This is a genomic window from Tamlana flava, assembly GCF_041287255.1.
Classification (GTDB): Bacteria; Bacteroidota; Bacteroidia; order Flavobacteriales; family Flavobacteriaceae; genus Tamlana; species Tamlana flava.
This window is the reverse complement of the sequence record NZ_JBGGTX010000004.1, coordinates 461,372-519,042: the sequence shown is the minus strand read 5'-3', so window position 1 is coordinate 519,042 and position 57,671 is coordinate 461,372. Positions and strand designations below refer to the sequence as shown.

46 protein-coding genes (1 of these 46 cut by a window edge) are annotated in these 57,671 nt (G+C 36.9%); 24 read left to right on the top strand and 22 right to left on the bottom strand.

The window, feature by feature from the left end:
- Positions 1 to 651, bottom strand: partial view of a DUF8428 domain-containing protein gene (locus ACB104_RS14040; RefSeq protein ID WP_370479708.1) — the 5' portion only. The gene continues 228 nt to the left of window position 1, outside the view; 651 of the gene's 879 nt are visible here — the first part of the coding sequence; it begins with the start codon at positions 649 to 651; the stop codon falls past the left edge of the window.
- Positions 652 to 770: 119 nt separating this feature from the next.
- Between ACB104_RS14040 and ACB104_RS14035 the strand changes: the two genes are divergently transcribed.
- A complete protein-coding gene (locus ACB104_RS14035) occupies positions 771 to 1,790 on the top strand; it encodes a formimidoylglutamase (RefSeq protein ID WP_370479706.1) in 1,020 nt (339 codons plus the stop codon).
- 19 nt (positions 1,791 to 1,809) lie between these two features.
- Here ACB104_RS14035 and ACB104_RS14030 read toward each other — a convergent pair whose 3' ends face one another.
- From ACB104_RS14030 to ACB104_RS14000, 7 genes are all read right to left on the bottom strand, one after another.
- Positions 1,810 to 3,504: a hypothetical protein gene (locus tag ACB104_RS14030; protein WP_370479704.1), complete on the bottom strand. Its 1,695-nt coding sequence runs from the start codon at positions 3,502 to 3,504 to the stop codon at positions 1,810 to 1,812.
- The gene (locus tag ACB104_RS14025) at positions 3,501 to 4,022 is read right to left on the bottom strand and encodes a hypothetical protein (RefSeq protein WP_370479703.1); all 522 of its coding nucleotides are present in this window, start codon (positions 4,020 to 4,022) and stop codon (positions 3,501 to 3,503) included. The genes ACB104_RS14030 and ACB104_RS14025 overlap by 4 nt, the downstream gene beginning before the upstream one ends.
- A 46-nt stretch (positions 4,023 to 4,068) precedes the next feature.
- Positions 4,069 to 5,304, bottom strand: coding sequence for a DUF6638 family protein (locus tag ACB104_RS14020; protein WP_370479701.1), 1,236 nt, complete (start codon positions 5,302 to 5,304; stop codon positions 4,069 to 4,071).
- Positions 5,304 to 5,888, bottom strand: a complete 585-nt coding sequence (gene nudK / locus ACB104_RS14015; RefSeq protein ID WP_370479700.1) for a GDP-mannose pyrophosphatase NudK — start codon at positions 5,886 to 5,888, stop codon at positions 5,304 to 5,306. Before nudK ends, ACB104_RS14020 begins: the two co-directional genes overlap by 1 nt.
- On the bottom strand, positions 5,881 to 7,842 hold the full coding sequence (locus ACB104_RS14010; protein WP_370479698.1) for an AAA family ATPase: 1,962 nt from the start codon (positions 7,840 to 7,842) through the stop codon (positions 5,881 to 5,883). Before ACB104_RS14010 ends, nudK begins: the two co-directional genes overlap by 8 nt.
- A gap of 89 nt (positions 7,843 to 7,931) precedes the next feature.
- A complete protein-coding gene (locus tag ACB104_RS14005; RefSeq protein WP_370479696.1) occupies positions 7,932 to 8,996 on the bottom strand; it encodes a hypothetical protein in 1,065 nt (354 codons plus the stop codon).
- Between the two features lie 81 nt (positions 8,997 to 9,077).
- Positions 9,078 to 10,421, bottom strand: a complete 1,344-nt coding sequence (locus ACB104_RS14000; protein WP_370479694.1) for a coiled-coil domain-containing protein — start codon at positions 10,419 to 10,421, stop codon at positions 9,078 to 9,080.
- A 229-nt stretch (positions 10,422 to 10,650) separates the two neighbouring features.
- On the opposite strand from ACB104_RS14000, the gene ACB104_RS13995 reads away from it, so the two are divergent.
- Positions 10,651 to 10,902 (top strand): hypothetical protein, encoded by a 252-nt coding sequence (locus ACB104_RS13995; RefSeq protein WP_370479693.1) that lies wholly within the window; start codon positions 10,651 to 10,653, stop codon positions 10,900 to 10,902.
- Between the two features lie 249 nt (positions 10,903 to 11,151).
- Here the strand turns inward: ACB104_RS13995 and ettA are convergent, their stop codons facing one another.
- From ettA to ACB104_RS13980, 3 genes are all read right to left on the bottom strand, one after another.
- Positions 11,152 to 12,843, bottom strand: coding sequence for an energy-dependent translational throttle protein EttA (ettA, locus tag ACB104_RS13990; RefSeq protein WP_370479691.1), 1,692 nt, complete (start codon positions 12,841 to 12,843; stop codon positions 11,152 to 11,154).
- An 88-nt stretch (positions 12,844 to 12,931) separates the two neighbouring features.
- Positions 12,932 to 13,114 (bottom strand): CAL67264 family membrane protein, encoded by a 183-nt coding sequence (locus ACB104_RS13985; protein WP_370479689.1) that lies wholly within the window; start codon positions 13,112 to 13,114, stop codon positions 12,932 to 12,934.
- A gap of 124 nt (positions 13,115 to 13,238) precedes the next feature.
- Positions 13,239 to 13,859, bottom strand: coding sequence for an L-threonylcarbamoyladenylate synthase (locus tag ACB104_RS13980; protein ID WP_370479687.1), 621 nt, complete (start codon positions 13,857 to 13,859; stop codon positions 13,239 to 13,241).
- Positions 13,860 to 13,876: 17 nt separating this feature from the next.
- On the opposite strand from ACB104_RS13980, the gene ACB104_RS13975 reads away from it, so the two are divergent.
- The 5 genes from ACB104_RS13975 (at position 13,877) to ACB104_RS13955 (ending at position 17,993) form a co-directional block, all read left to right on the top strand.
- Positions 13,877 to 14,773 carry an alpha/beta hydrolase fold domain-containing protein gene (locus ACB104_RS13975; RefSeq protein WP_370479820.1) on the top strand — a complete coding sequence of 299 codons (897 nt, stop codon included), beginning with the start codon at positions 13,877 to 13,879 and terminating at the stop codon, positions 14,771 to 14,773.
- Positions 14,774 to 14,816: 43 nt separating this feature from the next.
- Positions 14,817 to 15,782, top strand: coding sequence for a pepsin/retropepsin-like aspartic protease family protein (locus tag ACB104_RS13970; protein ID WP_370479686.1), 966 nt, complete (start codon positions 14,817 to 14,819; stop codon positions 15,780 to 15,782).
- Positions 15,779 to 16,747, top strand: a complete 969-nt coding sequence (locus ACB104_RS13965) for a glycogen-binding domain-containing protein (protein ID WP_370479684.1) — start codon at positions 15,779 to 15,781, stop codon at positions 16,745 to 16,747. Before ACB104_RS13970 ends, ACB104_RS13965 begins: the two co-directional genes overlap by 4 nt.
- A gap of 96 nt (positions 16,748 to 16,843) precedes the next feature.
- Positions 16,844 to 17,179 carry an antibiotic biosynthesis monooxygenase gene (locus tag ACB104_RS13960; protein WP_370479682.1) on the top strand — a complete coding sequence of 112 codons (336 nt, stop codon included), beginning with the start codon at positions 16,844 to 16,846 and terminating at the stop codon, positions 17,177 to 17,179.
- 13 nt (positions 17,180 to 17,192) lie between these two features.
- Positions 17,193 to 17,993, top strand: a complete 801-nt coding sequence (locus ACB104_RS13955; RefSeq protein ID WP_370479681.1) for a hypothetical protein — start codon at positions 17,193 to 17,195, stop codon at positions 17,991 to 17,993.
- Between the two features lie 74 nt (positions 17,994 to 18,067).
- Here the strand turns inward: ACB104_RS13955 and ACB104_RS13950 are convergent, their stop codons facing one another.
- On the bottom strand, positions 18,068 to 20,398 hold the full coding sequence (locus tag ACB104_RS13950) for an ATP-dependent helicase (RefSeq protein ID WP_370479680.1): 2,331 nt from the start codon (positions 20,396 to 20,398) through the stop codon (positions 18,068 to 18,070).
- A gap of 144 nt (positions 20,399 to 20,542) precedes the next feature.
- Between ACB104_RS13950 and ACB104_RS13945 the strand changes: the two genes are divergently transcribed.
- From ACB104_RS13945 to ACB104_RS13935, 3 genes are read left to right on the top strand one after another with little or no spacing between them, the layout of a single operon-like run.
- Positions 20,543 to 21,814, top strand: a complete 1,272-nt coding sequence (locus ACB104_RS13945) for an amidohydrolase (RefSeq protein WP_370479678.1) — start codon at positions 20,543 to 20,545, stop codon at positions 21,812 to 21,814.
- A gap of 1 nt (position 21,815) precedes the next feature.
- Positions 21,816 to 23,381, top strand: a complete 1,566-nt coding sequence (locus ACB104_RS13940) for an FMN-binding glutamate synthase family protein (protein ID WP_370479676.1) — start codon at positions 21,816 to 21,818, stop codon at positions 23,379 to 23,381.
- Between the two features lie 19 nt (positions 23,382 to 23,400).
- On the top strand, positions 23,401 to 23,922 hold the full coding sequence (locus ACB104_RS13935) for a DUF7935 family protein (protein ID WP_370479675.1): 522 nt from the start codon (positions 23,401 to 23,403) through the stop codon (positions 23,920 to 23,922).
- 2 nt (positions 23,923 to 23,924) lie between these two features.
- Here the strand turns inward: ACB104_RS13935 and ACB104_RS13930 are convergent, their stop codons facing one another.
- The 4 genes from ACB104_RS13930 to ACB104_RS13915 are packed head-to-tail and all read right to left on the bottom strand — an operon-like array spanning position 23,925 to position 29,508.
- Positions 23,925 to 24,836 (bottom strand): patatin-like phospholipase family protein, encoded by a 912-nt coding sequence (locus tag ACB104_RS13930; RefSeq protein ID WP_370479673.1) that lies wholly within the window; start codon positions 24,834 to 24,836, stop codon positions 23,925 to 23,927.
- Between the two features lies 1 nt (position 24,837).
- Positions 24,838 to 25,740, bottom strand: coding sequence for a patatin-like phospholipase family protein (locus ACB104_RS13925; RefSeq protein ID WP_370479671.1), 903 nt, complete (start codon positions 25,738 to 25,740; stop codon positions 24,838 to 24,840).
- A 33-nt stretch (positions 25,741 to 25,773) separates the two neighbouring features.
- Positions 25,774 to 27,774 (bottom strand): M1 family metallopeptidase, encoded by a 2,001-nt coding sequence (locus ACB104_RS13920; RefSeq protein WP_370479670.1) that lies wholly within the window; start codon positions 27,772 to 27,774, stop codon positions 25,774 to 25,776.
- Between the two features lie 45 nt (positions 27,775 to 27,819).
- A complete protein-coding gene (locus tag ACB104_RS13915) occupies positions 27,820 to 29,508 on the bottom strand; it encodes a histidinol-phosphatase HisJ family protein (protein WP_370479668.1) in 1,689 nt (562 codons plus the stop codon).
- A 193-nt stretch (positions 29,509 to 29,701) separates the two neighbouring features.
- Between ACB104_RS13915 and recG the strand changes: the two genes are divergently transcribed.
- Complete coding sequence (recG, locus tag ACB104_RS13910; protein WP_370479666.1) at positions 29,702 to 31,804, top strand: ATP-dependent DNA helicase RecG; 2,103 nt, start codon at positions 29,702 to 29,704, stop codon at positions 31,802 to 31,804.
- A 60-nt stretch (positions 31,805 to 31,864) separates the two neighbouring features.
- On the opposite strand, the gene ACB104_RS13905 is transcribed toward recG, so the two are convergent.
- On the bottom strand, positions 31,865 to 32,956 hold the full coding sequence (locus ACB104_RS13905) for a DUF2911 domain-containing protein (protein ID WP_370479665.1): 1,092 nt from the start codon (positions 32,954 to 32,956) through the stop codon (positions 31,865 to 31,867).
- Between the two features lie 180 nt (positions 32,957 to 33,136).
- Here ACB104_RS13905 and ACB104_RS13900 point away from each other — a divergent pair, with 180 nt between their 5' ends.
- The 3 genes from ACB104_RS13900 to ACB104_RS13890 all read left to right on the top strand — a co-directional run bounded on the left by ACB104_RS13900 (position 33,137) and on the right by ACB104_RS13890 (position 38,066).
- Positions 33,137 to 35,305 (top strand): endonuclease MutS2, encoded by a 2,169-nt coding sequence (locus ACB104_RS13900; RefSeq protein ID WP_370479663.1) that lies wholly within the window; start codon positions 33,137 to 33,139, stop codon positions 35,303 to 35,305.
- Between the two features lie 325 nt (positions 35,306 to 35,630).
- On the top strand, positions 35,631 to 36,047 hold the full coding sequence (locus ACB104_RS13895; RefSeq protein ID WP_370479661.1) for a thiol-disulfide oxidoreductase DCC family protein: 417 nt from the start codon (positions 35,631 to 35,633) through the stop codon (positions 36,045 to 36,047).
- A gap of 120 nt (positions 36,048 to 36,167) precedes the next feature.
- Complete coding sequence (locus tag ACB104_RS13890; RefSeq protein ID WP_370479660.1) at positions 36,168 to 38,066, top strand: mucoidy inhibitor MuiA family protein; 1,899 nt, start codon at positions 36,168 to 36,170, stop codon at positions 38,064 to 38,066.
- A gap of 41 nt (positions 38,067 to 38,107) precedes the next feature.
- Here ACB104_RS13890 and ACB104_RS13885 read toward each other — a convergent pair whose 3' ends face one another.
- From ACB104_RS13885 to glmM, 3 genes are all read right to left on the bottom strand, one after another.
- Positions 38,108 to 38,914, bottom strand: a complete 807-nt coding sequence (locus tag ACB104_RS13885) for a sulfurtransferase (protein WP_370479659.1) — start codon at positions 38,912 to 38,914, stop codon at positions 38,108 to 38,110.
- A 108-nt stretch (positions 38,915 to 39,022) separates the two neighbouring features.
- Positions 39,023 to 40,348, bottom strand: a complete 1,326-nt coding sequence (locus tag ACB104_RS13880) for a dicarboxylate/amino acid:cation symporter (RefSeq protein WP_370479658.1) — start codon at positions 40,346 to 40,348, stop codon at positions 39,023 to 39,025.
- Positions 40,349 to 40,517: 169 nt separating this feature from the next.
- Positions 40,518 to 41,906, bottom strand: coding sequence for a phosphoglucosamine mutase (gene glmM / locus ACB104_RS13875; protein ID WP_370479657.1), 1,389 nt, complete (start codon positions 41,904 to 41,906; stop codon positions 40,518 to 40,520).
- Between the two features lie 210 nt (positions 41,907 to 42,116).
- Between glmM and ACB104_RS13870 the strand changes: the two genes are divergently transcribed.
- From ACB104_RS13870 to ACB104_RS13860, 3 genes are all read left to right on the top strand, one after another.
- Complete coding sequence (locus ACB104_RS13870) at positions 42,117 to 42,713, top strand: acyl carrier protein phosphodiesterase (protein WP_370479656.1); 597 nt, start codon at positions 42,117 to 42,119, stop codon at positions 42,711 to 42,713.
- Complete coding sequence (gene ggt / locus ACB104_RS13865; protein ID WP_370479818.1) at positions 42,713 to 44,407, top strand: gamma-glutamyltransferase; 1,695 nt, start codon at positions 42,713 to 42,715, stop codon at positions 44,405 to 44,407. The genes ACB104_RS13870 and ggt overlap by 1 nt, the downstream gene beginning before the upstream one ends.
- 72 nt (positions 44,408 to 44,479) lie before the next feature.
- Positions 44,480 to 45,202, top strand: coding sequence for a hypothetical protein (locus ACB104_RS13860; protein ID WP_370479655.1), 723 nt, complete (start codon positions 44,480 to 44,482; stop codon positions 45,200 to 45,202).
- 1 nt (position 45,203) lies between these two features.
- Here the strand turns inward: ACB104_RS13860 and ACB104_RS13855 are convergent, their stop codons facing one another.
- Positions 45,204 to 45,728 (bottom strand): DUF8685 domain-containing protein, encoded by a 525-nt coding sequence (locus ACB104_RS13855; RefSeq protein ID WP_370479654.1) that lies wholly within the window; start codon positions 45,726 to 45,728, stop codon positions 45,204 to 45,206.
- A 132-nt stretch (positions 45,729 to 45,860) separates the two neighbouring features.
- Here ACB104_RS13855 and uvrA point away from each other — a divergent pair, with 132 nt between their 5' ends.
- The 6 genes from uvrA to ACB104_RS13825 all read left to right on the top strand — a co-directional run bounded on the left by uvrA (position 45,861) and on the right by ACB104_RS13825 (position 56,355).
- Entirely contained in the window at positions 45,861 to 48,692 is a 2,832-nt protein-coding gene (gene uvrA / locus ACB104_RS13850) for an excinuclease ABC subunit UvrA (RefSeq protein ID WP_370479653.1), read from the top strand.
- A 31-nt stretch (positions 48,693 to 48,723) separates the two neighbouring features.
- Entirely contained in the window at positions 48,724 to 49,413 is a 690-nt protein-coding gene (locus ACB104_RS13845) for an LOG family protein (RefSeq protein WP_370479652.1), read from the top strand.
- Positions 49,414 to 49,518: 105 nt separating this feature from the next.
- Positions 49,519 to 52,377: a gluzincin family metallopeptidase gene (locus tag ACB104_RS13840; RefSeq protein WP_370479651.1), complete on the top strand. Its 2,859-nt coding sequence runs from the start codon at positions 49,519 to 49,521 to the stop codon at positions 52,375 to 52,377.
- A gap of 163 nt (positions 52,378 to 52,540) precedes the next feature.
- Positions 52,541 to 54,952 carry an alpha-ketoacid dehydrogenase subunit alpha/beta gene (locus tag ACB104_RS13835; RefSeq protein ID WP_370479650.1) on the top strand — a complete coding sequence of 804 codons (2,412 nt, stop codon included), beginning with the start codon at positions 52,541 to 52,543 and terminating at the stop codon, positions 54,950 to 54,952.
- Positions 54,953 to 55,087: 135 nt separating this feature from the next.
- Positions 55,088 to 55,819, top strand: a complete 732-nt coding sequence (locus tag ACB104_RS13830) for a hypothetical protein (protein ID WP_370479649.1) — start codon at positions 55,088 to 55,090, stop codon at positions 55,817 to 55,819.
- Positions 55,820 to 55,884: 65 nt separating this feature from the next.
- A complete protein-coding gene (locus ACB104_RS13825; RefSeq protein WP_370479647.1) occupies positions 55,885 to 56,355 on the top strand; it encodes a hypothetical protein in 471 nt (156 codons plus the stop codon).
- 91 nt (positions 56,356 to 56,446) lie between these two features.
- Here ACB104_RS13825 and ACB104_RS13820 read toward each other — a convergent pair whose 3' ends face one another.
- Positions 56,447 to 56,956: a hypothetical protein gene (locus tag ACB104_RS13820; protein ID WP_370479646.1), complete on the bottom strand. Its 510-nt coding sequence runs from the start codon at positions 56,954 to 56,956 to the stop codon at positions 56,447 to 56,449.
- A 256-nt stretch (positions 56,957 to 57,212) separates the two neighbouring features.
- Between ACB104_RS13820 and ACB104_RS13815 the strand changes: the two genes are divergently transcribed.
- The gene (locus tag ACB104_RS13815; RefSeq protein ID WP_370479644.1) at positions 57,213 to 57,584 is read left to right on the top strand and encodes a hypothetical protein; all 372 of its coding nucleotides are present in this window, start codon (positions 57,213 to 57,215) and stop codon (positions 57,582 to 57,584) included.
- The last annotated feature ends 87 nt before the right edge of the window (positions 57,585 to 57,671 follow it).

Here is a 57,671-nt window from a genome sequence, read left to right as displayed (position 1 = left end):
ATAAAGCTCTTCGTCACCAGCTGGAACCAACGGATTTTTAGCAACAGTAAAGCAAACTCTAATTTTATCTGTTCTACCTGCTCTTTCAGTTGGTATTAATTTACCTGAAGTTCTTTCAATTACACCAAAACCTTTAAGGCCAACAGCACCTAAAATTGAAGCGTTTTCAACAACTTCAGCCAAAGCATTGTTTTGTACCAATAATGAATCTGTAAAAATTGTGCGCTCTTCCAAACGTACACGCGTGCTGTCCAAAGAAGTTGCCAAATAAGAGTTTTCGACTCTCAAAGAATCATTTTGAGCCAATAGCACGTCCATTTCTTCTTGAAGTGACATGTATTTTTTCTTGTATCTCCACAAACTTTTTACGTTTGTTTCAGAAATTTTCAAAGAATCTATAAGACCTTGTATTCTAGCTCTGGCCTCAACCAAGTTTGCGTTAGCTATTTCATTTTCACCTATAGCTTCATCATATTGTTTTGCCATAGCGTTCAAATCATTCATAACCAGCTGCTTTTCTTCAGTTAGCTCTTTTTGGGTCTCATTACTTTTCTTGTACAAATTCATGGTATAAAAACCAGTACCTAAAAATAAAACTAGTGCAATACCCAATGCAACTTTAAGCCCAGTGTTACTTTTGTTATTTTCCATAATTGTTGTTTTAATGTGTGTTAAGGTTAAATTTCTTGATTTTTGTTTAATCTATATTTTTATAATGCTACAAACAAATAATGATGTATTTTTAATAATCATAACTCATTTGCTTTCTAATGGATAAACTAGTTTTATTTAACAATAATACGCGTAACAAATTATTAAACAAACGCTCAGGTGAATCCAAATTTGGTCAAAACGTTCAAATATTAACCAGCATTTCACATATATACGAACAACTTAATAATTTGGATGTTACACATGTAATTTTAGGTTTGCCAGAAGATGTTGGCGTATTTGCAAACCATGGAAATATTGGCACCTCAAAAGCTTGGGAGGCCACCATTAAAGTCTTGTTAAACATCCAAAACAATGAATTTACCCATCCGGATAAAGTACTAATATTGGGGCACTTAGACTTTTCAGAAGAGCTATCTGAAATGTCAAAATTAAAACCAACCAGAAAAAAAGATATTTTGAAGGCTAGAAAATTGGTCGAAAATATTGATAGCCATGTTTCACATATTATTCACCAAATTTTAGCAGCTCGCAAAAAACCAATCATAATTGGTGGCGGGCATAACAACGCCTATGGCAATATTAAAGGTAGTAGTTTAGCGCTTAATACTCCTATAAATGCTGTGAACTTTGATGCGCATTCCGATTTTAGATCTGAAGAAGGACGCCATAGTGGCAATGGATTCAGTTACGCTTTCGCGGAAGGATTTTTGGAGAATTATTTTGCTTTCGGATTACATGAAAATTATACTTCCGAAAAGATTTTTAAAATGCTTGACAAATCAAAGAACATAAGCTACAATACTTTTGAAACTCTAGAAATCAGGAACGAATTGAAATTCAAGAACGAATTGAAAGTAGCTTTGGAGCATGTTTCCAATAATTATTTTGGAATAGAAATAGACTGCGATGCTATTGAAAACATACCTAGCAGTGCCATGACGCCAAGTGGCTTTTCTTCTAACCAAGCAAGGACATTTGTCCATCATTTCGGGCAACATAAAAATGCCCTTTATTTACATATTTGTGAAGCGGCACCAACAAAAAAAACAGCTACTAAAGTTGGAAAGCTTATTACTTATCTAATTACTGATTTTATTAGAGCGCAAAGTGAATAAAATTGAACACGATCATGTTTTAATTACCAACAGCCTTCAAAGAATCAATCTGCTTTTGCAATTTTTCAATAGCTAAGGCTTTTTCGTCAATAACAGACACAACATTTATTGTGTCTTTTACGGTATCGGCTAAATCAATATTTTTCGTTTCTTCAACAAAATAATAACCGATACCCTCACTGGCACGCCATGCTTCGTTTAATTGATCGTAAACCGTCTTATCCCATTGGCTTGGGTGTTTTACATCAATCCAAACTACATCGCGGTATTCGCTATCTATCAAAACCAAATCTGGCGTAGCTGACCCATCAAATTGTTTCGCATTCCTATCACTAATTGAGGACACAGTACCCATAAAAAACATGCGTTTTTTGCCTGCAATATTTTTAATATACGGTCTAAACTCCACTGGTGTATTGGCAGACCAATCATACTCTTTTCGCGATTCCTTCACTTTTAAAGGCATTGCCGAAACACCGGCATATCCTTGTTTTTTAGCTGCATGGTTGTAGTAATACAGTTTGTCAGTACCATCTGCCGGAATAAACACACTAAAACTTAAACTGGTTCGCTCCTCGCCTACAGGCTCTAAACCAAACCAATGGTAAAGTCCACTATAAGCATCTACATCAGTATCCGAAAAATCAAAATCCGTTACATACGGCTGTTGGTTTTGGTCCTTTGGCATTTGTGGAATTTTCACTGCAGTTTCCATGTTCCAAGGTAACGGGTCGTTAAATCCGCCTAAAAACTTCAACGATTCTGCCTGCAACCGAGACACTTTTTCAGCAAGCGTATTTTGGCGTGTTAAATACGGATGGTTTTTCATCTCCTGAGGACTTATATAAGTGCCCTTTCCTATTAAAATACGCTCTATATAATCTTTAAAATCGTGCTCACCATTGTCTATTACCATAACGCCACCAAAGGTTGGGTATGGAAACAAAAAGCCTTTCCATTTTATTAGACTCACTACTTCGACCCATTGACCTGAATCATTCTTCATATAATAGGTGTCGCTTGGTTCAAGCATAAACAACTGAAAAAAGTTGAAACGTTGCACCACAGCATTATAAGTGTTCCTACTAAATTTTAAAGATTCACCTATTGAAAAGGTTACCGGAATTCTGTTTTCACTTGAAAACCTTGGAAACGGTGTCGTGCTCGATACAGCAAAGACTTCTTCGGTATTATCGGTCATTCCTTGCCATACATATTTTTCGGTGGGTTGAATAGCCATGGTCCATTTGTTTTCATTGCCAATTCTAACCAAATGAGGCAATGAAACGTCTTTTGTTTCGCCAACACTTTCATTCGCCATTGAGAAAATATTTCGAAGTGGTTGAATGCGCTCGTTTTGGGTTAAGGGCAATTCGTTGATTTCAATTTTATTTAAATGGTTGAAAACATTGTATGTTTTCATGTAATCATACATTTTAAAATGCCAACCGACTACATATAAAATTCCAAAAAAAATGACTAAAAGAGCCAAAATACCCAGTCTAACACCTGTACTCGCAGAACGTCTAAACTTTCGCAAACCAAAGAACAAAACAATTCCACTTAACAGGATTATGAAAATATACTTGCGCAGAAAAAGCAATGCCGGTTGGTAATCGTCACGCAATACAAACAACGCAATGATTAAAATTATGAAAACAATAATGGTTATAGTTTTTTGTTTCTTGCCTCTGTTCCAGTAGTTTTTTATCATAACAATCCTTTATCTTTTAAACGCTCTCGAGCACTTTTTTCTTCAGCTTTTGGCTTATCAGGTTTTGCTTCCTCTATTTTTTCAACTTCCTTTTCTTTTGCCTTTAAATCTTCTATGAAATCCTTTCCTTTTTCAATAGTATCATGAACCACATCTTCCAGTGAATGACTTTTTTCTTCAATAACCTCGCTAGATTTAAATATGACATTTGCTAAATAGGTACCCAATAAAGTTCCCACAATCATGGAGGCAAAAATTGAAATAGTTGCTAAATCAATGGGAATTAAAAAGCGCGTAACTACGATACCAATTAAAAATAAGAACCCAATAAAAACCAAACGCACTATGAATTTTTGTTGGTAAAGAAAACCTGTTTTATCGGTTGGTTTCATTTGCAATTCTTTGGAATACATCAATTTATTGAAAAACCGGTAAAGTTTGTTTCCGTGGGATTCTCTCCAATACAATAGAGCGCCAAAAAGTATGGATGCTATAAAAATTATGAGTTCTAGTGTCATGGTTTTTGAGTTTGAAGTTATCTCTTATAAAATTAGTCTATAATTTTTAAATATTGTTACCAATAGTTTCAATGGCCCAGTCTTTAAGTGATTCATCCCAAGTCTGAAAACTTTTGTAAAACCCTGTTTTATCGTACCAATACCAAAACAACACGTCTTTAGGTGAAATATTAACCAATAATTTCCATATTAAATCCTGATGTTGCGCACTTAGAGAAGAATGTGGCTGATGCAACGCTTTAAATAAATCTTCATCAACAATATCGGCAATTTTGAATTCGTTACTTACTTCCAGCTTTTCCAAATATCGCTCTACACTCATGACTTTTTTACGGGATTCCATATCAAGTTTGTTCAAGTAACTTTTATATAGTATGGGATCTGTTAAAATATCTTTTATAGGATGTTGTGTCTTTTTTAAGCAGGCTGCCAATTCAAACTTTTTGATGCGCTCGTAACGTTCAGTTTTTACCACTTTTTCCAAATCGCATTCAATAATAATATGGTCGCTTAATTTGTTCATAAGCTCAGACTGCTCTATATGGTAAATCAAGACCTCGTAATTAGTATCTTTTATGGCTTCTTTATACCATTTTTCATTTTCAAAAACTACTATAGGCGTAATAAAATCGCGCAATACATAAACACCTCCAAATGACTCTGTATAAAACGAATCTGTAGTGTATTGCAATTCATGTAATTCTAAATCGCGGTATCGTAAATCACCATATTGTTTGGCGGATTCCAACAATTGTTCGTGGATGGCTTCATCAATAAAGTTATTACCCTGACTAAAAGTATCAACCAATTCCAATTGCTGTTTTTGAATTTTATCCAAGTCGTTTATCAAATGAAAGTGAACACTGATTTTATCGTATTTTAAAACATCCAAAGGCTCATAAAAGGCATCAATACCTTGGTCGAAATCCAAACAAATGGCGCAATCTCTGGTGATATCCTTTATTTTTTCACCATGCTCATTAAATACAAGTTTCATGATATCTCTATCAAAAGTATGCGTTGGCATGTAAATGGGTTTCCCTTTTTGCAAAGGCGTGATTAGTATGCCACACGGATTTGCCTCGCCATTATTTAGATAGTGATTGTCTTTTTTTTCTTCAGCCACCTCTGGACTCCAACCTATACCATCAATATGAAAATTCTTTAGCTTTGTTTTACTAAAACCAAGTTTTACCAAGCATTTGTTGTACCGCTCAACAAGTTTTCCGCTAACGGGAATGAGTTCACTTCTATATAAATTGGCTGTTTTTAATTTATCCATTATTCCAACAACTTATGAATTTGCGCATACTGTAATAACACAATAGTCCTAGTGTCTTCAATTTGTCCGGTATTTAGCATTTCAATCGCTTTTTGAAAAGGTAGTTCTAAAACCTCAATATCTTCATGTTCACTATCCAATCCACCACCTTCATTAACTTTCATATCTTCAGAGTATTCTCCAACAAAAAAGTGCATTTTTTCGGTCATCACCCCTGGGGAAGAATAGGCTTCATAAACCTTTTTAACTTCTTTTAGACGGTAACCTACTTCTTCTTCGGTTTCACGAATAATGCAGGCTTCAGGGTTGTCCTTATCGAGCATACCTGCAGTAATTTCTATCAATACGCCATCTTTATTACCATTCATAAAGGTTGGCATCCTGAATTGTTTTGTTAAAACAACCGTTTTCTTTTCCTTATTATAGAGCAAAATACCAGCGCCATCGCCCCTATCATAAACCTCGCGCATTTGGTTTACCCATTTTCCATTGGGCATCAAATAATCAAAAGTGACACGGTTTAGAATATAGTAATTGTCTGAAAGTAACCTTTCCTCAATGTTTTTTATTTGTTTACTACTCATTTTCGAATGCTTTTCTCGCTTCAGTCTCTATATTTAATTGATCCACCCTAGCATCTACTTTTCGTTTAAAATCGGTATCGGCAATTGTGGCCACATTGTCTAAATAACGCACCACTTCTTGACGACGAATTTCTGAAAAATCCAATCCTTTCATATTGGCCCGCATCAATTCCTGAAGCATGTTGAATTTGGTTTCGTAATCTTTTTTGAAATAGATTTCAGGATTTTCAAACCAATCTTCTTCCAAATCAAAATCGGTCAAACGCAATGAAATCGCAGATTGAATATTACGAACATCTCGTGAAGAGAAAAACGGAAATGTCTTTTGCATGTCTTTGTACAAATTAGCATAAAACAAATGTTGATTGGCTTTAAATTGCCTTTCTACCCTATCGTAAATCTCATTAACACGTTCTTCAGTTGGCTTTTCAACGGTATTCAAAATTTCCCCTATGTTTTTTGCCAAACCTTGGTCTTGCAGATAACTGTAGTTTTCTGGACCTTGCATGTTTACAAAATCGGGCATGGTATCTTCCAGTTTCCGCCACCATAAATGGTCTTGATCTAAAAAATCGTGTTCTGTTCTGGCTCCATCAATTTTGAACCGACCTTGCACACGCGAAATAACTGCTTTATCCAGCATTTCAGGTAAATTAGTGAACAGGCCGATGGAGCTGTTACCATAGTTAACTGCATAAGCGCCTTCGGTATAACGTAAAAACACTCCAATAACTTCCTTTACACCCGCTGAAACGCCTTGCGCTGTACGCTCTTGCAAGTTGTTTTCAGCATCATCAATAGGTGCAAAAATAAGTTTGGTTGGGTCTTGCATGGGTTTCATCCACTCTACCATTTTTTCGGCAGAACCACCTTGAAAAGTTGAAATCAATGTATCTGGCATCGGGTGAAACAAAAATGGAATATCCAAAGTATCGCAATGTTCCTTTAATCGAGTCGCTATGGCTGCAATGAGCATACTTTTTCCTGTTCCCGGAATACCATAACCCATAAAAACGGGCATAAAACCTCCCAGTTCTTGAAACGGATTTTTCTTCGCCATAAAATCGTAGCTCAATAAACGCTCAGTCAATCGGCGGGCAAAATGTTTCGCATCGCGATTACCAACAATTTGCTCGAATTGCACTTTATTGAACTCAATACTTTTGGCTGTGCCTTCAAAAACATTGTTCCAACCAGAAATGGCAAACTCAGAGTTTTCGAGTTTATACGTTCTGTCTTCAATCGTTTCGGTATATTCCAAAGAACTTTTTCGCAGTTGGATTTCATCAATCAACGCTTCAAAATATACCACGGTAAAATTGATAACATCCTTGTCAGATTTAATTATTTCAGGATGTCCCAAGTATTTGTCGTAATAAAACAAGGCACATGAAATTCCTTTAATGGGCGACATTAAGGATACCTCAGGAATGCCAGCAAACTTTTGCTTCATAACGCTTAAATCATCTGACGCATGCGGTTTTAAATCACTTAAAATTTTATAGGCAATTGAAAATAGCATAAACGCCGTGGCGGTATGCATTTTACTTTCAAACTCCCTTTTTCCATTGGTATCTAAAGCTGATTTATTTTCGTTTAAACTCGATAATCCAGAGGCATCGTAGTAACTATCTTTAATCCAAATACCCAATGTAATGCCTTCCTGTACGGCAAAAAGGGTTTGGTTTAAATAAATGGGAATGGCAACAGAATCTGGCAACAAACGCTTTTTTAGGGCCAAAATGGTTTTTGAAACTGATGTAATATCAGCTGTATTTGTGCCGTTATTGGCACGCGATAAATACAATAAAATCGACTCTTCCTTGGCATCTTTATCCCTATTTTTTGCACGGGCACCTTGCTCCCATTGTACGCTTTTTAAATATGATGTTGCCTCGTCTCGAAGCATGTCGAGCTCGGTTAGTTTTATTGAGAATGTTGAGTTGTGTTCCATGTTTTTATTTTTTACGTCATTGCAAGTTTAACGTAGCAATCTATTAAATTTGAAAAGATAACCACGTTGCTATGCTCCTCGTTATGACGTTACTTCTTTAATTCTATTTTTAATTCAGCAATTTCAATTGGTGGTTTTGCTAAACTATTCATAATCTCAGGTGTTTTGTTATATAACAATTGAATGACTCTATGTGGTGCCAAAACATAGTTCTGCTTAAAAACAACCTCCCAATGCTGTAATACTTGTTTACTGAAAAAGCCTCCTTCCTTAAATTCACTTTTTGACAATACTTCTTCGGTTTTTAGTGATAAGGCGTAAGCCTCTAAAGGCACTTCTTTCTTTGCTATGCTTTTTAAAATGGTGTGGGTGACCATATTTTCATCTTTTGCAAAAACATTATGCAACGGGCCTAAATCAACACGTTTTATAAGCTTTGGAAATACTTTTGGTAATTTTCTATCAATGGCATGGGCCATCATATCTAGAGCCATATCCCTATCCGCAACTGTTTTTAAAACATCATAAATTTCTTCTTTATGGTCTTCAATTCGGTTACCATCATAATTGAAATACATGAAGCAGATAAATGGCCGATTGTGTGACACATCATAAAAACTCCAACTGGTCATTAAATCACTTTTTGAATCCTTTGGAGCTTCCAAAATTTTCCCTTGTACAAACCGATTGAATATATACTGTTTATTTACCGAGGTATAGTAAACTATAGAAGCCGCCTGAAAGAGTTTACTTTTCTTAATAGGTTCTTTCTTTCGTAAAAGAGTATCCAGGAATTCCTCTTTTAGGGTAGCAATGGGCGTTAATTTGCTTACGTATTCGTCGCGCAATTCCAAATCATTGAACAAATACCGAAATTCCAAATAGTTTGGAAAACCAGATTCGGTTAAATCTACCTTCATGTTATCCTCTTCATCATACATATATTTAATACGCATGGCTTCAACGGAGTACAGCAATAAATCACAGTATTGTTTAAAAAGCAACACCTCTTGCTCGTTACAAATCTTTTGCCTTTGTACTGCGACAATCAATTCCTTAAAAGCAAAATCTACCATTTGATGGTAAAACACATATTGCTCTTTAGAATCAAGAATTGCAGAGTCTAAGGGTGTTACTATATGATTTATGGACATGTTTTTTTAAACTAATAGTTCAATTAGAAATTGATTTAGAAAAGAAGCGCTTCTTGTCCAGAAGCGCTTTCAATACAAATTTTAAGATAGTAAATCGTCTTCTGAAGCTTTAGGTTTTGGTTTTCCGACAGGCTCACCATCTTCACCTGCAGGTTTATTGGCATCAGCTTTATAATAATCCTCAAAAATCTCTTTCATGTCAATGCCATAGCGTTCAGCAAAATTCTTTTGGATTTCACCATCTTTGGCACGGATTTCCTGTAAAGCCTCAGCATAACTACTGTAAACACCTTGCATCACTTTTTCATGAACAGGGATGTTATCCATCATATCTTGACGGGCTTTGGCACTGGCTGTATGCATGGATGCTAAAGTTTCTCCAATATGCTCATCGGTTTTTACTCCTAAATGCTCTAAAATAGCAGCGAATTCTTGGTCGGTTCTGGCTTTCAATGCCACCACGTAACCATCATAATATTTTAAACGCTCTTCGGTATCACTCTTTAATTTAGCACGATGCGTTTGCAAATTGCTACGAAGCGATGTCAATACTTTTATGGTTAAGTTGTGCTTATGTACAAAGCTGTCTTTACTCGCAGCAAGGGTTGTGTAGGCATTTTTAAGGCCTTCCAGTTCTTCAACTTTTTGCTCAAGCTCTGTGACTTTACCAACTGCTTGGGCATATGCTGCAGATTGTTTATCCAATATATCCTCAAGTTCTTGTCTAGCTTGTTTTAACAAAGCATATTGCTCTTCAAGTTTAGCTTCGACTTCTTTTTTCTTTTCTAAAGCTTTGGTATGATTTTTTGTGGCTTCAACAATGGCGTCTTGTAACTTATCTTCTACCTCATTAATTTCAACCTCACGATTTTTTAAGCGTCCAACTGCAGCTTGAGACTTGTATGAAAGCTCACTTAACAAAGTTTGAACATCAGCGCTCTCTATACGTTCTTGAAACATAGCTTTTGCTTTATTATCGGCAGCAGCTCTTGTTTTTTCAGCGGCTTTAAGTTCTTCTTGTGCTTTTTTAATTTTGCTTTTACGCCCCCAAAGGTTGTTCCACCAAGTATCTGGTTTGGCCTCGGCATCTTCCAACTCAATTCTGGCGCGCTCTAAAGCTTTTTGGGCATCGTCGATTACTTTTTGCTCGGTAGCATTTAGCGAGGAGAATTTTTCGAAAATAATACCAACTTCGTCTTGATAATCGGTTAAATCTTTAATGGCATCCAAAAGCGTTGTACGGTCCTTTTCGGCCATATGCACTACATCATCTAAAGTGGCATTTAGTATTTTTTGTCGAACTTCTGGGTCGTCTTCTTGCGACAATTTAGATTTCATAGTGTCAATGGCTTTTCCCCAATTAACATCTACTTTTTCACTTTTTTCGTTTGAAGAGGTTTCTAATAAATCAAAATCGTCTGACATGTTATGGTTTGTGTTTAGAGTTGAACAATTTTACGGACAAGCAATTTCGTTAAAAAATATTTAAATCAAAATTTTAGCCGCTCTAAATATTGGTATCTTTTCACGTTTAATTGTTACATCGGTATTTGAGTTTTTTGATAACACTGTGAATAACATTTCGCACAACAAAAATGTATAGCTAAGAAATTATACTATATTTGATAAGTAAATTAATCAGCTTTAAACTTCAATGTTTGCCAACCAAATCTTTTCTGTATTTTCATTAAGCTTGGCTTTAATAGACCAATCCAAAATTGTAACAGTGCTTGTTGTTGTTGTGATATTTTTTGCGGTTTTGCTGCTATTGGGCATTAGAAAATCATATAAGCTTAAAAAGGAAAATGATAAATTGGATGCCCTAAACAAAAAATTTGAGGAAGAAGAAAAAAAGGAAAAGCCCTATCGAGATTTTACTGAAGGCCACATGTATGGCGATAATTAAAAAACTTAACCTCCATGACCGCATTACTGCTTATTATTGCTCCTATTTTTATACTGCTATTTTTTATTGCTCGTACTATTAAAGAAAGAAAAAAGCTGTTAAGGGAGTTCAATTCCAACATAGAAAGAATTAACCAATTGGAGTGCTCTGAAATTGAGATCGGCTCAGGGCATATTTACAACAAGAAATAATACCTTCAAATAAATCATAAAAAAAGCCTGCAATGCAGGCTTTTTATTTTTTTTTTAACTAACGCACCAATTTTTTATACTTAATGCGTTTTGGCATCAAATCGCCGCCCAAACGTTTTTTCTTGTTGTCCTCATAATCAGAAAAACTGCCCTCAAAGAAATACACTTGGCTATTGCCTTCAAAAGCTAAAATATGGGTACAAATTCTATCTAAAAACCACCTATCGTGCGATATCACTACAGCACAACCCGCAAAGTTTTCCAAACCTTCCTCTAATGCACGTAACGTGTTTACATCAAGGTCGTTAGTAGGCTCATCTAAGAGCAGCACGTTACCTTCTTCTTTTAGCGTCATGGCCAAATGGAGTCGGTTACGCTCACCGCCCGAAAGCAGTTTCACTTTTTTGTTCTGTTCGCTTCCGCTGAAATTAAAACGACTCAAATAAGCTCTAGAATTAACCTGTTTACCTCCCATCAAGATTAACTCTTGCCCATCGCTAAAGTTTTGCCAAATGGTTTTTTCTGGGTCTATATTAGAATGGCTTTGGTCTACATAGGCAATCTTGGCTGTCTCACCTACAACAAATTCGCCTTTATCGGGAGTTTCCTCACCCATAATCATCCTGAAAATTGTAGTTTTACCGGCACCATTAGGTCCAATAACACCAACTATTCCGGCTTGCGGTAAGTTGAAGCTTAAATCTTCATACAGCAACTTATCGCCGTAACCTTTACTGACGCCTTTGGATTCAATTACATTGGTACCCAATCGTGGCCCGTTCGGAATATATATTTCTAGTTTTTCATCAAGCTGCTTTTGGTCTTGGCTTAATAATTTGTCGTAGTTTTTCAAACGCGCCTTTTGCTTTGTTTGACGCCCTTTGGCACCTTGGCGTACCCATTCCAACTCACGTTCTAATGTTTTCTGTCGTTTTGAAGCTGCCTTTCCTTCTTGTGCCATGCGTTTGGATTTTTGGTCCAACCAAGAAGAATAATTACCTTTCCATGGAATGCCTTCACCTCTATCCAATTCTAGAATCCAGCCTGCAACATTGTCCAAGAAATACCTATCGTGGGTAACGGCGATTACCGTTCCTTTATATTGTGCCAAATGATGTTCCAACCAGTGCACCGATTCGGCATCTAAATGGTTGGTAGGCTCGTCGAGCAACAACACATCTGGCTCTTTCAACAATAATCTACACAAGGCCACACGACGACGCTCTCCTCCAGAAAGCACACCAATTTTTTTATCGCCTTCAGGAGTGCGCAAAGCATCCATGGCAATTTCCAATTTGGTATCTAATTCCCAGGCATTGGCAGCATCAATTTGGTCTTGAAGCTCTGCCTGACGGTTCATCAACTTTTCCATTTTATCTGGATTGGAATACACTTCTTCCAAACCAAACATATCGTTAATTTTGTTGTATTCATCAAGAATGGCTACTGTTTCAGCAGCACCTTCTCGAACAACTTCTATCACGGTTTTTTCATCGTCCAACTTCGGTTCTTGCTCTAAATACCCCACACTGTAACCTGGTTGAAAAATCACATCGCCTTGATAATTTTTATCAACGCCGGCAATAATTTTTAATAGCGTGGATTTACCCGAACCATTGAGCCCCAGAATACCAATTTTGGCTCCATAGAAAAAGCTTAGATATATATTTTTTAGAACAGGTGTATTGGCACTTTGAAATGTCTTGGTAACACCAGACATTGAGAAAATTATTTTCTTATCGTCACTCATTTATCAGATAATTAGCAAATTAGATTTTTAGATTAACAGAGATTTTAAGGTAATAGAAGCGTAAGTTATTATGCTTAAATTCAAATGGCTAAACTCTTCCCTTTAGGGCATTAAACACCCATGCAATGGCGAAAAAACCTATACCAACTGTAGCAAAACCCCATCCGGCAACATCGTCATATCTATACGCCCCCATTAGAATCAAAACAACACCCATGATTATCATTAAGACTGTTGCCCAAGCCAATATTGTGTTTTTATTCATTGCCATATTCTCTTTTATTTTTGGTTAGTGTAAAAGCAAATATCGTGTTTTTGCTAATAAATTTAAGAGTATCCTAATATATTTTTGAAAGCCAATAGAGTTAAAAATTAGAACACCAGCCTTCAGAGAATTAGAAAATCTCCAAGCCACCTTTACCCTCTCTAACAATAATGGGCTCATTTTCAGATAAATCAATAATTGTTGAAGGCTCGTTGCCCCCATAACCACCATCTATGACCAAATCGACCAAATTATCCCATTTTTCCAGAATCAACTCTGGGTCTGTAGTATATTCCAAAACTTCATCCTCATCATAAATCGAAGTAGATATTATAGGGTTTTCCAACTGCTTTACAATTTCTAAAGCAATATTGTTCGCTGGAATACGAATCCCCACAGTCTTTTTTTTCTTAAATGGATTAGGTAATGAATTAGACCCAGGAAGAATAAACGTATAAGGACCAGGAAGCGCACGTTTCAATATTTTAAAAACAGAATTGTCAATCTGCTTCACATAATCACTTAAATTGCTTAAGTCATGACATACGAATGAAAAATTGGATTTTTCTAGTTTAACGCCCTTAATTCTGGCTACGCGCTCCAAGGCTTTAATATTGGTAATGTCGCAACCCAAACCGTAAACCGTGTCGGTTGGGTATATAACCAATCCACCACGTTTCAATACACGAACTACTTTTTCAATTTCCTTAGGGTTAGGGTTTTCTTCATAAATCCTGACAAATTCGGCCATAATATTTATATTGCGCTATCAATTACAAAATAACCATATTTTTTATGAAATTACTGAGATTCGTAATTATAAATAGCTTAACTACACTAATTTTTATTAGCTGTTCTACTGAAAAAGTAGATATAACTAATCTTGATGATTCTGATAATGAGGTTCTAGAAGCGTATGAAGAATTGAATATTTCTTATGGAGCAGATATTAACCAAAAATTCGATTTATACTTGCCTGCCAACAGAACAGCGAGTACCAAAACCATTATTTTGGTTCATGGAGGCGGATGGACATCAGGTGATAAAAGTTCTATGAATGTCTTTAAAGACCTTTTAATACAAGAAATTCCCGATGTTGCCATTGCAAATGTAAACTACAGATTAGCAGATGCTACTAATCAGGCTTATCCGATGCAAATTGATGATATTTCTAGTGTTATACAATTTTTAAAAGACAACAAAGCAAAATATTCTATTTCAGACAAAATCGGATTTATTGGAACCAGTGCTGGAGGTCATTTATCTTTACTCTGGAGTTATGCTTTTGATGTAGCTAATAATGTTAATATGGTTTGCAGCATTGTTGGGCCAACCAATTTTACGGACCCTGCATATACTAATAATACTAATACAGCCCTGCAATTACTTATCAGTTTATATGGTTTAAATCTTACAACCGAATACTTAGAAGAAATAAGCCCCTACCATCAAGTAACTGAAGACTCTCCTTCTACTATTTTATTTTATGGCGGACAAGACCCTTTAGTACCAACTAGTCAAGGAACAGACCTCAGGGATAAACTAGTTAGCTTGAATGTAAACCACGAGTTTACTTTATATCCAAATGAAGGTCACGGATGGGAAGGAATCAACCTTAGTGATACTTGGACAAAACTTAAAGTTTTTATAATTAATAATTTATAAAGAAAAAAATGTAACAATTTGTCTTCAAGCTAGTCTTTAATTTATGCTAAGACATCTAACCCTTATATTCTTTCTTTTACTTTGTTTTAAATCTGCATTTGTATTTGGTGACACCAATCCACCCATTCATTTTTCAAATGCCGAAATCTTAAACCCATACACTACCCGTATTCCGTTCAAGTTGGTAGATCACCTGATTGTTGTAAAAGCTGAAATTTTTGACAAAGAAGGTAATTTTATTATCGATACAGGGTCGGAAACCATGATACTCAACAAAGTCCATTTTTCCAATGTATATGAACATCAAAAAAAGAATGCTTCAGCATCTGGAATTATGCATTCGGTAGAGGACTCCTATGAAAAACATATTAAGGAATTTGTTTTGCAGAATTTTAAATTGGAAAATAAAAACTCAGATATCATTGACCTTTCGCATATTGAAAAAAGTAAAAAAATGAAGCTTTTGGGAATTATTGGCTACAATATCCTTAAAGATTACGAAATTTTTATTGATATGCACCTAAACCAAATGACGCTTAGCAAAGTTGATAAAGCAGGCGAGAAATTGAATAAACATGTATATTTGGAACGGATAGTTGACAGTGTGGATTTTAAATTGATTAACCATTCCATTGTGGTTAATGGGCAAATCAACAACCAAAACGTTAGATTGGGTATTGATTCCGCAGCAGAATTTAACCAAATAAACAAAAGTGTACCCAAAGCAGTACTCAAGTATTTTATACCAAAAAAGCGTATGCGACTTTCCGGAATAAACAACGGAAAAGTTGAAGTTTTGGCAGGAAAATTGCACCGTGTAAAACTGAGCAAAAAAATATATTTTGGGCCGATGCTAACCGTTTTGACCAACTTAAACAGAATGAACGAAGCTTTCGGCACCAATTTAGACGGCATTTTAGGCTATGAATTTTTTGCCCAAAAACGAACCATTATAAATTATCAAAAAGAAAAATTGTTCTTTATAGATTATCCGTTAAACCATCAGTGAAAAAGTTCATTTTACATACGGCCACTATAATCTTAACCTTCATCGGTTTTTATGCTTTAGGGCAAACCAACGAGCTAAAAGGCTATAAAATTGAAGGCGATACCGTTGTGTTTACTTTTGATGTTCGAGAATATTCAAAATTCACCCAAGAATATACGGGACAAGTGGTTGATTTTAATGATTTGGATATTGAAAACGTTGTGGTTTCGGGCGAATTCAACCTGTGGTCTAGAGACAATTGGGAAATGAAAAAAACAGGCAACCACACCTATCAATTACGCAAAAACATAAATGATTTTACCGATGAATTTTCTTGGGAATTCAAATACGTCATTAATAATGCCTATTGGGCAGAACCTTCAAGAAAAGATCCAAATATTGCCAAGGCCACAAAAAATGGCATGCGTATGCATGGTGTTTACAACCTAAAAATGTACACAGCCTACCCTAGCGAAAATGGTAATGCTAGTTTTAAACTTAAGGGCTTTAAAAATGCCAAAAGGGTAATCTTGGCCGGTTCATTTAACAAATGGGACGAACACCTTTTTAAAATGAACAAAACAGAATATGGCTGGGAGCTGACATTGCAAATGAAACCAGACATTTACCAATACCGCTATATTGTTGATGGGCAATGGATGGAAGACCCCAACAACCCCTATAAAACGAGAAACGAGTTCGACGAATTCAACTCTGTAATAAACATAAAAGAATATACCACCTTTAAGTTAAGAGGTTATACAAATGCCCAAAAAGTAGTACTTGCAGGCTCATTTAACAATTGGGATGAACACGAACTGGTGATGCGCAAAATGGATTATGGCTGGAAATATGTCATACCTCTTTCCGGTGGCAAACACCATTACAAATTTATTGTAGATGGCAAATGGATTGTAGACCCCAACAACTCGGTAAAGGAATATGATGGCGATGGGCACATCAATTCGGTTTGTATGGTAAAATAGATTACTCTGCCCACTTTTCTCTGCTTGGATTAGATTTTATTCTTAATTTAGAAGAATCCTTATGGCTTATAATAGCCAAATAAAAGAAGTTTCTAAATGAATGAAAAAGTAAAAATCATCAGAACATGGAAGGGCTGGACTTCACACGAAAATGGACCCATCTATGAAGATATGCTTGTTAACGAGGTGTTTCCGGCTTTAAAAAAGAAAGGAGTAGACGGCTTAGAAAAAGTTAGCATTTCAATACAGCATAAAAAAGATGAAGTAGAGTTTTTTCTGATTCTTCAATTTGATTGCCTTGAATCTGTTAAAACTTTTGCCGGAGAAGATTATAAGACAGCCTACATTCCAGATAATGCAAAGCGTGTATTATCAAGGTATGATAAGACTGCACAGCATTTTCAACTGAAAAAAGAACTAATTCTGAAATAAATAATCGTTTATAATGAATGTAAAAACCAAGGTTGTCTTTTGGTCTCTAATTTTCATTTTTGGGGTTAAAACAATTGCAATAGCCAGCGATATCTTTCCCGAGCGATTGGTCGATACAACTTTATCAAAAATTGAAGTTTTCACCTTTATATCTCAAGGGAGAGAAATGAAAGGTAAAATATATTTGCCCCACAGTTACAATACCAAAAAGAGCCTACCAGCTATTTTTTTAATCGATTTTACAGAACAGCATTTTAAATTAGCTACCGATGAGTTTGAGAAGGCTATATATGGAATAAATCAAATAAAGGGTTTTAATGCTTTGGTTGTCTCATTAGATGCTATACCGGATATTGATGCCGAACCAGATAATTTTGAAGATCATTATGCTATTTTTAAAGATATGACCAGATATGTGGATAGTTTGTACACTAAAAATTCCTCTCGAACATTCATTGGTAAAGGAAGTGAGTCGGGTGTAGTACTCATGACCCTTTTTCTTGAAGATACTGCACAGCAAGTATTTGATAATTTTGTTGTTACAGACCCATCGCCTAATTATGCTTCGTCCATTATAGATTTAATTGAGAAAAATAATTTTCCAAAAAATAAGTCGAATAAAAAACTGCATTTTTCTTTTTCAACGAGCAATGATCGGACAAAATGTACAACACTAATCAAATTGATTACTGAAGCGAAATATCCATGGCTTCAATTTGAGGCTAAAGAATATAAAGAGAGCGACTTTGAAAACACTTACCCTTTATCTTATGCAGAAGGATTAAAATTTGTATTCAAGAACGATAAATTTTAGTGACCAGAATGAGAGATTGAAATTTATGCAAATTTTTCGATTTTTAATCCATAAAGGCTACTTCCAAAAATCTATCACCCAACAACCTCCAACTTCGCAAAACGCAACAACAGTTTTTTAACCCCACCATGCTGAAATTTAATTTCGGCTTTCGTGTCGGCACCAGTGCCTTCTATTTTTAAGACTTCACCAGTGCCAAACCTAATATGCTTTACGGTATTGCCCACGGCCAATTTACTGTCAAACAAATTGGTGTTTCCATTGGTTTGAGCCAACGGTTTCAATTTTTTTGGCGTAGAAACCTGAAATTTTTCAGGTTCACTTTTTGCCTTGCCTTTGTTAAAAACATGTTGTTTGGCGGGTTTGTATCTAATCTTGTTTGGCTCTACATCCCCAAAAATATCGGCACTAAGCATGGGGTTAAAACGACGTTCTTCAATGGGTGTTACAATGTCCAAAAATTCATCATCAATTTCTTCAATAAAACGGCTAGGTTCAGAGTCCACCAATTTTCCCCATCGGTATCGCGACAAAGCATAAGTTAAATAAGCCTGTTTTTCAGCACGAGTCAAAGCCACATAAAATAGTCTGCGCTCCTCCTCCAACTCACTGCGCGTGTTCATACTCATCGCACTAGGGAACAAATCTTCCTCTAGCCCAACAATATACACATAAGGAAATTCCAGTCCTTTTGCCAAATGTATGGTCATTAAGGCTACTCGGTCAATACCGTCTTTATCATTGTCCAAATCGGTTGCCAACGCCACATCTTCTAAAAATTCAGTTAAAGAACCCGTAGCGTCTGCCACTTCTTTTTGTCCTTCAACAAAATCCTTCATACCGTTTAAAAGTTCCTCAATGTTTTCCATTCGAGTTACACCTTCTGGCGTACCATCTTTATTGAATTCCCGAATCAAACCACTGGATCGGGTAACGTGTTCTGCCAATTCAAAAACATCGGCGGATTGGTTTAAAACCTGATAGCTTTCAATAAGCGTGACAAAATCCTGAAGTTTGGTTTTTGTACCAGAATTAACATTAACTTCGGTTTTGTCAATGTTTTTCATCACCTCGAAAATGGTTTTTTTATATCCATTTGCAGCGACAATGAGTTTATCAATAGTGGTCTGCCCAATGCCTCGTGGCGGAAAATTAATGACACGTTTTAATGCTTCCTCATCGGCAGGATTGATAACCAATCGCAAATATGACAACACATCTTTTATTTCTTTTCGCTGATAGAATGATAAACCGCCGTAAATCCTATACGGAATATCGCGCTTTCGCAAGGCGTCCTCAATAGAGCGCGACTGCGCATTGGTACGGTATAAAATAGCAAAATCACTATTCTTTAGCTGATGGTTCATTTTATTGTCGAAAATAGTACTGGCCACATAACGACCTTCATCAGCATCGGTCAACGAACGGTTGACTTTTATTTTTTGGCCTTCATCATTGGCCGTCCAAACCACTTTTTCAAGTTTGGTTTGATTTTTATCGATGATGGAATTTGCCGCATTGACAATGTTTTTGGTAGAACGATAATTTTGTTCCAATCGGAATACCTTCACATCATCATAATCCTTCTGAAAATTTAAAATATTATTGATGTTTGCCCCACGAAACGCATAGATACTTTGGGCATCATCACCCACAACGCATATATTTTGAAACCTATCGGAAAGTGCCCTAACAATGAGATACTGCGAATGGTTTGTATCTTGGTACTCATCAACCAAAATGTACCTAAACCGATTTTGGTATTTCATTAAAACATCAGGAAAACGGGTAAGCAATTCGTTGGTTTTCAATAATAAATCATCAAAATCCATGGCTCCAGCCTTAAAGCAACGCTCTACGTATTCCTTGTAAATATCACCCATTCGGGGTCGGCGTGCCATGGCATCGGCTTCAATTAGTTCCGGATTTTGAAAATAAGCACGAACAGTAATTAAACTGTTTTTATAGGATGAAATTCTCGAACGAATTTGCTTGTATTTGTAAACATCCTTGTCAAGATTCATTTCTTTAATGATTGAGGCAATCAATCTATCAGAATCTTGGGTGTCATAAATGGTAAAATTACTTGGATAGCCCAACTTGTCGGCTTCACTACGCAAAATTCTAGCGAACACGGAGTGAAATGTACCCATCCACAAATTTTTGGCTTCGCTAGCTCCAACAATGGTTGCAATACGCTCTTTCATTTCACGAGCCGCCTTGTTGGTAAAGGTTAACGCCAAAATGTTAAAAGGGTCTATGCCTTTGCTCATCATATAAGCAATTCTATAAGTAAGCACGCGCGTTTTTCCCGAACCAGCACCTGCAATTACAATCATTGGGCCATCAATTTGGGTAGTAGGCTCCAATTGTGCATCATTTAACTGGCTTAAATATTTTTCCAAGGTCTTTGCAATTTTAAAAGCATAAAAATAACCATTGTTGCACGTTTAGCTTGGCAGATTTATTAATAATTATAAACAATTAACTGACCGCTTTGGCTTTGTTAATTTTTGAATATCTTTAAACATCCAATTTCAAATACAAGCATGAGATTTCTACTAATATTTTCAATTTTCTTAATTACATTCAATTTTCACTCGCAAAACAGCTTAGAAAATCAATTTAAAGACATTGAGCCTAAAATCATTGAATGGCGACGCCATTTCCATCAAAACCCCGAACTGTCCAACAGAGAGTTTAAAACTGCTGAAAAAATTGCAAAACATTTAGAATCTTTAGGGCTTGAAGTGCAAACGGGAGTAGCCTACACAGGCGTAGTTGGAATCTTAAAAGGAAATAAACCAGGAAAAGTGATTGCACTTCGAGCGGATATTGATGCCCTGCCTGTTACAGAAAGAAACGATTTGCCTTTTAAAAGTGAAGTTAAAACCACATTTTTAAATATGGAAACCGGCGTGATGCATGCCTGTGGACATGACGCACATACGGCTATTTTGATGGGTGTTGCAGAAATCCTCTCAAAAAACAAGGATAAGATTAATGGCACAGTTAAATTTATCTTTCAACCTGCCGAGGAAAGTCCGCCACCTGGAGAAGAAGGAGGCTCTCGATTAATGATTAAAGAAGGTGTTTTAGAAAACCCCAAAGTGGATGCCATTTTTGGGCTACACATACGTTCGGGTGTTCCTGTTGGTGAAATCCACTTTAAGCCAGGCGGTGCCATGGCCGCAGTGGAACGCTTTGTTATTAATGTTAAGGGCAAACAAACCCATGGCTCAGAACCTTGGAATGGTGTTGACCCCATTTTGATTTCCGCGAAAATAATAGATGGCTTACAAACCATCATAAGTCGTGAAAGCGAATTAACCAATGAGGCGGCAGTAATTAGTGTTGGTAAAATCACGGGGGGTGTTCGGTTCAATATTATTCCTGAATCGGCAGAAATGATTGGCACCATCAGAACCCTCGACCCTAATATGAAATCACATATTTTAAAGCGCATGGCCGAAATGACAGAAACCATAGCCAAAGCTTACGGTGGAAGTGCTACCTTTTCATCTACAAACGAAACAGCTATTACTTATAATGACCATAAATTGGTATCAAAAATGTTGCCGTCACTTAAAAAAGTAGCTGGCGATGGTCACGTGAAACAAATAAAGGCAGAAACTATTGGGGAAGACTTCTCTTATTTTCAAGAACTGGTACCTGGATTTTATTTTTATTTAGGTGGAATGACCAAAGGAAACACAGAATCATTCCCACACCACACACCAGATTTTAAAATTGATGAAAGTGGGATGCTTTTGGGCGTAAAAGCCTTCACCCAAATAACTTTTGACTATTTAAACCATTAAAATGGATACAATTTTAGATTTCCTTTCAAATATTCCTTGGTGGGGCTGGGTTTTGATTGCCTTGGCTCTAGTTGCCATTCGCGATATATTTTTCCAAAGAGCACATACCATAAGTCACAACTACCCTATTGTTGGTCATTTACGCTATTGGTTGGAAAGCATTGGCCCCGAAATGCGCCAATATTTTGTGGCCAATAACAGAGAGGAACTACCTTTTAATCGTATTGAACGCAGTTGGATTTATGCTTCAGCAAAAAAGGAAAACAATTATGAGGGCTTTGGCACAGACAGGGACATTTATGCCCATCAGCATATCTTTATCAACAATGCCATGATGCCTTTCAAAATTCCAGAAAACCATCCAAACCACCTCGATAAATCCTTTTTACCCTGCGCGAAAATAATGGGTGAATTTAATAAAAGAAAGAAACCATATCGCCCAGCATCTGTGATTAACGTATCGGCCATGAGCTTTGGTTCGCTTTCAGCAAAAGCCATTGAATCTTTAAATAAAGGTGTAAAAATGGCGAGTGCATACCACAATACAGGCGAAGGAGGCTTATCCCCATACCATTGCAACGGTGGTGATGTAATATTCCATTTCGGAACAGGTTATTTTGGTGTTCGCGATAAAAATGGAAACTTTTCTATGGAAAAATTGGTGAAGTTAGTTGAAGACAATCCTTTTGTTCGTGCCATAGAAGTTAAGTTATCCCAAGGAGCAAAACCAGGTAAAGGCGGCGTACTTCCAGGGGCCAAAATAACAAAAGAAATTGCCGAAATCAGACATGTAGAGCTTAGCAAAGATGTATTATCACCTCCAAACCATTCAGCCTTTTCCAATGTAGCAGAAATGGTTGATTTTATTGAAGAAATAGCCAAAGCCACAGGTCTACCCGTAGGTATAAAAGCGGCCATTGGAAAATTGGATCAGTGGCATGAGCTAGCCAGTATCATGAAAAAAACGGGCAAGGGCCCAGATTTTATAACGGTCGATGGCGGAGAAGGCGGCACAGGTGCAGCGCCTCCCAGCTTTGCAGACCACGTTTCTTTGCCATGGGTTTATGGATTTAGCGATTTGTACAAACTTTTTCAGGACCATGGCTTGACAGAGCGCATTGTTTTTATAGGCAGTGGAAAACTTGGTTTTCCAGCGAAAGCCGCCATGGCTTTTGCCATGGGTGCGGACTGCATTAATGTAGCGAGGGAAGCTATGATGAGCATTGGCTGTATCCAGGCGCAGGTTTGCCATACTAATCGGTGTCCCAGTGGTGTGGCTACACAGAGCAAGTGGCTCCAAAATGGCATCGACCCTACATTAAAATCTGCCCGATTGGCACAATATTTCAAAACATTTAGGAAAGAATTCATCGAGATAACACATACGGCGGGTTATGAACATCCTTGTCAATTTAAAATGAGTGACGTGGATATAAATGTTGACGACCATAACCTTTCGAAAGAACTTAGCCGAACCTACAGATATGAGAAAACGCCCGTTCCATTTAGTGGCATGCAAAATTTAAAAGAATGTGTATATTTGGGTAGCAAACCAAATATAACCTAACTGAAACACACACCTGTTTATGGAAATCGATAGAATTTTAGACCTTTTTTTATTTGCCGTTCCGTCGATAATTGTTGGCGTAATCGCTTACTATTTTTTTAAGGAACACACTAAAAATGAAGATGGCAGAAGACGATTTTTACTCAAGAAAGACCTTCAGGTAAATGCCATGCCACTTCGCCTACAAGCTTATGAACGCATGGCTCTTTTTCTTGAACGCATATCGCCTTCAAAATTATTAGTTAGAATAACTCCAATTTCTTCAAATAAAGAAGATTATGAATCCTTACTTATACAAAATATTGAACAAGAATTTGAACATAATTTATCACAACAAATTTACATCAGCGACAAATGTTGGAACATTGTTACAACCGCAAAAAATGCCACAATCCAACTCATAAGAAAAGCAAGTATGCTTGAAAAAACAGATACAGCCAACAAACTTCGGGAAGTGGTTTTAACCGAAATGATGGAACGCCGTTCACCTAGTGATGCGGCATTGTCTTATATTAAGGAAGAGGTTTCAGAATTGTGGTAACTTTATTCTAACCTAAGTTCATTGGAACGCGCTTCTTGACACATTTTCTTCGCATTGAAATACCCTTGTTGCCACCAAGAAGTCATTAGTTTTTTATTAAAAATAAGCGAGTTCTCCGTTAGCTTTGAAGGTGTATAATACAGATTCAAATTAACATTGTTGTTCTTCGCGGCAAGTTTACCAATAATAATATCACTCCGCTCTACTTGATCCAGTAAATGGCCAAACAGATTAATCATTAAGGAATACGGGTTTTTCCCTAAAACTTTATTGTATTCCATGTTTTCAGATTCCAAAACAATGGCATCAACTTCGGTGGCACCACGCAAAATAGCCTCCCGTATGGGTACCACGCACCCCAAGCCGCCGTCGGCATACTCATAACCATTCCTCTTTACCAAAGACATAAATGGAATATAATTGCACGAAATCCAAATCCAATCACAAAACTCATCGTAACTAAAATCTTTTATCGATTTGTATTCCACCCCATTTTTGGACAAATTGGAAACGGTCACCACAACATCTTCTTTTGTTTCTCTGATAAGTAGGTATTCGTCATAGGTAAAATGCCTTCTGATATAGCGCCTCAAGGCCCTACTCTCCCCAAAGGTTCGTTTCATCTTGATAAATTGCCAAAGCGAATTCAAAAAATCTATGGAAACGAATTCCCTATTCCCTTTTTTTCGCACTATAAAAGGATTAACACTAAAAATATTGCTTTGGTTAACATTGGTGAAAACACCATGGATTTTATCAATTTTTCCAGCAGCCAGATGCGGCACAAGCAAACTTCCGGTTGATGTTCCCAAAAACAAATCGTAATCCCTGCCTTCTTCCTGTATTAAATATTGGGCAACACCACCCGCATAAGCCCCTTTACTTCCACCTCCGGAAATTACCAATGCCCTCATATTAATTTTCTAACTGACTTAGTCCTTTGTTTTTAAATTTTGCAAAATTATAACCATCTTGCCACCATTCCGTCATTTGCTGCTCATCAAATATCAGGGAGTTTGTTGTTAAAATGGTAGGTGCGTAATAGAAATTGATAATGACATCATTATGGGAAGCGACAAACTTTCCAATTTTTATGTTTTGGGATTCTATACGGTCTAACATAAAACCAAACATATTGGTGATTAAGGAAAAGGGGTTTTTAGATGGCATTCTATTTAATTGCGTGACTTCAGTTTGCAAAATAATGACGTCGACTTCCTTGGCTCCACGATTAATGGCTTCTTCAATAGGAACCATATTCCCCATACCTCCGTCTGCATATTCGCATCCGTCCTTCTTTACCAAAGTCATGAATGGCGTATAGTTACAGGACACCCAGATCCAATCACAAAATTCATGATAACTAAAATCTTTTATGGATTTGTATTCCACATGGTTAAGCGATAAGTTTGAAACGGTTACCACAATATCTAATGGTGAAGTTTTCAACTTAAGAAATTCTTCTTCAAGCAAGGTGTTTTCAATTAAATGCCTTAAACTGAAACTTTCCCCAAATGTTTTACTTCCTCTTAAAAAATTTCGGATTACATTTAAATGGTTGATGGCAATATTTTGGGTGCCGTGCCTTTTTTTCACAATAAACGGACACACATTAAAAATACTGTCGTTGTTAACACTGGTGTAGACAGATTTAATTTTCTCGATTTTGTTTAGTGCGAGATGGGACACCAACAAACTACCTGTAGACGTCCCAATAAATAGCTGATATTTTCGCTTTAAATCCTGAATAAGATACTGGGCCACACCACCGGCAAAAGCGCCTTTACTTCCCCCTCCAGATATCACTAATGCTTTCAAATTTAGTTTGTTGGTAATTTTAGTTACTTAAAGTTAATCAATTGCCTTCAATAATTCTTTAGAAAATTTAACCATTTGCCAATTATGGTGATTGGTGGCCTGTTTTAAATTTTCTTTACATGCATCATTACAAGCCTGAATTTGAGTCAAATACCGAAAAGCGCCCATCCTAATTTCAAAACCATATTTCGAGCCGGTATAATCCAACAATTCATTGTAATAAGTTAATTTGTATTCGGGCTCAAAATCTTCGGTCAATAAGGCCAAAGTTAACCAAAGCAACCTAACGTTTTTATCATTAAACCCTATAATGCCTTTTGTTTTGAGTAAATATTTTTGTCGCTCTTGCGGAAAGTTTTTCCAAAGATTGAATAATGCTGCTTCAATAGTAATAAATGATTTATCATCTAAAAGTGTTTCGTAGTCTGTTTTTAGTTCGGATGGGATTTTGGTTAAGGTTTTTGCTATTTCTTGGCGAACCTTTAAATCATTAGAAACTAAAAAGAACTTCAATAAGTTATTCTTATTTATAGTTGAATCTCTATACAACCCCCTAAAAGTCATAACCCTTGAAAGATCATCAATGTGTTGGGGAAAATGCCCTGTCCAATCAACATTTGCGCGAGACTTGTCAAAATGTGTTTTACAGGTTAAAGTGATTCTTTTCATTTTGTTTACAATAGACATCTCCATCGTTTCTTTCACCAAAAACTTTGTAAAGAATTCAGTATCGTTAAAATAATTTTGAACAAATTCTGTCAAATCCTGTCCACTAACCTTCTCAACCTCACCAATAAAATCATCCGTTTCCACATTTTGAAATTGATGTTTTTCCAAATAATTTTTTACCGCTATTTTAAACACTTCATCTCCTACTTGTTCACGAAGTAAATGCAACACCCAAGCCCCTTTTTTGTAAAACGTGCTACTGCTCGACTTGGGGTCTAACAGCGAGGTGCTTCCTCCTGCTTTATCTTGTTCTATCAATTCTTGGGCATATTCGTATAATCGCCAATAGTAATAATCTTCACCAAAAATATCTTTTTCGGCCATCAACGCAAAATAGGTTGCAAAACCTTCTTGAAGCCAATGATGCGTTCCTGAAGTTTCGGTTACCAGATTGCCAAACCATTGGTGTGCCAGCTCGTGAGCATTAACGTTTACATAATTTTTATCTACAAACGCAATAGAATCTATCATGTAACTATCAGAAAAAATGGTACAACCGGTGTTCTCCATCCCTGCATACAAAAAGTCTTTAACCGGCACTTGCTTGTAATTTTGCCAAGGATATGGCACGCCTATTTCTTCTTCCAGAAAATCGAACATTTTTTTGGTGTAGCGATATGTTGGCTCAACTTTTAGAGAGTCTTCAGGATAATAATACATTTCCAAAGGAATACCGCTTTTTGAAGTTTCAATTTTTTTATCGTATTTACCAATCGCCAAAGCCACCAAATAGCTACTCATGGGATTTTCCATATCGTAAATCCAAGTTGTGAAATATTCTGGCTCAAGCTTCTTTTTTAGTTTTCCATTGGAAATGACTTCGTAGCCTTTGTCAAAAGTAATGGATAAATCGAATTCAATTTTATCGTTCATATCGTCAATAGACGGCAACCAATTGCTAGTGTATTTGCCTTGGCCTTGCGTCCAGATTTGTTTATTGCCATCTTCATACCTCCAATCAATAAAATACAAGGCCTTTTTCGGCTTTGCACTGAAATTAAAGCTGAGTTCGTAAGCTGTATTCGCATTAAAATGATTTTTAATCCAAATTTTCTTTTGGCTATTGCTATAATCAACAACTTTTTCGTTAATTGATACATTGTCAAATTCCATTGAAACGGCATCCAGATACAAGGAATCCATAGGCTTTAGAACATCAAACTTATAGGTAGCAATACCAAAAACCTTTGAGGAATCTGGCTTAAAAGCAACCATTATTTTAGCTGTTTTAAAATCAACATAATCGGTTTGCTGCCCCCAAGAAATGGCAACAAGAAAGCATAGCAGAAATCCTAAACGTTTCATGCGTTTCAAGATAGCAAAGATTAGTCCAAAAACGAAGACAATAAATTAGAAACTATGAAACTCAATTAAATTGGCTTCATAATATTGGTCGCCCAATTTAGCAAGTAAGTTTCTAATCACATTACTATCGCCGTCTATAGCCAATGCAGAATAACCCACTTCGTTTAATTTACCGAGGCGCAAATCTATTATGTTGATTTGTTTTGAGGCCAAAGCCGACAACAAAATCAACAATACTCCAGGCGCATTATTGTGTTTTGTAAGAATCACTTTTTCGCTTAATCCCAAGTTTAAGCGCACACCATCCATTTCAAGCAAATGCACGCCTTCATGGGTGTAATTGGGCAGTTCGGCATTTTCCTTATAAGTTAATTTGGTAAAAGTGCCTGTATCTGTTCCATTAATAAAGTCTATGGCGCTTTGTACATTTCCATTTTTATTGTCGATGGACAAAAATGCAACAGCAGTACCATCGTTGTTTGATTTTAGCCGAGCAGTTTCCACATTGATGCCCTCGGAAGCCAAAGTGTTAAACAATGAAGAAATTACCCCAGGTTTATCTAAATGCTCTGAAAACAACCCGTTGACCCTTCTGCCGGACGGTTTAGGGTTTTCGTTTGTAACGGTGATGGATTTGCCCCATTTACGGATTCTTATGGCGTTATAATCACCCATTCCCGTGGAGTTTTTGTAAATATCAACAAACTCTAAAAAGGATCCTCCGAATGAAAAATCCGGAATTATTCTTCTGTGGGCGCTATCCAATCGTTGATTTAACAATTCGATACCTTTATTTAAGACCGTGTATTTTACCTTGAGTTCATGGTCGTCAAAAATGGTACGGTTTTCAGGAATTAGCTTTGAATAACTGACATAACTTTCATAACCTGCCTCCTGAATATACTCCAAACTTTCCTTGTAATTTAAACCGTAATAACGTACATGGTGGGTATCTGTACCCACACAAACAGGAATTTGAAGCTCGTTGGCACGACGTAATATGTTTTGTGTTGGATACACGCCGACTCCTTTAAATTTTCCAGCCATATTAACATCCAAAGCTAAATTACGGTCAGCAATTAGTTCTAAAAGTGTTCTAAATTTATTAGCCAAAGGATGTGCACTGGTTTCAAAATTCACTAAAGCTTCGGGCATATCAACATTCAACTTTGGTAAATCAATATGACCTATAATTTGAATCATATCCCCAAAACATTCAATCATCTGGATCATCTCGTTGAAATATCCATCCCAATAGGCTTCAAGGCTTCCACGAATTTTCAATAATTCCAAAGCTTCTTCTTTAGAGCCATCATAAGGCAATCCTTCAGGGGCGAAATGTACAGAACCAATCACGTAATCGGCATCCTCAGCTTGAAAAATCTTTGAACGGCTCCATTGCAATCCTAAATCAGGCCCCATCCATTCCAGCTCTACGCCATATTTTATGTTGATTTGTCCTTCGTACTTTTCGCGAAGATTAGCAATACGCTTTGGGTAATTTAAATAGGACCTATTTCCACGAATAAACTTTACATTCGTATCACGCTCGGCGATATACCTAAAATTGGTCAATCGTGGCGAATGTATGATGAAGGTAATACTTGGGTTTCCGGCTTCAATGGCCTTATCAATAATGTCCTCCAGCTTATCAATACCATGCTTTACATGGTCTTGTTCCGTTCCTGCGTGAATACCGTGTGTTTCCCAAATAAAATCGTTCAGCTTTCTCATCAATCTAAAATGCTTTATCCTTTAAATGTGCCAAATTTAACCATTGGAAGATAATTTTCAATTAAAAAATGATTGTTTTCAATAATTTTCAACATCAAATCAGTAATCCGAGAAAAAAACTTTTAAAGCGAATCCATTTTTATGAATTTAATAAGTCATTATTTTTTTAACTGAATTGCTTAAATTCGCCTTCATGTCCGTAAACCTTCAAACTCCTCTAGACTACCTAAAAGGCGTTGGCCCAAACCGAGCCGATTTATTTCGTAAGGAGTTGGGCATACACACCTACCAAGATTTAATCAATTTATTTCCAAATAGATATATTGATAGAACGCACTATTACACCATTAACACCTTACAACGAAACAATGCCGATGTGCAGGTTATTGGTAAAATCATTGAGTTTAAAGAAGTGGCCCAAAAGCGCGGCAAACGTTTGGTGGCCAACTTTCAAGATGAAACAGGAACGATGGAACTGGTCTGGTTTCGTGGGCAAAAATGGATTAGGGAAAGCCTGAAACCAAACAAACCCTATGTGGCATTTGGCAGAACCAACTGGTTTAACGGCAAGTTTTCAATGGCGCATCCTGAATTGGAATTGCTGGAAGAGCATCAAAAAAACTTGCGCTCGGCCATGCAACCCATTTACCCTTCCACAGAAAAACTATTGAATAAAGGCATCACGAATCGTGTTTTATGTAAAATTGTCGAGCAATTATTTATCGAAACCAATGGAAGGTTTAGCGAATCGCTTTCCGAAAATTTACTTTCTGAACTAAAACTATTGTCAAAAAGTGAAGCTCTTTTTAATGTGCATTTTCCCAAGAGCCAAGAGTTACTTTCTAAAGCACAATTTCGGCTAAAATTTGAAGAATTCTTCTATATCCAATTGCAGCTTATCATTAAAAACCTGATTCATAAAACCAAAATTAAAGGCTTTGTTTTTGAAAAAGTCGGACACTATTTTAATACCTTCTTCAACAATCATTTATCCTTTGAATTGACCAATGCCCAAAAACGTGTTTTAAAGGAAATTAGAGCCGACTTAGGCAGTAATGCCCAAATGAACCGACTCTTGCAGGGCGATGTGGGTTCCGGAAAGACCATAGTGGCGTTCATGTCAATGTTAATCGCACTTGACAACGGTTTTCAAGCTTGTTTGATGGCTCCGACTGAAATTTTGTCAGTCCAGCACTATAACGGTTTACTTGAATTATGTAATAAATTGAATATCAGTATTTCAATATTAACTGGTTCAACTAAAACTTCAGAACGAAAAGAAATTCATGAATCTTTGGAAAATGGCGATTTACAGATCCTCATTGGCACCCATGCCCTACTTGAAGACAAGGTGAAATTTAAAAATTTAGGGCTCGCCATAATAGACGAACAGCATCGTTTTGGTGTGGCCCAAAGAAGTAAATTATGGCATAAAAATTTGAATCCACCACATATTTTGGTGATGACTGCAACACCTATTCCACGCACATTGGCCATGTCGGTTTATGGCGATTTGGATATTTCTGTTATAGATGAATTACCCGCTGGAAGAAAACCCGTTAAAACGGTTCACCGGTATGACAAAAACCGTTTGAATGTATTCCGATTCATTAGAGACGAAATTGCCAAAGAAAGGCAGGTCTACATAGTCTATCCATTGATTCAAGAGAGCGAAGCCTTGGACTACAAGGATTTAATGGATGGTTATGAAAGTATTTCAAGGGATTTCCCAATGCCTGACTACCAAATTTCCATTGTTCATGGCAAAATGAAACCTGCCGATAAAGACTACGAAATGCAACGCTTTATTAAGGGCGAAACCCAAATTATGGTAGCCACTACTGTTATTGAAGTGGGTGTTAACGTACCCAACGCCTCGGTGATGATTATTGAAAGTGCCGAACGCTTTGGGCTATCCCAATTGCACCAATTGCGCGGGCGTGTTGGGCGAGGCGCCGAACAAAGCTATTGCATTTTAATGACCGGACATAAACTCAGTAATGACAGCAAAATCCGTTTGGAAACCATGGTGAAAACCAGTGATGGCTTTGAAATTGCCGAGGTTGATTTAAAACTAAGAGGCCCTGGCGATATTATGGGCACCCAACAAAGTGGGGTTTTAAACCTAAAAATAGCCGATATAGTAAAGGACAAGGACATTCTTCAATCTGCTAGATATTATGCGAAAAAAATCATAAACGAAGACCCCACACTCTCTAATACCGACAACAAAGTCATTTTGAATACCTACAGACAACTTAGCAAGTTTAAGAATATCTGGAATTACATAAGTTAAAGGCCCAACCAAATTATTGATTGAGCCTAAAGTTACTGTCGTAGTTTGATTGATGATATTTTATGTGGCGTTGAGTTCCGCCAAAAGTTTCTCTGAATTAGCCTTAACTTTAGCAGACGGGTTAAGCGATAACGATTTTCTCAAGTTTTTTATTGCATTTTTCTTATCGCCCATCATTTTGTAGCATTCACCTAAACTGTCATAACAATTTGCATTCTTTGGGTTGTCGGCCACATTCTTCTTAAAATACTTTAAGGCTCTATCGAAATCTTTTATCCCCAACATTTGATAACCTAAATTATTTAGCTGATTTTTATTTGCCATGGTTGCTGCCTCGTCCATTAAAGTAGCATATTCATTCGGTTTACCTAACTTATTTAATATCTGTCCTTTAATAGCCAAATTATTAAAGGTTTTTTCACTGTAAAAATTCCCTGAAATTGCACTATCAATCCAGTCTAAAGCTTCGTTCAAATCACCTTCATTATTTAAGGCGTATCGCGCAGCTAGTTCCCAATTCTGCCTTATAAATCCGTTTTGGCCTTTTAGTTTTCCCCTGATGTCATTCAGCACAATTTCTTTCACATCAAATTCTATTATAAACGGTATTTCCTTTTTCTCCCAAATTAAAGAGACCGTGGCAGAAGATGGTCCAACATCGTTAAATTCATACGTCAATAACTCCCTGTGTGAAACTACATTGGTTTTTACATCCACCCTCAACGCGTCATGGGCTTCATCATAAAAGAAACTACCCCAAGCATCAGCATCTTTTGATAAAATGATGGTGGCATTATTTTTGTCTTTTACATTCACGTGAAGTCCATAAGTGCCAGCTTCTATTGGTTTACCTTCCAGTTTGGCATCGTGTGTAAACGTAATAATCGTATTTTCATTGGCTCCAGCTCTCCAAGGTGCTTCAGTAGCCGTTCCAAATCCAAGATTATTCATGCCATATGGCACGAGTTTACCCCAAATTTCACGCCCATTAACGTTTGGGCGCGAGTAAGTTATAGAAACATCTGAGATACCAACACGTTGTGACACGGTTGCCTGTTGGCTTCCACGGGGGGTGTTTAATTGAGCAAAGGAGTTGAAACTGATTACTAGAAAAAAGCAGGTGAAAATTGAAGAAAGGTAATTTTTTTTCATAATAACTGAAGTTTATTGATTGATTCGAACACCAAGTTAGAGAGAAATCGAATCTGCAGATGTTAGTGTTTTGTTAAAGAAACCTGATTCACTGTTAATTAACTATTTTTTAAGAAGCATTGAGCTACTTAAGATATTCTTTTAACTTTGCATGTCTTTTTTAAGATGCGTAGCAAAGGAATGATTCATATTCACGAAAAAACATTACAGGATTTAGAGTTTCCTACCGTTTTACAACAAGTTAGCGAACATTGTATTACACCCCTTGGAAATGAAAAAGCATTAGAGATTGGCCCTTATAAAACCAAGGAAGATTTGCTTTTTTCGTTGAGTTTAACCAACGATTATGTATCGTCGTTTTATAATGATAACCGAATTCCCAATCATAGCTTCGATTCCATTTCAAAAGAAATAAAACTTTTGAAAATTGAGAATACCTATTTGGATGTTCACGGCTTAAGAAAGATTGCAGCTATGTCTGTAACGGTAAACGGCATTGTTACTTTTTTAAATAAGTTTGGGGAATATTACCCCAATCTTCAGCAGTTTGCCTCACAAATTGAAGTTACAAATGTGTTGATTGAAAAAATCGACTCTATTGTTGATCGGTTTGGGGATGTTAAAGACCATGCTTCCGATTTGCTTTTTCAACTCCGCCAATCCATAAACAACATAAAAGGTAAAATAAACGCCAGCTTTACCACGGCTTTAAACACCTACCACAATCTTGAATATCTTGACGATATTCGGGAAACCGTAGTGGATAATAAACGTGTTTTGGCCGTAAAAGCCATGTACAGACGTAAAGTTAAAGGAGCCATAATGGGTGGTAGCAAAACAGGAAGCATTGTTTACATAGAGCCCGAAACGACCTTACAACATACACGAGAGCTCAACAATCTGGAGTACGAAGAGCATGAAGAAATAATCCGAATTTTAAAAGAAGTAACCAACTTTATACGTCCGTTTTTGGACCTTTTAATAGATTACCAATCGTTTTTGATTGATATCGATGTGATTTCCGCTAAGGCAAAATACGCCAAATCCATCAACGCCATTCTCCCCGAGTTTTCAGAAGATAAAAGCATGCATTTACGTGATGCCTATCACCCACTGCTTTATTTAACCAATTTAAAAAAGAGAGAAAAAACATTCCCACAAACAATTACCCTAAAGCAGGATAGCAGAATCATTGTTATTTCTGGTCCCAATGCTGGAGGTAAAAGCATTACTTTAAAGACTGTTGGTTTGTTACAAGTCATGTTTCAAAGTGGGATGCTAATTCCAGTACATGAACGCAGCAAGGTTTGTTTATTTGACAAGGTTTTAAGTGATATTGGCGATAACCAATCCATAGAAAACCATTTGAGCACCTACAGCTACCGCTTAAAACAGATGAATTATTTCTTGAAGAAGTGCAACAAAAACACGCTCTTTTTAATTGATGAATTTGGAACAGGTAGTGACCCAGAATTGGGCGGAGCTTTGGCAGAAACCTTTTTAGAGGAATTTTACCATCGTGAAGCATTCGGGATTATAACTACACACTATTCCAACTTAAAGATTTTGGCCAACGAAATGCCCTTTATGCTGAATGCCAACATGCTTTTTGACGAACGCACTTTGGAACCTCTTTTTAAACTCGTCATCGGGCAAGCAGGAAGCAGTTTTACCTTTGAAGTAGCCCAGAAAAACGGAATTCCGTATGGATTGATTAACCGTGCCAAAAAGAAAATTGAACGTAGCAAAGTGCGTTTTGATGCTACCATTGCCAAACTTCAAAAAGAGCGCTCAAAGCTTGAAAAGACAGGTCAGTCTCTCAAAGCTAATGAAAAGAAAAAAAGCGAGGAAGCAGATAGACTTGAAGAAATAAACTCAAAAATCCAAAAGAAATTGGAAAGCTACCAAGAATTATACGATAGCAACCAGCGTTTAATCTATTTAGGGCAAAAGGTTAACGACATTGCCGAAAAATATTTTGAAAATAAGCGCAAACGAGAGCTTATGGATGAACTTTTCAAGCTGGTTCAGATAGAAAACTCCAAGCGCAAAAAGATATCAGCAAAGCAAAAACAAGCGGAAAAAGAAAAAGAAAAACAAGTAAAACAAGAGGTTGAAAAGAAAGTTGAAGTCATAAGAAAAAAGAAAAAAGCTGAAAAGACAAAAACCATTGAAACCCCTAAACCAAAACCCGTTTTAAAAATTGGCGACCGTGTGCGTATGGAAGATGGACGAGCCATTGGCACTATTGATAAAATTGAAAAAAACAAGGCCGTGGTGAATTACGGCATGTTTACCACCAATGTTAGTCTTGAACAATTAGAACTTGTTGAGGCTGTTAAAAGTTAATATTTAATGATTTTTCAAATCATCTTTCTTTGAAGCACACAACAATTTTGATAATAAACTCAAGGATATTTATACCGATATCACCGAAAATAAAACAAGGTTGGCTTCATTTCTGCGCATGAACCTTTCTACAAAAGAAATCGTCTTAATGCTCAATGTTTACCCGGCAGCCTTTTAAAAAAGTAAATATAGACTTAAAAAGAAGCTTGATTTAGATAAAGAAACCGATTTAAACGATTTTTTAAGTAGCCTTTAAAACTTTATATTTGTCAGAAAAATACTTTTAAATCGACTAAATTGCAGGTTTTAGCTTTGGCAACAAAATATGATTGACATCCCCCAAAATAAACAACTTATCCTTTTTGATGGCGTTTGCAACCTTTGCAACAGCAGTGTGCAGTATATTATAAAACATGACAAAAAGAATCAATTTATGTTCACGGCATTGCAAAGCGAAACTGGAAAAGGGATTATTGACAAATTTAATATCGATACTTCAAAAATAGATTCAATTCTACTTTACAATCCTCAAAAAGGCATTGATTACAAATCTACTGCAGCTCTAAAAATAGGCTCAAAGTTAGGTTTTCCGCGAAATCTTATAGGTGTGTTTTTCATTGTTCCTACTTTTATTCGCAATTGGGTTTACGATTTTATAGCCAAAAACCGCTATAAATGGTATGGAAAAAAAGACGCTTGTATGATTCCCACACCCGAACTTAAAAGCAAGTTTTTAGATTAAACCCATACCTCTCTAAACCAAACACCTCATTAACCTTCATTTTAGGTGTGTTTACTCATTGTTCATTTTCATTCTTTCAGGGTTTAAATAGTTTTACTGTAAACTAAAAAATCCAAAGTCATGAAATATTCCATTCTTCTTTTTCTATTAAGCTATTCCCTTTCCTTTTCAAACAACGACAAGCCAATCCCCTCAACAGTTAAAGCCGTAACGGTATTTGTAAATGGTGCCGAAATTACTAGAACTGCCAATATAATCTTGCCCATTGGCACTACCCAATTCAACTTTGGTAAGCTTTCGCCATATATTCAAGAAAACAGCATTCAGGTTTCAGGATTAAAAAATGCTTCAATTATTTCCATCAACTATGGCATAAACTACATCACTAAACAGGACAAATCTGAGGATATTGAAGCATTTCAAGATAAAATCAAAGCGCTTAACGACCTCATTCAACTTGAAGATGATTTAATTTCCGGATATGAAGAAGAGCTGAACATCATCACTGAAAATCGGCAATTGGGAAACAGCAACCAAGTGGTCAGCCTCGAAAAACTAAAGGAATTTACAGCTTATTACAGAAAACGGGTAACCGAAGTTAAAAATGCAATCCATAAATCAGTTAAAAAGAAACGCGAACTGGATATCGAGATTAACGCACTTAAAAGTCAATTGAGAGAACTGAATGTTGATGATAAAGTACAAACTGGTGAAATAAAGCTCAAACTTAACACTACAAGTGCTGTTCAACTCAATTTAACCATAACATATAATGTTACGAACGCAGGCTGGTTTCCCATTTACGACCTTAAGGCCCAAGACATAAACAAACCTTTAAATTTGGCCTACAAAGCCCATGTCTACCAGAATACGGGTACGAATTGGGAGGAGGTTAAGCTTACGCTTTCCACCAACGACCCCTACACAAATAACTTAAAACCAGAGCTTAGCCCAAAATATTTAAACTTTACAAGTGGTTATTATCAAAGTGAGAACTCTGTAAAAAACTATAATTACAAATATAATCCCTTCATTCAAACTGTAAGTGGTATTGTTACAGATGCTTCTGGTGTTCCTTTGCCCGGGGCAAATGTAATTGTTAAAGGTACTAGCAAAGGTACGACCACCGATTTTGATGGTGCGTATTCCATACTAACCAACGGCGGTAGGGAATTGGTGTTTTCGTATGTGGGGTTTAAAAGTGAAAGTTTACCCATACACTCCAGTATTATAAATTTGAATTTGGAGGAAGATATGCAGATGCTTGACGAAGTTGTGGTTGTTGGGTATGGTAAAAACAAAAGAAGTGATGTAACCGGAAGTGTTTCTTCCATCAAAATAAATGACTTTACCAACAATTATAGCAAGCCAAAGGAAAACCAAACTGCAACTGGCGACCTCATTGTTGAAGGCATCAACAACACCAATTTTGAAATACAAAAACAGCAAACCATTCCATCTGATGGTGATATTTCGGTTATTGAAATTGACCATTTTGAAGTACCTGCCACATATTCATATTTTGCTGCTCCTATTGCAAACGAAAATGTGTTCTTAACGGCTAAAATTGGTGAATGGCAGCAGTACAATCTCCTACCAGGAGAAGCCAATATTTATTTTGAAGGTAGTTATTCTGGAAAAACAAGTGTAAATCCTTATGCTACAACCGATAGCTTAACGGTTTCACTTGGCGCTGACCCGAACATTAATATAAAACGTAAGTCCACCAATAACTTCAAAAAAACAAACACTATCGGAAGCAATGAAATAGTGAACAAAGCCTATGAAATTGAACTTAAAAACAATAAAAAATCAGCAATAGATTTAATCATCATGGATAGAATTCCCATAAGCCAAAACAAAGACATAAAAGTTGATGATATTGAGTATGACGATTGCGAATACAATTCCAAAAAAGGATTGCTTAAATGGACAGTGAACATAATACCTACTGAAACAAAGACTTATAAGTTCTCGTACGCACTAAAATATCCGAAATATAAATCGATAAACTTGTAAACAGCTTCTTTAATGAGGTCTAATTTGAACTCTATTAGGCCTCATTCTTTTACCAAACTGCCCCACTCTGTCCAAGAGCCATCATAAACCGAAATATTTTTGTAACCGGCCATATGCGCACCAAGGCCTAAAACGCAAGCCGTGATACCAGAACCACATGAAAAAACAACCGGTTTTTCGCTTATTAGTTGTGAAAAGGCTTTATCTAATACTTCTATAGATTTAAACGCTCCATTTTCCAACAAATCCGTATAGGGTAAATTAACAGAATTGGGAATGGTTCCCATACGTAATCCTGACCGTGGCTCAGGTTCAATACATTTAAATCGGTTTGCCGAACGGGCATCAATAATGGTATGAGTGCTTTTTTCCGAAGCCTGTTTTACATCATTAAAAAACATCATAAAATTAGGCTGAAGTTTTGCGGTAAAATTTCCTTTTCCACTATTGTAAGGTTTCATGTTTTCAGTTGGATAGTTTGCCTTCAACCAAGCTGGAAAACCACCATTTAAAACCGCTATATTATCAAAACCAAAAGCCCTGAACATCCACCAAACCCTTGCGCTGGAGTAAATTCCTTTATGGTCATAAACCACAATAGCGCTGTTATTGTTGATTCCAAGGGCTCGTGCTTCTTTTTGAAATTGTTCTGTTGAAGGAAATGCGCTGGGGCAGGGATTTGAGGTATCGCTAAATTTTGTTTTGATATCAAAAAAACGGGCATTCAAAATTTGCTTTTGTGAAGCATCAAATATTTTTCCTATGGTGCCATCTAAAACGACTAAGTTTTCACCATTTAAATTTTCGTTCAGCCATTGAACTGAAACAACAGAAGATTTTAATTCCATAATTAATTATTAAAAACCAAAATTCAAAAATTATTAGTTTTAAAAGGCCCTTCGACTGTGCTCAGGGTAAACGATTCACAAAGTTTTTGATAAAAACTTGTTCTCTGTTTATTTCACTTCTTCATAATGGTCATCCCACTCTTTTGGTTTTGGGTCGTGCAACTTGCCCAACGACTTTGCAACCATCGTAGAGACCGTAGCATCACCAGTTACGTTTACAACGGTCCTACACATGTCCAAAGGCCTATCAACCGCAAAAATGAGTGCCAAGCCAATGGGCAATAATTCTGCTGGAAAACCAATAGATTCCAATACAATAACCAACATGACCATTCCTGCGCTAGGCACAGCTGCACTTCCAATAGAAGCCAATAATGCCGTTAGAACAATGACCAATTGGTTGGTAAACGTTAAACCTTCTGGCCAAATAACCTGCATAATAAATACGGCCGCTATGCCTTGATACAAACTGGTGCCATCCATATTTACAGTAGCACCAACCGGAAGCACAAAACCAGAAACTTCCTTGTCTACACCAATGTGTTCTTCAACTCGCTCCATAGTTACAGGTAAAGTGGCAGCACTACTACTGGTTGAAAATGCCAGCAATTGCGCAGGACTGATTTGCTTTAAAAACCAGAATGGTGATTTTTTTGTAAAAACCTTAACTAAAAGCATGTAAAAACCAATCATTAAAATGAGTCCACCAACCACGCATAATGAATAGTAAATTAATTTCACTAAAATTTCGGCATCATCAAAAGCGATAATGACGTTTGCCAAAAGTGCAAAAACTGCATAAGGTGCAAAAAGCATGATTAAATCGACCATTTTCATAACGACTTCATTCAAGGAATCGAAAAAATCAATCAGTGGTTTTGCTTTCTTTTCACCAATTAAAAGCAGACAAATACCAACAAACAAAGCAAAGAATATCACCTGAAGCATGGACGCTTCGGCAAAAGACTGAAAGATGTTACTTGGAAAAATATCTACCAATGCTCTTAACGGCCCCGCATCTTTCTGTGCAGTTGCCTCCGTAATTTTATCTGTAACCCCCGTATCATTTGCGTATTTTAATTTTATCTTTTCAATGGTGTCTTGGGGCATACCATCTCCAGGTTTTGCAGTATTTACAATTCCCAGCCCGATAATTATAGCGACCAATGTGGTACTAATATAGATACTTATGGTGCGCAGACCCATCGATTTTATTTTTGAAATATCCTTTAAATCTGAAATGCCTTTAATCAATGAAGCCAAAATTAAAGGTACTGCGATGAGCTTCAATAAATTGATAAATATGGTTCCGAATGGCGACACCCAATCGGTTACCAAATCTTTACCGCCATCAACGATATTCATAATAAAGCCAAAAATGATTCCGAGAACCATTCCTATAATAATCTTCCAGTGTAATGCTAGTTTTTTCATATTGAGCCTCTCTTTACCTCACCAAATGAGAGGAATTGATTAGTAATTTCTTTTCTTAATAATTTGAGACAAGATAAGTATTTCCTTTTGGTTTGGAAACTCCTTAAACAAATTCATCCCAATTCTAAAATTTTAAAATTGGGATGAACAAGAATTATCGTTTCTTTTGTTATTTATTAGCAATCCCTCCCAATTCAGCAATAAAGCGATCGGCCAAGGTATCAGCTTCTTCTTGGGATTTAGCTTCAGTATAAATTCTAATAATAGGTTCCGTATTACTTTTGCGCAAATGCACCCAACTTTCGGCAAAGTCTATTTTAACGCCATCAATAGTGGTTAGTTTTTCATTTTTATAACCATTTTCGATGGTTTTTAAAATACCATCAACATCCAAACCAGGAGTAAGTTCAATCTTCTTTTTTCCCATAAAATAACTTGGGTAGGTTTTTCTGAGTTGGCTTACGCTTATGTTTTTATCGGCCAAAAGACTTAAAAACAAAGCCACACCAACAAGTGCATCACGACCATAATGTGCCGCCGGGTAAATGATCCCACCGTTGCCTTCACCACCGATAACCACTTTGTTCTTTTTCATGAGTTTCACCACATTTACTTCACCTACTGCACTGGCTTCATAAGTGCCACCGTGCTTTTCAGTAACATCTTTTAAAGCTCTTGTAGAGCTCATATTGCTTACCGTGTTTCCAGGAGTTCTGCTTAAAACATAATCGGCACAGGCCACTAAAGTGTATTCTTCACCAAACATTTCGCCATTTTCATCCATAAACGCCAAACGGTCCACATCAGGATCTACCACAATGCCAAAATCGGCTTTATACTTTTTAACAGCTTCAGATAAATCAGTTAAATGTTCCTTTAAAGGCTCTGGGTTGTGCGGAAAATGTCCATTTGGTTCACAATGTATTTTTATGACATCAACACCCAAACGCTCCAAAAGCAAAGGAATGGCAATACCTCCAGTAGAATTTACGCCATCGACCACTACCCTAAAACGGGCTTCTTCAATGGCATTGACGGTAACCAAATCCAGATCCAACACTTCAATAATGTGCAAATCGATGTAAGCACTATTTTTTGTTATTTTTCCTAGGCTGTCCACATCGGCAAAACTCATGTTATTGCTTTCAGCAATATCTAAAATCTTTCCACCTTCAATGGCATTCAAAAACTCCCCTTTTTCATTGAGAAGCTTAAGGGCGTTCCATTGCTTTGGGTTATGGCTGGCCGTTAAAATAATACCACCATCTGCATGCTCTAAAGGCACGGCTACTTCAACGGTCGGCGTTGTTGATAGCCCCACATCAACCACATGAATGCCCATGCCAACAAGCGTGTTCATGACCAAGTTCTGAATCATTTTTCCTGAAATACGCGCATCGCGTCCCACAACAACTTTATAGTGCTCTTTTTTACGCTGTTGTTTTAGCCATACACCATAGGCCGAGGCAAATTTTACGGCATCTATTGGGGTTAGGTTTTCACCTACTTGTCCGCCAATAGTTCCCCTGATTCCAGAAATTGATTTGATCAGTGTCATAGTACGTTTAAAAATTAAAAGACAAAAATACATGAATTTTTTCGTTTGGAAATTAAAAGAAATCAAATGAAAGAAATTCATGTATTAACAAGGCGTTTACTGATGTGAAACTAAATTTTATACTCTTTTAAACACAAAAGTTAGTTTTCACAGAAGAAATATAGTATTTTAAAATGGGTTTTCTTAAAACGGAATTTGTAAATTTCACTCATGAATTATCTCGCCCATATATATCTTTCAGGAGACAATGATCTGGTAACTATTGGAAATTTTATTGCCGATGGCATAAAAGGAAGTAAATACAAAAAGTACCCAAAAGACCTGCAAACGGGCATATTGCTTCACCGTCACATCGACACATTTACCGATGCACATGAAACCGTTAGATTAAGCACCAAAAGGCTTCACGAGAAATATGGACATTATTCTGGGATTATTGTAGACATTTTATATGATCATTTTTTGGCGAAGAACTGGAGGCAATATTGCCCTGTTCCATTGAATGAATATGTTGATGATTTTTATGATTCACTTGAAGTACACTACGATATTCTTCCATTGAGGGTGCGGAAAATGATGCCCTACATGATGACCAATAATTGGCTTGTTAGCTATGCCTCCATTAAGGGAATTTCAAGGGTTTTGGATGGTATGAACAGACGTACTAAAAACCGCTCTAGTATGAACGAAGCTGTTGTGGAACTTGAAACGTTTTATTCCGAATTTGAAAACGAATTCTCCACCTTTTTTGATGAATTGATCATTTCCTCCAATCAAAAACTTGAAGAACTAAATATGATTAAATGATGCGACATACTATTTATATTTTCATACTATTCATCGCCTTTGCCTCATGTAAAAAAAAAATCAAAACAGTTGATGGCAAAAGAGGTGTTTTAGCCAAAACTGCCATGGTGGTTTCTGCCCGTGCTGAGGCTTCTCAAGTCGGCATCGATATTTTAAAGAAAGGCGGAAATGCATTTGATGCCATGGCAGCCACAGAATTGGCCTTGGCCGTAGCATATCCTTACGCCGGTAATCTAGGCGGCGGTGGTTTTATGGTCTATAGAAAAGGGGATGGAGAAATTGGAGCGATTGACTACAGGGAAAAAGCGCCTATAGCAGCAACAAAAAACATGTTTTTAGACGAAAATGGTGATGTAATCCCTGAAAAAAGTACCATTGGTGCCATGGCAGTTGGCGTTCCAGGTACTATTGCTGGCGTGTTTGAAGTTCATAAAAAAATGGGGGCGCTTCCCATTGAAGATATCTTAACTCCTGTAATTGAGCTGGCAAAAAAAGGAATTGTTGTTACCGAAAAACAAGAAAAAAGAATTAAAAAATACCAACCACTTTTTCCAAAGGCGAATAAAGATTCCATTTTGTTTGATAAGCACTGGAAGGTCAACGACACCATTAAATATAAGGCCTTGGCTAAAACTTTCGAACGTGTTTTAAAATATGGAAAAGATGGTTTTTATAAAGGAGAGACAGCAAGGATTCTGGCAAAATTCATTCAAGATAATGGTGGTATCATTACCGAAGAAGACCTAGCCAATTACAAACCCAAATGGCGAACACCCATTACCTTTACTTACGATGGTTTAAAAATAATTTCCATGCCTCCTCCTTCAAGTGGTGGGGTTTGTTTAACCCAAATCATGAAAATGATTGAACCTTTTCCATTGGATGGATTCGGGCATAATTCCTTAAAAAGCATACAGGTGATTACCGAGGCTGAAAGAAGGGCTTATGCCGATAGAAGTTTTTATTTAGGCGACCCTGATTTTGTACCCATTCCAATGGATACCCTTGTAGATGTTACCTATCTGAACCGAAGAATGCACGATTTTTCCTTTGAAAAAGCTACAAAATCAACAGATGTAACCCATGGGAACATTCAAATTATAGAAAGCGACGAAACCACTCACTACTCGATTATAGATCGATTTGGCAATACTATTTCGGCCACTACAACATTAAATGGAGCTTATGGTTCTAAATTGTACTGCTCGGAGCTGGGTTTCTTTCTTAACAACGAAATGGATGATTTTAGCAGTAAACCCGGTGAACCCAATATGTTTGGGCTTATTGGTGCTGAAGCCAATAGCATAGCTCCAGAAAAACGCATGTTAAGCTCCATGACACCAACAATTGTTGAGAAAAATGGGGAACTGTATATGTCCGTTGGTACGCCAGGTGGCTCAACCATTATCACATCTGTTTTACAGACTATCTTGAACGTCCATGAGTACAACATGACCATGCAGGAAGCTGTGAATGCCCCCCGATTTCATCATCAATGGTTACCCGATGAAATAAGAATGGAGCCTAATAAATTTGACAAAACCCTTATTGAAAACCTAGAAAAACTAGGTTATTCCATAAATGAAAAAGTCACACCCGTAATTGGCAAGGTCGATGGAATACTCGTTTTAGAGGATAAGTCGTATGAAGGTGGTGCCGATTATCGAGGGGATGATACTGCCATCGGTTTTTAGTGCTTTTCTTTCCTTAAAAGGTGCTTATTTAATAATTTAGGCATCAATTCCTAAAGGGCATATTTAAAAGCAATGGGCAAGAAACCAAAAAAAACATTAAAAATAATTGCTGGTGTCATCATTTTTTTGACGCTTCCCAGTTTGTTGTTTTTTGGTTTCCTTTATGTTAAATATGATGAGAATTTACCAACTGGAATTCAAGGAGAGCAGGCCGATGCTTTAGCACATAAAATGCTGAATGCCCTCGATTATGAAGCTTTCCAAAACACAAACCGAATTGATTGGACGTTTAAAGAACGAAGGCACTATGAATGGGACAGAGAAAAAAACACCTGTGACGTTTACTGGAAGGAAAACAAAGTGGTACTTAATTTAAACGACTATTCCAAAAGTAAGGTTTACATCCATAGTTTCAAAAATGAAGGCGAAATTTCAAAAGACTTGATTAAAAAGGCCAAAAAGTATTATGAAAACGATTCTTTTTGGCTTGTGGCACCTTACAAAATATTTGATCCTGGCACAGAACGTAGATTGGTAAAAACTGAAGATGGCAAAGATGCCTTGCTTGTTACATTCACAACGGGCGGATCAAAGCCCGGAGATTCTTACTTATGGTATCTAGATGAAAACGGCATGCCAACCAAATTTCAAATGTGGGTTAATATTCTCCCGATTGGTGGTCTAGAAGCCAGTTGGAGCCATTGGACAACTACCGAAAGCGGCGCCAAACTGCCCTCATTTCATAGCTTCATGTTTTTTGGTTTTCAAATAGAAGACATCAAGGGCACAAAATAAACTACTTCCCCTTTTGCCCGACAAAATTATGGCTCTTTGATTTGAATAGTACATTAAAACTTGTTAAACTGCCATAAATTCTTGTAATGTATTGCTGTAAATCTATTTTACCTTGCTCATCTAAATCACTGGCATTAATGCGCTGCTCCATAACACGAAGCCTGTCTCTTACCATAGTGATTTTATGAAAAAACGTATCGATGGGCAAATCATAGGGTTTCAAGCTTGTATCAGCTGGTTCAAGAATTATTTTCCCTCCTTTGTATTTATCCGCAATGGTCACAACCTCGCTAACATCGCTCCATTTTTTCAAAATCTTTACAAGGCTGCTTTCAACTTCAAAAAAGCTAACGGTATCTACATCACCATCGGCCGCTTCAATAACCTCAAAATCGCTGTCCAAATCAATGGTTTCCAATCCATTTTCAATAAAAGTCACCCAATAGTGCTGTGAGGTTACATTGGTTACTACTCCTTTTCCATATTCTGGGTGGTCTATTCGCGAGCCTATTCCTAATAATTTCATATTTATTTTTAGTTCAAATGGTTGTTTCTTCCACAATGATAAGAAATCCAAAATAAATCTTCACAACAATTTAACAACTAAAATTGTACCTTTGCAATCTTGCCTACAAAATAGGGAGATTTCTAAGATTTCATGAGCCAATTCACCGATTTTATTGAAGTAAAAGGAGCACGGGTACACAACCTTAAAAACATTGATGTATCTATTCCCAGAGAGAAGCTTGTGGTTATTACGGGCTTGTCTGGAAGCGGAAAATCTTCATTGGCTTTCGATACGATTTATGCTGAAGGGCAACGCCGATATATTGAAACATTTTCGGCCTATGCACGGCAGTTTTTAGGTGGTTTGGAACGCCCCGATGTTGATAAAATTGATGGTCTTTCACCCGTCATCGCTATTGAACAAAAAACAACAAGCAAATCACCTCGTTCAACGGTAGGCACAATAACCGAAATTTACGATTTTATGCGTTTGCTGTTTGCTCGTGCCAGTGACGCATACAGCTACAACACGGGTGAAAAAATGGTTAGCTATAGCGATGAGCAAATAAAAGAACTCATCATAAGTGATTTTAAGGGTAAGCGCATTAATATTTTATCTCCTGTTGTACGTTCCAGAAAAGGGCATTATCGTGAATTGTTTGAACAAATAGCCAAGCAAGGGTTTGTAAAAGTAAGAACTGATGGTGAGATTCGCGATATTGTTCGTGGCATGAAACTAGACCGTTACAAAACACATGATATTGAAATAGTCATAGACCGTTTGGTGATAAATGACCAAGTTGACAACGATAAGCGCTTGACCGAAACCATCAACACGGCCATGTATCATGGCGAAGATGTGCTTTTGGTTATTGACCAAGACACCAATGAAACGCGTTATTTTAGTAGAAGTTTAATGTGTCCATCAAGTGGCATCTCATACCCTAATCCAGAGCCTAACAACTTTTCGTTCAACTCCCCAAAAGGAGCCTGCCCCAACTGCAATGGTATTGGCACGCTACATCAAATCAATGAACATAAAATTGTCCCAAACCCTTCACTTTCCATAAAAAATGGAGCCTTAGCACCACATGGCCCAGAAAAAAACAGTTGGATTTTTAAACAACTTGAAACCATTGCCCAAAGGTTTAATTTTAAACTTTCTGACCCTTATAAGGATATTCCTGAAGAAGCCAAGCATATGATTCTTCACGGTGGAAATGAAAAATTCTCCGTTGAGAGTAAAACATTGGGCGTTACCCGAGATTACAAAATTGAATTTGAAGGCGTTGCAAACTTTATAGAAAATCAATATAAAACGGCGGAATCAACTTCATTAAAACGCTGGGCAAAAGATTTTATGGATAAAATTACCTGTCCAGTTTGTGATGGTTCACGGTTAAGGAAGGAGTCGCTCTATTTCAAAATAAACAATAAAAATATAGCCGAACTGGCCAATACCGACATTGCTGAACTGGCCAATTGGTTTAATAATTTACACAAACACCTTTCGGAAAAACAACTCAAAATTGCCCAAGAAGTCGTTAAGGAAATCAAGTCTAGACTACAGTTTTTATTGGATGTCGGGTTGGATTATTTGGCATTGAACAGAAGCTCAAAATCACTCTCCGGTGGTGAGGCGCAACGCATAAGGTTAGCCACCCAAATAGGATCGCAATTGGTTGGCGTACTTTATATTTTGGATGAACCAAGTATTGGTTTGCACCAACGCGATAACGAAAAATTAATAAATTCCTTGGCTTCGCTTCGCGATATAGGCAATTCGGTTATTGTTGTTGAACATGATAAGGACATGATTGAACGCGCTGATTATGTGATTGATATTGGACCAAAAGCAGGCAAACACGGTGGCGATATCATTAGCATTGGCAATCCTGACGAGTTAAAAACCCACCATACCCTTACGGCCGATTACCTGAATGGAACCAAGGAAATTAAAGTTCCCAAAAAACGAAGAGAAGGCAACGGAAAATTTATGGAATTAAAAGGTTGTACGGGCAACAACCTAAAAAATGTTTCGGTTAAATTTCCTTTGGGAAAAATGATTGGGGTTACAGGTGTGTCGGGTAGCGGAAAATCTACGTTAATCAACGAAACCCTCTACCCTATTTTGAATGCCCATTATTTTAATGGCGTTAAAAAACCTATGCCCTACAAAAGCATATCAGGCTTAGAGCATATTGATAAAGTTATTGATATTAACCAATCGCCTATTGGGCGCACACCGCGAAGTAACCCGGCAACCTACACTGGCGTTTTTAGTGAAATTAGAAGCTTGTTTGCTAAAATTCCCGAAGCCATGATACGTGGTTATAAACCCGGACGTTTCAGTTTTAATGTAAAAGGTGGACGATGTGAAACCTGCCAAGGTGGTGGTTTACGTGTTATAGAAATGAATTTTCTGCCAGACGTTTATGTAGAATGCGAAACATGCCAAGGCAAACGTTTTAATCGTGAAACCTTGGAAATTCGATATAAGGGAAAATCCATTAGTGATGTACTCAACATGACCATGAATGAGGCTGTAGAATTCTTTGAGCACATTCCAAAAATCCATAAAAAACTAAAAACAATTAAGGATGTAGGTTTGGGTTACATTACACTTGGGCAGCAAAGCACGACACTTTCCGGAGGTGAAGCCCAACGTATAAAGTTGGCCACCGAACTCTCAAAACGAGATACGGGAAACACCTTTTATATTCTTGACGAACCGACCACAGGCCTTCATTTTGAAGACATCCGTGTCCTTATGGTAGTGCTCAATAAATTAGTGAACAAAGGCAATACCGTACTTATTATTGAGCATAATTTGGATGTTATCAAAACGGTAGACCATATTATTGACATAGGCTATGAAGGTGGAAAAGGTGGAGGAAAAATTGTGGCAGAAGGCACACCCGAAGAAGTAATAAAAGACAAAAAAAGCTACACGGCTAAATTCTTGAAAAAAGAACTAAATTAGCGGGTTAGTAAAATTTAGAACACGGAAATTTATGAGAAAAGAACACCACCATAAAGGCTGGAATGAGATAAAAACCAACGATTCTTGGGCCATTTTTAAAATCATGGGCGAGTTCGTCAATGGTTTTGAAAAAATGAGCAAGATAGGTCCATGTGTATCCATATTTGGATCGGCACGAACAAAACCGGGCGATAAATACTATAAACTTGCCGAAAATATTGCCAAAAAAATTGTGGAAGGTGGCTATGGCGTCATTACTGGTGGTGGTCCAGGGATTATGGAGGCCGGCAACAAAGGTGCCCATTTAGGCGGTGGAACATCAGTTGGACTTAATATAGAACTGCCTTTTGAACAACATGACAATCCATATATTGATCCGGATAAAAGTTTGGATTTCGATTACTTTTTTGTGCGTAAGGTTATGTTTGTAAAGTACTCCCAAGGCTTTGTGGTTATGCCTGGAGGCTTTGGTACGCTAGATGAATTTTTTGAAGCCCTCACCCTAATACAAACCCATAAAATTGGGAAATTCCCCATAATATTAGTGGGAACAGATTTTTGGGAAGGCCTAATAGATTGGATTAAGAAAACGCTTTTAAATTCCTTCGGAAATGTTAGCCCAAAAGATTTGGACCTCATCCATCTGGTAGATAGTGAAAATGAAGTGATTGAGATATTGGACACTTTCTACAAAGACTCGCGCTTAAGCCCCAATTTTTAGGTTTTGCATTATTGTTTTAAACCAAAATTACCTATGCATGCATAATATTTATTACAGATCATTTTTTGCCGCCATATTTTACTATATTGCATCGCCTTAATCAAATTGCTAACCATTAATGTTATTGAAAAATTGAGATTCTTCCTAATCAAATTTGTTGCTTTCTCATGCATCTGCTTTTCTTCTTTTGGTCAAAATAAAATTGACCTTAAAGCGGTATTCGATGTAGAAAACAAACAAATAAAAATCTCGCAAACCATTCAATACCAAAATACCTCAAACGATGAGCTAAGCACCATTTACCTTAACGATTGGAGCAACAGCTACGCCACAAAGAAAACGCAATTGGCTATAAGAATGGCCGACGAGTACAAAAACGATTTTCATTTGGCAAAAAATGAAGATCGTGGTTTTTCCGTTGTGGCCTCAATAAAGCAAAATGGTAAAGCATTACATTTTCAACAGGTAAAAAATCAAATTGATGTTATAAAGGTAGAATTGCCCGAACCCCTAAAACCAGGTGACTCCTATACGATTGATTTAGTATATTCGGTACAAATACCGAATTCCAAATTCACAAGCTACGGCATCACAAATGAGGGCGATTATAATTTAAGGTATTGGTACATTACCCCTGCCATTTATGATGGGGAATGGCAATATTACAGCAACAAAGACCTTGATGATATGTTCATTCCGAAATCGGACATTACCATGGATATTGAACATCCCAATGGTTATGTTTTGACTTCAGAATTGAACACCGCTAGCATAACCCAACTTCCAAACAAGCAAATTGTTCATCTGGAAGGAAAAGATAGAATAAACACCAAACTTTTCCTCAGTAAAAATTCAAAATTCAACACCATTCAAACAGAAGGTTTTTCCATTGTTTCAGATATGGTTGACAAAGACCTTGAGGTTCTGGATAAAGTATTGATTACTGAAAAAGTGACTAACTTCCTTTTCAAAAGTTTTGGGAAATATCCACATAAAAGAATTTTATTGTCCCAGATTGACAATGATAAAAATCCTATTTATGGCTTAAATTTCCTGCCGAGTTTTGTTAAACCATACCCTAGTCATTTTCAATACGAGCTGAAACTTCTAAAAATTGCGTTGCACAATTATTTGGAAAACACCTTATTGATCAACCCTAGAAAAGAACAATGGCTGCTTGACGGCATACAAATTTATTACCTTATGAATTATGTTGATGAGCACTACCCCGACATGAAATTTTTGGGTACCATAGCCGATTTTTGGGGCGTACGATCTTTTCATGTGGCAGATATGAAATTTAACGACAAATACATTCTGGCCTTTATGCTTATGGCTCGGACCAATAGGGACCAACCTTTAAGCATGCAAAAGGACTCGTTATTAAAGTTTAACCACAATATAGCGAATAAATACAAAGCTGGCATAGGTTTGAAATATTTGGATGATTTTGTAAACCACGATATCGTTAAAGAAAGTGTAGAATCATTTTTGGCAGAAAATAAATTAAAGGAAACCTCTGCTAAGGCCTTTGAAAACTATATAAAATCAAAAACTTCCAAGGACATTGATTGGTTCTTTAATGACTATATAAAAACGCGCAAGAAGATAGATTTTAAGATTAAAAAGGTTGAAAAAACCAAGGATTCCATAACCATCACCATAAAAAACAAAAGGGACAACAGCATGCCTGTTTCGCTGTACAGTCTCAATAACGACGAGGTTGTTTCCAAAGTATGGGTTGAAAACATTGAGGGCGACAAAACCATCACCATTCCCAGAAATGATGCCAACAAACTGGTTTTAAACTACGACAATACCATTCCAGAAATTAATCTTCGGGACAATTGGAAATCGCTTAAAGGTTTCTTTTTTAACAACAAACCGCTTCAGTTTCGATTGTTCAAAGACATTGAAGACCCTAATTACAATCAAGTCTTTCTTATGCCCATGGCCGAATTCAACAATATTTATGATGGTGTAACTTTAGGCGTAAAAACCTATAATAAAACGGTTCTAAGAAAACTTTTAAATTACAGCTTTAGCACCAATTATGCATTTAAATCCCAGTCACTAACTGGCTCTGGTGCGGTTTCACAAACACATTATTTGGATAACAGCAATCTATATTTTATTAACTATGGTGTTGTTGGTGGTTATTCTTCGTATGCACCGGGACTATTTGTTACCCAATTTACCCCTTCATTAACGTTCATGTTTCGGCAAAACGACGACTTCCGATCCAACAAACGCAGTATGCTCAAATTGAGGCATGTAAATATTAAAAGGGATAAAGACGTCAATAATGTTTTCACGTCCACCGAACCTAATTATAATATTTTTGATGTTCGTTATATCGATTCAAATGACAACTTAATTAATTTCAGCAGCTGGTTTGCAGATTTTCAAATCGGGAAAAAATTCAGCAAACTATCGTTTAATTATGAATACAGACGCCTATTTGAAAGCAACAGACAATTGAATCTACGCATGTTTGCTGGAGCATTTTTACAAAATAATATAGACCCGAACTCAGACTATTTCAGCTTTGCTCTGGATAGGCCAACAGATTACCTGTTCGATTACAATTATTTGGGAAGATCCGAAGCCACTGGAATATTCAGCCAACAGTACATTACAGCCGAAGGTGGTTTTAAATCAAAATTAGACACTCCTTATGCCAACCAATGGATAACCACATTAAATGCAAGCACAACCCTTTGGAAATACATCTTGGCTTATGCTGATATTGGTTTGGTAAAAAATAGAATGGACGCTGCACATTTTGTTTACGATTCGGGTGTTCGGCTTAATTTGGTAACCGACTATTTTGAGATTTACTTTCCTATTTACTCCAACTTAGGTTGGGAAATTGGCCAACCAAATTACGATCAGAAAATACGGTTTATGTTTACTGTGGACCCACAAGTGCTTTTAGGCTTATTCAGGAGACGCTGGTTTTAAAGTATTTTGAATAATTATAACCTAAAATGCTTTTTAAGTGATTATTTTTTAAATTTTAATCATAAAATCGTTTTTTTTTACACATTTAACAACTATTTAGCGTTCAATATTATTGGAGACAAAGCAAAAATTAACTACTTTTGCCCAAGCTAAACTTGAGTAAATGCAAACCCTACCTGACCTGGAAAACAACCTCTCATTTGAAGATTTTAAAGCTGAAGTCATGAACGACTACAAAACAGCGGTTATCAGCAGAGAATGTAGTTTGTTGGGGCGTCGCGAAGTACTTACAGGTAAGGCTAAATTCGGCATTTTTGGTGATGGAAAGGAAGTCCCTCAATTGGCTATGGCCAAAGCCTTTTTAAAAGGTGATTGGCGGTCGGGTTATTACAGAGACCAAACCTTTATGATGGCACTTGGAGAACTAACTCCAGAGCAATTTTTTGCCGGTCTATATGCCAACACCAATTTAGAGCTGGAACCCATGTCTGCCGGTCGTCAAATGGGTGGGCATTTTGTTACCCACAGTTTGAATGATAACGGTAGCTGGAAAAACCTTACCAAACAATATAATTCAAGTTCAGACATCTCACCTACCGCCGGACAAATGCCGCGTTTATTGGGCTTGGCACAGGCATCCAAAATTTTCAGGGAAGTTAAAGGCATCAATGCCACAAATTTTTCGGTAAATGGAAATGAAGTGGCCTGGGGAACGATTGGCAATGCCAGTACAAGTGAAGGGCTGTTTTTTGAAACCATCAACGCTGGCGGTGTTTTACAAGTTCCTATGGTGATCAGCATTTGGGATGACGAATACGGCATTTCTGTACATGCCAAACACCAAACCACAAAAGAAAATATTTCAGAAATATTAAAAGGGTTTCAGCGCGATGAAAAAAACAAAGGCTTTGAAATCCTTCGTGTAAAAGGTTGGGATTATGCCAATTTGGTAGAAACCTTTCAAGAGGCAGGTGCCATTGCCCGAGAGGAGCATGTTCCTGTAATAATTCACGTTACGGAAGTCACCCAACCTCAAGGACACTCAACCTCAGGATCACACGAGCGTTACAAAACACCAGAGCGACTGGAATGGGAAAACCGTCACGATTGCAATAGCAAAATGCGTGAATGGATGATTGAAAGTGGCATTGCCACCAATGAGGTTTTGACCGAAATTGATAGGATAGCAAAACGCGATGTTCGGGAGGCCAAAAAAAATGCTTGGAGTACTTTCCTAAAGCCTATAAAAAATGAGCAACAAGAGCTTATTTCCATTTTAAAACAAATTGAAACGATCAGTACAAATAGCGTATTCATTGCTAAAATAAGGGAAAGCCTAAGCTCAATCAATGAGCCAACTCGAAAAGATATTTTATCGCACGCCAGAAAGGCCTTAAGATACACCATTGGCGAATCCACCACGGAAAGCAAACAACTTGCCAATTGGATTGATTCCATTTTTGAACATGCACAACCTAAATTCAGTTCGCATTTATATTCCGAAACGCAGGGCTCCAACACCCGAATTAAGGAAATAAAACCGACCTATAATGACGACGCGCCACAAGTTGACGGACGTATTATTCTTCGTGATAACTTTGATGCCATTTTTGCCAGATATCCCGAAACCTTGGTTTTTGGTGAAGATACAGGGAATATTGGCGATGTAAACCAAGGACTAGAAGGTTTACAGGAAAAATATGGCGAATTGCGTGTGGCCGATACAGGCATCAGGGAAGCTACGATTGTTGGACAAGGTATTGGCTTGGCATTGCGCGGATTAAGGCCTATAGCCGAAATTCAATATTTGGATTATATTTTATACGCGCTACAAACCATAAGCGACGATTTGGCAACCACCCACTACCGAACAAAAGGCAAACAAAAAGCACCTTTAATTATTAGAACGCGTGGCCATAGACTGGAAGGCATTTGGCATTCTGGGTCTCAAATGGGCGGTCTTTTAAACTTGGTAAAAGGGGTTAACCTCTTAGTCCCGAGAAATATGACCAAAGCTGCCGGTTTCTACAATACCTTGCTTCTTGGCGACGACCCCGCTATTGTTGTGGAATGTTTAAACGGCTACCGATTAAAGGAAAAATTGCCGAATAACCTTGGCGCACTTAAAACGCCTATTGGAGTTGTTGAAACCATAAGAGAAGGTTCAGACATTACGGTGGTATCATACGGTTCTACATTACGAATTGTTGAGCAAACCGCAAAAGATTTATTGGCCGTTGGTATTGATGTCGAAATTATAGACGTGCAATCCTTAATGCCGTTTGATTTGAGTCACGATATTGTTAAGAGCATAGAAAAAACCAACAAGGTTATTATTATTGATGAAGACGTTCCTGGTGGTGCTTCAGCCTATATTTTAGATGAAGTTTTAAACAAACAAAATGCTTTTCAGTATTTAGACAGCGCACCAAAAACCTTAAGCGCTAAACCGCATAGACCAGCGTACGGCAACGATGGCGATTATTTTTCAAAACCGTCAGCGGAAGATATTTTTGAAGCTATTTATGCCATCATGCATGAGTACAACCCAAGTGATTTCCCAAAATTGAGGTAATTCTGAATTTAATAAACGCTCAGACTCAATAATTCCATTCGGATTTATTTTCCCAAACACTTTATTTGATAAATATCATTGTTTTTTCTATTGCTTTTGTGTTGCTTTGATTTGATATAACTAAACTCAAAAACCATGAAAACGTACAAATCCTTCATAGTTTTACTTTTGGGCCTCCTATTCAGCTCATGCATTGTAAAATCGTTATTTCCATTTTACACAGAAGACACCATCTCTTTTGAAAAAGCATTCCTCGGAACATGGAAAGACATTAAAGACCCCAATAATACATGGATTGTCGCTTCGGTTAAAGAGTATTATGACGAAAAGCGAAAACACGAATCCACCCCGCCGTCGCCAGAAGATATTGCAACATACAACAAAGAAAAAGACGCCTATTTTATTATTAATGAGGAGAAAGATAAAGTGGCCATATTTTCGGTAATGCCCTTTAAAATTAAAGGTCAATTGTTTTTGGACTTCACCCCTATAACTTCAAACTGCAATTGCAATATCGATTTGGTTAATTACCATCAAGTTACAACCCACTCTTTGGTAAAGTTTGACATGACGGATAACGATAGTGTTTCCGTAAAATGGTTTTCATCTGAAAAACTGCAGCATTTAATTGAAACCCATGACCTCAATATTAAACATGAAAAGTTCGATTCCGAATACCTATTAACCGCTTCTCCTGAAGAGTTACAAAAATTCATAAAAAACTATATGGATTCTGACGAAGAAGATAAATGGAAAACCGATGTTAAATACGATTTGGTAAGAACCGAAAACCATGAAAAATCTTTTGAATACATCAAAAAATTAATCACGGGTATGGAAAAATTAGATGGTATCGATTTAAACTAATAATAAAACCAAGTTTTCCACCCTGAATAAAAATCAGTAAATTTAGGGCTTATGCCAACGTTTTAATGAAACCAGCCTCACTACCAGAAATCAAAAAAGAACTTCAAACGCTTGCAACGCAAGAAATCCTGGAACTCTGTTTGCGCTTGGGCCGATTTAAAAAAGAAAACAAAGAACTCCTTACCTATTTGTTGTTTGAATCGCACAACGAAAGCGGCTATATAGAAAGCGTAAAAAGCTATATGGACGATGAGTTCAACCTCATAAACACCAGCAGCTATTTTTACATTAGGAAAAGTGCCCGCAAAATTCTACGAAACGTAAAAAAGTACATCCGCTACTCGCAAAACAAGGAAACCGAAGTAGAGCTGCTCCTCTACTTTTGCCAAAAACTGCGCGATTTTAAGCCCAGTATAAAACGCAGTACCCAACTGCAAAACATGTACACGCGGCAACTCCTATTGGCAAAAAAGATTATTGCCAAACTGCATGAGGATTTGCAATATGATTATAATTTGCTGTTAGAAGACTTTTAATTACAAAAATAAATGTTCGCCAATTTTACAATTAGCGAACATTATTTAGTAATCTATTCTGAATAATTTAATGTTGAACTATTTCGGTCTATTATTCCCCATAACTCGATACATTAACCGCGCTAATGGCAGCAACTTTCCAACCATCAGATTGTTTTTCCATGGAATAATTTTCAAAAGACTTCCAACGATAAATAGTGTCGGGCTCCTCAAATGACCAATCGATATCAAACACTACCCGAGCAAGGCTATCAGCAACCTTTATATCAAAGTTTGAGGCCACTAATTTAAGATTTTCGGGTTCATCCAATTTTAAAGAATCTGGCCAACCTCCGCTATAACCTTCTGCTATAACATCATAGCCTTTATGGTAAAAGTAGCCGGATGAGTCGGCGGCCGAAATAAATACATAAGGTTCTTGAACCCATTGGCCTAGCCAGACATTGGAATCAGATCTTGCATGGGCATCCAAAAGCGTATTAATGACTGTTTTAATGGCTTCCTTTTCTTGCTCTTTGTCAATAGGAGCAACGGTTTGTTGGCATGCGTTGAATGCTAAAAGCAAAACAACAATTAGTCCGGTGGTTAGTTGTTTTTTCATAATACTAGTATTAATATTAAACTTGGTTTGTTAGTTACCAGTAAGGTACAATAAATGTTAAAAATGATTGGAATTGTTCGATTTTTTTTTCATGACGCGTAAAAATCCGAAAACTGTATTTAAAAATTTTTAGCTACTTGTTTACTTATCCTGCTGAAATTATAAAAATTTTCAGCTACCTTGGCTTAACACTGACATAAGTCATTAAAACGATGCATATCACCAAGTTGAGGTGCATGATATAAAACCTAAATTCATGAAGAATAAATTTAGAATTTGGACAATTGCTGTAGGAATCATAATAGGTGGGATAAGTTACTGGTTTCAACCATATAATCAGTTATATACGGATGTAAGTCAAATAAAGCTAATCTGGAGTTTAGGTACTTTTATTGAGGCATTATTGCTCGCATTTATCCTAAATGAAAAGCCATTTATAATTGCAGTGTTTGTTTTTCTTGGGGTGATATTTGCTGTTATAGCCCGAATATTTTACGATATAACATTTATGGATAAAACGTCTCACAATCTTTTTCCTTTTGATATTGTACTTTGTGGTATTATAACTTTTCCTTCTGCATTCGCTGGAGTTTATTTAGCAGTTCTAGTTAAAAAGATAAAAAAGTGATTTACCAATATTGTCGCATGGAAAGGAAGCATGATAAATTCTTTAGACCCTATATATTGAAAAGTGGTTAAATAGAAAACGATACCA

What these genes read in the sequence shown, in the direction of transcription:
- ACB104_RS13985 (WP_370479689.1), bottom strand. Translation starts at nt 13,114, where the DNA reads ATGGCAATGAATAAAAACACAATATTGGCTTGGGCAACAGTCTTAATG.
- ACB104_RS13885 (WP_370479659.1), bottom strand. Translation starts at nt 38,914, where the DNA reads ATGGAATTAAAATCTTCTGTTGTTTCAGTTCAATGGCTGAACGAAAAT.
- ACB104_RS14035 (WP_370479706.1), top strand. Translation starts at nt 771, where the DNA reads ATGGATAAACTAGTTTTATTTAACAATAATACGCGTAACAAATTATTA.
- ACB104_RS13880 (WP_370479658.1), bottom strand. Translation starts at nt 40,348, where the DNA reads ATGAAAAAACTAGCATTACACTGGAAGATTATTATAGGAATGGTTCTC.
- ACB104_RS13940 (WP_370479676.1), top strand. Translation starts at nt 21,816, where the DNA reads ATGGATACAATTTTAGATTTCCTTTCAAATATTCCTTGGTGGGGCTGG.
- ACB104_RS14020 (WP_370479701.1), bottom strand. Translation starts at nt 5,304, where the DNA reads ATGGATAAATTAAAAACAGCCAATTTATATAGAAGTGAACTCATTCCC.
- ACB104_RS13830 (WP_370479649.1), top strand. Translation starts at nt 55,088, where the DNA reads ATGAAAACGTACAAATCCTTCATAGTTTTACTTTTGGGCCTCCTATTC.
- uvrA (WP_370479653.1), top strand. Translation starts at nt 45,861, where the DNA reads ATGAGCCAATTCACCGATTTTATTGAAGTAAAAGGAGCACGGGTACAC.
- ACB104_RS14025 (WP_370479703.1), bottom strand. Translation starts at nt 4,022, where the DNA reads ATGACACTAGAACTCATAATTTTTATAGCATCCATACTTTTTGGCGCT.
- ACB104_RS13960 (WP_370479682.1), top strand. Translation starts at nt 16,844, where the DNA reads ATGAATGAAAAAGTAAAAATCATCAGAACATGGAAGGGCTGGACTTCA.
- ACB104_RS13915 (WP_370479668.1), bottom strand. Translation starts at nt 29,508, where the DNA reads ATGAGAAAGCTGAACGATTTTATTTGGGAAACACACGGTATTCACGCA.
- ACB104_RS14030 (WP_370479704.1), bottom strand. Translation starts at nt 3,504, where the DNA reads ATGATAAAAAACTACTGGAACAGAGGCAAGAAACAAAAAACTATAACC.
- nudK (WP_370479700.1), bottom strand. Translation starts at nt 5,888, where the DNA reads ATGAGTAGTAAACAAATAAAAAACATTGAGGAAAGGTTACTTTCAGAC.
- ACB104_RS14005 (WP_370479696.1), bottom strand. Translation starts at nt 8,996, where the DNA reads ATGTCCATAAATCATATAGTAACACCCTTAGACTCTGCAATTCTTGAT.
- ACB104_RS13860 (WP_370479655.1), top strand. Translation starts at nt 44,480, where the DNA reads ATGGGCAAGAAACCAAAAAAAACATTAAAAATAATTGCTGGTGTCATC.
- ACB104_RS13905 (WP_370479665.1), bottom strand. Translation starts at nt 32,956, where the DNA reads ATGAAAAAAAATTACCTTTCTTCAATTTTCACCTGCTTTTTTCTAGTA.
- ettA (WP_370479691.1), bottom strand. Translation starts at nt 12,843, where the DNA reads ATGAGTGACGATAAGAAAATAATTTTCTCAATGTCTGGTGTTACCAAG.
- ACB104_RS13845 (WP_370479652.1), top strand. Translation starts at nt 48,724, where the DNA reads ATGAGAAAAGAACACCACCATAAAGGCTGGAATGAGATAAAAACCAAC.
- ACB104_RS13870 (WP_370479656.1), top strand. Translation starts at nt 42,117, where the DNA reads ATGAATTATCTCGCCCATATATATCTTTCAGGAGACAATGATCTGGTA.
- ACB104_RS13815 (WP_370479644.1), top strand. Translation starts at nt 57,213, where the DNA reads ATGAAGAATAAATTTAGAATTTGGACAATTGCTGTAGGAATCATAATA.
- ACB104_RS14010 (WP_370479698.1), bottom strand. Translation starts at nt 7,842, where the DNA reads ATGGAACACAACTCAACATTCTCAATAAAACTAACCGAGCTCGACATG.
- ACB104_RS13835 (WP_370479650.1), top strand. Translation starts at nt 52,541, where the DNA reads ATGCAAACCCTACCTGACCTGGAAAACAACCTCTCATTTGAAGATTTT.
- ACB104_RS13920 (WP_370479670.1), bottom strand. Translation starts at nt 27,774, where the DNA reads ATGAAACGTTTAGGATTTCTGCTATGCTTTCTTGTTGCCATTTCTTGG.
- ACB104_RS13935 (WP_370479675.1), top strand. Translation starts at nt 23,401, where the DNA reads ATGGAAATCGATAGAATTTTAGACCTTTTTTTATTTGCCGTTCCGTCG.
- ACB104_RS13930 (WP_370479673.1), bottom strand. Translation starts at nt 24,836, where the DNA reads ATGAGGGCATTGGTAATTTCCGGAGGTGGAAGTAAAGGGGCTTATGCG.
- ACB104_RS13945 (WP_370479678.1), top strand. Translation starts at nt 20,543, where the DNA reads ATGAGATTTCTACTAATATTTTCAATTTTCTTAATTACATTCAATTTT.
- ACB104_RS13890 (WP_370479660.1), top strand. Translation starts at nt 36,168, where the DNA reads ATGAAATATTCCATTCTTCTTTTTCTATTAAGCTATTCCCTTTCCTTT.
- ACB104_RS13820 (WP_370479646.1), bottom strand. Translation starts at nt 56,956, where the DNA reads ATGAAAAAACAACTAACCACCGGACTAATTGTTGTTTTGCTTTTAGCA.
- ACB104_RS13900 (WP_370479663.1), top strand. Translation starts at nt 33,137, where the DNA reads ATGATTCATATTCACGAAAAAACATTACAGGATTTAGAGTTTCCTACC.
- ACB104_RS13825 (WP_370479647.1), top strand. Translation starts at nt 55,885, where the DNA reads ATGAAACCAGCCTCACTACCAGAAATCAAAAAAGAACTTCAAACGCTT.
- ggt (WP_370479818.1), top strand. Translation starts at nt 42,713, where the DNA reads ATGCGACATACTATTTATATTTTCATACTATTCATCGCCTTTGCCTCA.
- ACB104_RS13955 (WP_370479681.1), top strand. Translation starts at nt 17,193, where the DNA reads ATGAATGTAAAAACCAAGGTTGTCTTTTGGTCTCTAATTTTCATTTTT.
- ACB104_RS14000 (WP_370479694.1), bottom strand. Translation starts at nt 10,421, where the DNA reads ATGTCAGACGATTTTGATTTATTAGAAACCTCTTCAAACGAAAAAAGT.
- ACB104_RS13970 (WP_370479686.1), top strand. Translation starts at nt 14,817, where the DNA reads ATGCTAAGACATCTAACCCTTATATTCTTTCTTTTACTTTGTTTTAAA.
- ACB104_RS13855 (WP_370479654.1), bottom strand. Translation starts at nt 45,728, where the DNA reads ATGAAATTATTAGGAATAGGCTCGCGAATAGACCACCCAGAATATGGA.
- ACB104_RS13995 (WP_370479693.1), top strand. Translation starts at nt 10,651, where the DNA reads ATGTTTGCCAACCAAATCTTTTCTGTATTTTCATTAAGCTTGGCTTTA.
- ACB104_RS13980 (WP_370479687.1), bottom strand. Translation starts at nt 13,859, where the DNA reads ATGGCCGAATTTGTCAGGATTTATGAAGAAAACCCTAACCCTAAGGAA.
- ACB104_RS13895 (WP_370479661.1), top strand. Translation starts at nt 35,631, where the DNA reads ATGATTGACATCCCCCAAAATAAACAACTTATCCTTTTTGATGGCGTT.
- recG (WP_370479666.1), top strand. Translation starts at nt 29,702, where the DNA reads ATGTCCGTAAACCTTCAAACTCCTCTAGACTACCTAAAAGGCGTTGGC.
- glmM (WP_370479657.1), bottom strand. Translation starts at nt 41,906, where the DNA reads ATGACACTGATCAAATCAATTTCTGGAATCAGGGGAACTATTGGCGGA.